Source organism: Nocardia sp. 852002-20019_SCH5090214, from assembly GCF_001665865.1.
Taxonomy (GTDB): Bacteria; Actinomycetota; Actinomycetes; order Mycobacteriales; family Mycobacteriaceae; genus Nocardia; species Nocardia nova.
On sequence record NZ_LZMK01000022.1, the window covers coordinates 1 to 57,671 of the forward strand.

At 68.3% G+C, this 57,671-nt stretch carries 51 protein-coding genes and 1 riboswitch (1 of these 52 running past the window's edge); of the genes, 23 read left to right on the forward strand and 28 right to left on the reverse strand.

Going from position 1 to position 57,671, the window contains the following annotated elements; translation table 11 throughout:
* Nucleotides 1–482: 482 nt before the first annotated feature.
* The 4 genes from A5780_RS02910 (at nucleotide 483) to A5780_RS02925 (ending at nucleotide 6,592) form a co-directional block, all read left to right on the forward strand.
* Nucleotides 483–1,754: a CdaR family transcriptional regulator gene (locus A5780_RS02910; protein ID WP_063017029.1), complete on the forward strand. Its 1,272-nt coding sequence runs from the start codon at nucleotides 483–485 to the stop codon at nucleotides 1,752–1,754.
* A gap of 152 nt (nucleotides 1,755–1,906) precedes the next feature.
* Nucleotides 1,907–3,352, forward strand: coding sequence for a class I adenylate-forming enzyme family protein (locus A5780_RS02915; protein ID WP_063017030.1), 1,446 nt, complete (start codon nucleotides 1,907–1,909; stop codon nucleotides 3,350–3,352).
* 28 nt (nucleotides 3,353–3,380) lie between these two features.
* Complete coding sequence (locus tag A5780_RS02920) at nucleotides 3,381–5,177, forward strand: DUF3556 domain-containing protein (protein WP_064907638.1); 1,797 nt, start codon at nucleotides 3,381–3,383, stop codon at nucleotides 5,175–5,177.
* Complete coding sequence (locus tag A5780_RS02925; protein WP_064907639.1) at nucleotides 5,174–6,592, forward strand: NAD(P)/FAD-dependent oxidoreductase; 1,419 nt, start codon at nucleotides 5,174–5,176, stop codon at nucleotides 6,590–6,592. Before A5780_RS02920 ends, A5780_RS02925 begins: the two co-directional genes overlap by 4 nt.
* Nucleotides 6,593–6,630: 38 nt before the next feature.
* Here A5780_RS02925 and A5780_RS02930 read toward each other — a convergent pair whose 3' ends face one another.
* The 9 genes from A5780_RS02930 to A5780_RS02970 all read right to left on the reverse strand — a co-directional run bounded on the left by A5780_RS02930 (nucleotide 6,631) and on the right by A5780_RS02970 (nucleotide 15,501).
* Nucleotides 6,631–7,317 (reverse strand): DUF1345 domain-containing protein, encoded by a 687-nt coding sequence (locus A5780_RS02930; protein ID WP_030517465.1) that lies wholly within the window; start codon nucleotides 7,315–7,317, stop codon nucleotides 6,631–6,633.
* A gap of 153 nt (nucleotides 7,318–7,470) precedes the next feature.
* Nucleotides 7,471–8,349 carry a DUF1295 domain-containing protein gene (locus A5780_RS02935; protein ID WP_063017036.1) on the reverse strand — a complete coding sequence of 293 codons (879 nt, stop codon included), beginning with the start codon at nucleotides 8,347–8,349 and terminating at the stop codon, nucleotides 7,471–7,473.
* Nucleotides 8,350–8,440: 91 nt separating this feature from the next.
* Entirely contained in the window at nucleotides 8,441–9,184 is a 744-nt protein-coding gene (locus tag A5780_RS02940; protein ID WP_064904058.1) for an enoyl-CoA hydratase/isomerase family protein, read from the reverse strand.
* A 6-nt stretch (nucleotides 9,185–9,190) separates the two neighbouring features.
* The gene (locus A5780_RS02945; RefSeq protein ID WP_064907640.1) at nucleotides 9,191–9,853 is read right to left on the reverse strand and encodes a TetR/AcrR family transcriptional regulator; all 663 of its coding nucleotides are present in this window, start codon (nucleotides 9,851–9,853) and stop codon (nucleotides 9,191–9,193) included.
* Between the two features lie 73 nt (nucleotides 9,854–9,926).
* Entirely contained in the window at nucleotides 9,927–11,075 is a 1,149-nt protein-coding gene (locus A5780_RS02950; RefSeq protein ID WP_063017045.1) for an acyl-CoA dehydrogenase family protein, read from the reverse strand.
* 11 nt (nucleotides 11,076–11,086) lie between these two features.
* Nucleotides 11,087–12,274, reverse strand: a complete 1,188-nt coding sequence (locus A5780_RS02955) for an acyl-CoA dehydrogenase (RefSeq protein WP_030517470.1) — start codon at nucleotides 12,272–12,274, stop codon at nucleotides 11,087–11,089.
* Nucleotides 12,271–13,914, reverse strand: a complete 1,644-nt coding sequence (locus A5780_RS02960; protein WP_064907641.1) for a class I adenylate-forming enzyme family protein — start codon at nucleotides 13,912–13,914, stop codon at nucleotides 12,271–12,273. Before A5780_RS02960 ends, A5780_RS02955 begins: the two co-directional genes overlap by 4 nt.
* 26 nt (nucleotides 13,915–13,940) lie before the next feature.
* Complete coding sequence (locus A5780_RS02965; RefSeq protein WP_064904054.1) at nucleotides 13,941–14,675, reverse strand: SDR family NAD(P)-dependent oxidoreductase; 735 nt, start codon at nucleotides 14,673–14,675, stop codon at nucleotides 13,941–13,943.
* A 13-nt stretch (nucleotides 14,676–14,688) separates the two neighbouring features.
* Nucleotides 14,689–15,501 carry an enoyl-CoA hydratase/isomerase family protein gene (locus A5780_RS02970; RefSeq protein ID WP_063017050.1) on the reverse strand — a complete coding sequence of 271 codons (813 nt, stop codon included), beginning with the start codon at nucleotides 15,499–15,501 and terminating at the stop codon, nucleotides 14,689–14,691.
* A gap of 198 nt (nucleotides 15,502–15,699) precedes the next feature.
* On the opposite strand from A5780_RS02970, the gene A5780_RS02975 reads away from it, so the two are divergent.
* Nucleotides 15,700–15,879, forward strand: a complete 180-nt coding sequence (locus A5780_RS02975) for a hypothetical protein (protein WP_030517474.1) — start codon at nucleotides 15,700–15,702, stop codon at nucleotides 15,877–15,879.
* 120 nt (nucleotides 15,880–15,999) lie between these two features.
* Complete coding sequence (locus A5780_RS02980; RefSeq protein ID WP_036525684.1) at nucleotides 16,000–16,701, forward strand: polyprenol monophosphomannose synthase; 702 nt, start codon at nucleotides 16,000–16,002, stop codon at nucleotides 16,699–16,701.
* Nucleotides 16,702–16,737: 36 nt separating this feature from the next.
* Here the strand turns inward: A5780_RS02980 and A5780_RS02985 are convergent, their stop codons facing one another.
* Both A5780_RS02985 and A5780_RS02990 read right to left on the reverse strand, forming a co-directional pair.
* A complete protein-coding gene (locus tag A5780_RS02985; protein ID WP_064907642.1) occupies nucleotides 16,738–18,186 on the reverse strand; it encodes an HAD-IB family hydrolase in 1,449 nt (482 codons plus the stop codon).
* A complete protein-coding gene (locus A5780_RS02990) occupies nucleotides 18,183–20,561 on the reverse strand; it encodes a glycerol-3-phosphate 1-O-acyltransferase (RefSeq protein ID WP_082976249.1) in 2,379 nt (792 codons plus the stop codon). Before A5780_RS02990 ends, A5780_RS02985 begins: the two co-directional genes overlap by 4 nt.
* 177 nt (nucleotides 20,562–20,738) lie before the next feature.
* Between A5780_RS02990 and A5780_RS02995 the strand changes: the two genes are divergently transcribed.
* The gene (locus A5780_RS02995; protein WP_064907643.1) at nucleotides 20,739–22,118 is read left to right on the forward strand and encodes a salicylate synthase; all 1,380 of its coding nucleotides are present in this window, start codon (nucleotides 20,739–20,741) and stop codon (nucleotides 22,116–22,118) included.
* Nucleotides 22,119–22,192: 74 nt separating this feature from the next.
* Here the strand turns inward: A5780_RS02995 and A5780_RS03000 are convergent, their stop codons facing one another.
* Entirely contained in the window at nucleotides 22,193–23,845 is a 1,653-nt protein-coding gene (locus A5780_RS03000) for a (2,3-dihydroxybenzoyl)adenylate synthase (RefSeq protein WP_064907644.1), read from the reverse strand.
* Between the two features lie 164 nt (nucleotides 23,846–24,009).
* Here A5780_RS03000 and A5780_RS03005 point away from each other — a divergent pair, with 164 nt between their 5' ends.
* The 3 genes from A5780_RS03005 (at nucleotide 24,010) to A5780_RS03015 (ending at nucleotide 26,860) form a co-directional block, all read left to right on the forward strand.
* Nucleotides 24,010–24,891, forward strand: coding sequence for an oxidoreductase (locus tag A5780_RS03005; RefSeq protein WP_030517480.1), 882 nt, complete (start codon nucleotides 24,010–24,012; stop codon nucleotides 24,889–24,891).
* Between the two features lie 121 nt (nucleotides 24,892–25,012).
* Nucleotides 25,013–25,483, forward strand: a complete 471-nt coding sequence (locus tag A5780_RS03010) for a carboxymuconolactone decarboxylase family protein (protein WP_064907662.1) — start codon at nucleotides 25,013–25,015, stop codon at nucleotides 25,481–25,483.
* A gap of 288 nt (nucleotides 25,484–25,771) precedes the next feature.
* Complete coding sequence (locus A5780_RS03015) at nucleotides 25,772–26,860, forward strand: 3-deoxy-7-phosphoheptulonate synthase (protein WP_064907645.1); 1,089 nt, start codon at nucleotides 25,772–25,774, stop codon at nucleotides 26,858–26,860.
* Nucleotides 26,861–26,929: 69 nt separating this feature from the next.
* On the opposite strand, the gene A5780_RS03020 is transcribed toward A5780_RS03015, so the two are convergent.
* Complete coding sequence (locus A5780_RS03020) at nucleotides 26,930–28,099, reverse strand: pyridoxal phosphate-dependent aminotransferase (protein ID WP_064907646.1); 1,170 nt, start codon at nucleotides 28,097–28,099, stop codon at nucleotides 26,930–26,932.
* 229 nt (nucleotides 28,100–28,328) lie between these two features.
* Between A5780_RS03020 and A5780_RS03025 the strand changes: the two genes are divergently transcribed.
* Nucleotides 28,329–28,529 (forward strand): hypothetical protein, encoded by a 201-nt coding sequence (locus A5780_RS03025; protein ID WP_030513254.1) that lies wholly within the window; start codon nucleotides 28,329–28,331, stop codon nucleotides 28,527–28,529.
* Nucleotides 28,530–28,565: 36 nt separating this feature from the next.
* Here A5780_RS03025 and A5780_RS03030 read toward each other — a convergent pair whose 3' ends face one another.
* Nucleotides 28,566–29,507, reverse strand: a complete 942-nt coding sequence (locus tag A5780_RS03030) for a sigma-70 family RNA polymerase sigma factor (protein WP_064907647.1) — start codon at nucleotides 29,505–29,507, stop codon at nucleotides 28,566–28,568.
* 66 nt (nucleotides 29,508–29,573) lie between these two features.
* Here A5780_RS03030 and A5780_RS03035 point away from each other — a divergent pair, with 66 nt between their 5' ends.
* The 4 genes from A5780_RS03035 (at nucleotide 29,574) to A5780_RS03050 (ending at nucleotide 34,227) form a co-directional block, all read left to right on the forward strand.
* Nucleotides 29,574–30,164, forward strand: coding sequence for a GNAT family N-acetyltransferase (locus A5780_RS03035; RefSeq protein ID WP_064907648.1), 591 nt, complete (start codon nucleotides 29,574–29,576; stop codon nucleotides 30,162–30,164).
* A 151-nt stretch (nucleotides 30,165–30,315) separates the two neighbouring features.
* Nucleotides 30,316–31,974 (forward strand): DNA repair helicase XPB, encoded by a 1,659-nt coding sequence (locus tag A5780_RS03040; protein ID WP_063017064.1) that lies wholly within the window; start codon nucleotides 30,316–30,318, stop codon nucleotides 31,972–31,974.
* 70 nt (nucleotides 31,975–32,044) lie between these two features.
* A complete protein-coding gene (locus A5780_RS03045) occupies nucleotides 32,045–32,710 on the forward strand; it encodes a DUF3239 domain-containing protein (protein WP_063017066.1) in 666 nt (221 codons plus the stop codon).
* 86 nt (nucleotides 32,711–32,796) lie between these two features.
* Nucleotides 32,797–34,227, forward strand: a complete 1,431-nt coding sequence (locus A5780_RS03050; protein WP_082976250.1) for a M1 family metallopeptidase — start codon at nucleotides 32,797–32,799, stop codon at nucleotides 34,225–34,227.
* 45 nt (nucleotides 34,228–34,272) lie between these two features.
* On the opposite strand, the gene A5780_RS03055 is transcribed toward A5780_RS03050, so the two are convergent.
* Nucleotides 34,273–35,064 carry a hypothetical protein gene (locus tag A5780_RS03055; RefSeq protein ID WP_064907649.1) on the reverse strand — a complete coding sequence of 264 codons (792 nt, stop codon included), beginning with the start codon at nucleotides 35,062–35,064 and terminating at the stop codon, nucleotides 34,273–34,275.
* A gap of 276 nt (nucleotides 35,065–35,340) precedes the next feature.
* Between A5780_RS03055 and A5780_RS03060 the strand changes: the two genes are divergently transcribed.
* Nucleotides 35,341–35,859 carry a hypothetical protein gene (locus A5780_RS03060; RefSeq protein ID WP_104363257.1) on the forward strand — a complete coding sequence of 173 codons (519 nt, stop codon included), beginning with the start codon at nucleotides 35,341–35,343 and terminating at the stop codon, nucleotides 35,857–35,859.
* A gap of 19 nt (nucleotides 35,860–35,878) precedes the next feature.
* On the opposite strand, the gene A5780_RS03065 is transcribed toward A5780_RS03060, so the two are convergent.
* Nucleotides 35,879–38,233 (reverse strand): helicase-associated domain-containing protein, encoded by a 2,355-nt coding sequence (locus tag A5780_RS03065; protein WP_064907664.1) that lies wholly within the window; start codon nucleotides 38,231–38,233, stop codon nucleotides 35,879–35,881.
* 41 nt (nucleotides 38,234–38,274) lie between these two features.
* Here A5780_RS03065 and A5780_RS03070 point away from each other — a divergent pair, with 41 nt between their 5' ends.
* Entirely contained in the window at nucleotides 38,275–38,463 is a 189-nt protein-coding gene (locus tag A5780_RS03070; protein WP_063017070.1) for a hypothetical protein, read from the forward strand.
* 219 nt (nucleotides 38,464–38,682) lie between these two features.
* Here the strand turns inward: A5780_RS03070 and A5780_RS03075 are convergent, their stop codons facing one another.
* Together A5780_RS03075 and A5780_RS03080 are read right to left on the reverse strand one after the other, a co-directional pair.
* The gene (locus tag A5780_RS03075; protein WP_064907650.1) at nucleotides 38,683–39,324 is read right to left on the reverse strand and encodes a resuscitation-promoting factor Rpf1 domain-containing protein; all 642 of its coding nucleotides are present in this window, start codon (nucleotides 39,322–39,324) and stop codon (nucleotides 38,683–38,685) included.
* Between the two features lie 9 nt (nucleotides 39,325–39,333).
* Nucleotides 39,334–39,543, reverse strand: a riboswitch (cyclic di-AMP (ydaO/yuaA leader).
* 263 nt (nucleotides 39,544–39,806) lie between these two features.
* Nucleotides 39,807–40,040 carry a hypothetical protein gene (locus tag A5780_RS03080; protein ID WP_030513265.1) on the reverse strand — a complete coding sequence of 78 codons (234 nt, stop codon included), beginning with the start codon at nucleotides 40,038–40,040 and terminating at the stop codon, nucleotides 39,807–39,809.
* 206 nt (nucleotides 40,041–40,246) lie between these two features.
* On the opposite strand from A5780_RS03080, the gene A5780_RS03085 reads away from it, so the two are divergent.
* On the forward strand, nucleotides 40,247–40,675 hold the full coding sequence (locus A5780_RS03085) for a cold-shock protein (RefSeq protein ID WP_174553987.1): 429 nt from the start codon (nucleotides 40,247–40,249) through the stop codon (nucleotides 40,673–40,675).
* 34 nt (nucleotides 40,676–40,709) lie between these two features.
* Here A5780_RS03085 and A5780_RS03090 read toward each other — a convergent pair whose 3' ends face one another.
* The 3 genes from A5780_RS03090 to A5780_RS03100 all read right to left on the reverse strand — a co-directional run bounded on the left by A5780_RS03090 (nucleotide 40,710) and on the right by A5780_RS03100 (nucleotide 43,876).
* Nucleotides 40,710–41,249, reverse strand: coding sequence for a DUF2771 domain-containing protein (locus A5780_RS03090; protein ID WP_063017072.1), 540 nt, complete (start codon nucleotides 41,247–41,249; stop codon nucleotides 40,710–40,712).
* A complete protein-coding gene (locus A5780_RS03095; protein WP_064907651.1) occupies nucleotides 41,246–43,006 on the reverse strand; it encodes an MFS transporter in 1,761 nt (586 codons plus the stop codon). Before A5780_RS03095 ends, A5780_RS03090 begins: the two co-directional genes overlap by 4 nt.
* Nucleotides 43,007–43,096: 90 nt before the next feature.
* Entirely contained in the window at nucleotides 43,097–43,876 is a 780-nt protein-coding gene (locus A5780_RS03100) for a glutaminyl-peptide cyclotransferase (protein ID WP_064905279.1), read from the reverse strand.
* 17 nt (nucleotides 43,877–43,893) lie between these two features.
* Here A5780_RS03100 and A5780_RS03105 point away from each other — a divergent pair, with 17 nt between their 5' ends.
* On the forward strand, nucleotides 43,894–45,468 hold the full coding sequence (locus A5780_RS03105) for a DUF3027 domain-containing protein (protein ID WP_181068498.1): 1,575 nt from the start codon (nucleotides 43,894–43,896) through the stop codon (nucleotides 45,466–45,468).
* Between the two features lie 26 nt (nucleotides 45,469–45,494).
* Nucleotides 45,495–48,362 carry a sacsin N-terminal ATP-binding-like domain-containing protein gene (locus A5780_RS03110; RefSeq protein ID WP_064907653.1) on the forward strand — a complete coding sequence of 956 codons (2,868 nt, stop codon included), beginning with the start codon at nucleotides 45,495–45,497 and terminating at the stop codon, nucleotides 48,360–48,362.
* Between the two features lie 12 nt (nucleotides 48,363–48,374).
* Here A5780_RS03110 and A5780_RS03115 read toward each other — a convergent pair whose 3' ends face one another.
* Both A5780_RS03115 and A5780_RS03120 read right to left on the reverse strand, forming a co-directional pair.
* Nucleotides 48,375–49,001: a TetR/AcrR family transcriptional regulator gene (locus tag A5780_RS03115; protein ID WP_030513272.1), complete on the reverse strand. Its 627-nt coding sequence runs from the start codon at nucleotides 48,999–49,001 to the stop codon at nucleotides 48,375–48,377.
* Between the two features lie 86 nt (nucleotides 49,002–49,087).
* On the reverse strand, nucleotides 49,088–49,324 hold the full coding sequence (locus A5780_RS03120; RefSeq protein WP_030513273.1) for a DUF2530 domain-containing protein: 237 nt from the start codon (nucleotides 49,322–49,324) through the stop codon (nucleotides 49,088–49,090).
* 36 nt (nucleotides 49,325–49,360) lie between these two features.
* Here A5780_RS03120 and A5780_RS03125 point away from each other — a divergent pair, with 36 nt between their 5' ends.
* Nucleotides 49,361–49,825: a MarR family winged helix-turn-helix transcriptional regulator gene (locus A5780_RS03125; RefSeq protein WP_051755246.1), complete on the forward strand. Its 465-nt coding sequence runs from the start codon at nucleotides 49,361–49,363 to the stop codon at nucleotides 49,823–49,825.
* Between the two features lie 12 nt (nucleotides 49,826–49,837).
* On the opposite strand, the gene A5780_RS03130 is transcribed toward A5780_RS03125, so the two are convergent.
* The 5 genes from A5780_RS03130 to pdxH form a co-directional block, all read right to left on the reverse strand.
* Complete coding sequence (locus tag A5780_RS03130) at nucleotides 49,838–50,227, reverse strand: YccF domain-containing protein (protein WP_169812471.1); 390 nt, start codon at nucleotides 50,225–50,227, stop codon at nucleotides 49,838–49,840.
* A 75-nt stretch (nucleotides 50,228–50,302) separates the two neighbouring features.
* Nucleotides 50,303–51,505 carry a GNAT family N-acetyltransferase gene (locus A5780_RS03135; protein WP_063018343.1) on the reverse strand — a complete coding sequence of 401 codons (1,203 nt, stop codon included), beginning with the start codon at nucleotides 51,503–51,505 and terminating at the stop codon, nucleotides 50,303–50,305.
* Between the two features lie 444 nt (nucleotides 51,506–51,949).
* Nucleotides 51,950–53,305 (reverse strand): citrate synthase, encoded by a 1,356-nt coding sequence (locus A5780_RS03140; protein WP_081879230.1) that lies wholly within the window; start codon nucleotides 53,303–53,305, stop codon nucleotides 51,950–51,952.
* Nucleotides 53,306–53,488: 183 nt separating this feature from the next.
* A complete protein-coding gene (locus tag A5780_RS03145; protein ID WP_063018345.1) occupies nucleotides 53,489–54,784 on the reverse strand; it encodes an MFS transporter in 1,296 nt (431 codons plus the stop codon).
* Nucleotides 54,785–54,927: 143 nt separating this feature from the next.
* The gene (gene pdxH, locus A5780_RS03150) at nucleotides 54,928–55,578 is read right to left on the reverse strand and encodes a pyridoxamine 5'-phosphate oxidase (RefSeq protein WP_064907665.1); all 651 of its coding nucleotides are present in this window, start codon (nucleotides 55,576–55,578) and stop codon (nucleotides 54,928–54,930) included.
* 304 nt (nucleotides 55,579–55,882) lie between these two features.
* Between pdxH and A5780_RS03155 the strand changes: the two genes are divergently transcribed.
* Nucleotides 55,883–57,025 carry a citrate synthase 2 gene (locus A5780_RS03155; RefSeq protein WP_063018347.1) on the forward strand — a complete coding sequence of 381 codons (1,143 nt, stop codon included), beginning with the start codon at nucleotides 55,883–55,885 and terminating at the stop codon, nucleotides 57,023–57,025.
* Between the two features lie 82 nt (nucleotides 57,026–57,107).
* Nucleotides 57,108–57,671: the 5' portion of a polysaccharide deacetylase family protein gene (locus A5780_RS03160; RefSeq protein ID WP_231982827.1), read on the forward strand. 327 nt of this gene lie beyond the right edge of the window; 564 of the gene's 891 nt are visible here — the first part of the coding sequence; the start codon lies at nucleotides 57,108–57,110; the stop codon falls past the right edge of the window.

Here is a 57,671-nt window from a genome sequence, read left to right on the forward strand (position 1 = left end):
GTCGGGAGAGGAGGAGGAAAGGTCGGGGAGGGAGCCGATGTCTGCGGCTGGCCGGGGGATGCGGAGAACGCGAGTGTCAGCGCGACGAAGGACGCCGTGATCGCTGCGGCAGCGATCGACCCGATGCGGGTCGTACGGCGGGCCATCCACGGAGCTCGTTCCGATACGAGTTTCTTCATGCGATGTTCCTCCAGGTTGTGTGGAGCGACGCATACGCGGCCGGTAGCAAACCCCTCCCGACCCGACCGTGAGCCTGTAATGGCAGGTCAGAAGCGCAGCGGGTGACCGACCGTGGGTTCACAGCATACGTCCGGGTACGCGTCGTATCCGGTAGCGACAGCCCGGCGGGGCACCGGATCTTCTCGTCTCGGACCGGTCGCTGATCGCGCCGAGACAGATTCCACATCCGCCTTTGTTCCGGGAGGACGAATTTCGGGCGGAACGCCGGTCGAGGTGGGCGTTCGGGGCCTACCGTCCGTGGTGTGACGAAGGCGCACGACGGTGAGGTCGGTTCGGGAGAATATGTGGCCCGGATCGCCGCGCGGATGAACGAGCAGGTGACCGGGGTCAGCTCGCTCATCAAGGATGCGCTCGAACAGCTCATACCGGAGTTGCGGGGGGATGCGCGGACGGTGGAGTTGCTGGGGGCGAGTGTCGAGGGGAATGTCGACACGATTCTGCATGCGCTGCGGCACGGCATCGCGGTGGAGCGGATCACCGCGCCGACCGCCGCGCTGGAATACGCCCGGCGGCTCGCGCAGCACGGGGTTCCGGTGAACGCGCTGGTGCGGGCGTATCGGCTGGGGCAGCGGCGGTTGACCGAGCTGGTCTTCGCGGAGTTACACGCCATAGATATGGAGCCGACCACCCGGATCGCGGTGATCGAGGAGATCACCGACGTGCTGTTCGCCTACATCGACTGGATCTCACAGCAGGTCGTCGCGGTCTACGAGGAGGAACGCGAGCGGTGGCTGGAGAACCGGAACAGCGTGCGCGCCATGCGAGTCCGCGAGATGCTGGCCCAGGACACGGCCGTCGACGTGGACGACGCCACCGCCGCGATCCGGTATCCGTTGCGCCGGCATCACGTGGCGATGGTGCTCTGGTACCCGGACGCCGACTCCGACAGCGACGACCTGGCCCGGTTGCAGCGGTTCGTCCGTGAACTGGCCGGTGCCGTCGATGCCGCCGCCGCTCCGCTGTTCGCCGCGGCCGACCGCACCAGCGGGTGGGTCTGGTTGCCGTTCACCTCGGATCCCGGCGATCCGGCCGAGCAGATCCGCCGGTTCGCCCTCGGCCGGCCCGATACTCCGCACATCGCGATCGGGGCGGTGGGGGTGGGAGTCGACGGGTTCCGCCGGTCCCACCGCCAGGCCCAGCAGGCCCGCGCCGTGGCGGCACGGCGCGGGCCCGAGGACAAGATCGTGGCGTCCACCGATCCCGGATTGATGGCGGCCGCCTTACTCGGCGGGAATCCGGCCGCGGTCCGGGACTGGGTGGCCGACGTTCTCGGTCCACTGGCCACCGACACCGCGAGCGATGCGCGGCTGCGCGACACCCTGCGGGTATTTCTCCGGACCGGGTCCAGTTACAAGGCGGCCGCGCAGGAACTGGATCTGCACTACAACTCGGTGAAATACCGGGTGGGCCGGGCCGTGTCGCGGCGTGGCCGGCCCATCGCCGACGCCCGGCTCGACGTGGAACTCGCACTGCTGGTGTGCCACTGGTACGGCAAGACGGTCCTCACTCGCTGACCATCGAACGCGCTCCGAGGTCTCGGCGCGTGATCTTTGTCTCGCAGAGACAAGACTTCGGCAGTAATTCGTCCACGGACGACGGTGTGGTCCAGCTCACTGATTCCTAGCGTTGACGTATCCGTTCGACACCGAGGATTCAGGACCCGTCCATGCACCTTTCCGAGTTGCCCGACCTTCGAAGCCGCCACGATCCCGGCGCACCCTGTGTGGCCGACGATCAGGTCGAGTTGACCAACGCCGAATTCGCCGACGCGGTGCGGCGGGCCGCCACCGCGTTTGCCGCACAGGGAGTTTCGCCCGGTGACGTGGTCGCGGTGATGCTGCCGAACACCGTGACGCTGGTGGTATCCCTGTTCGCCGCATGGCGTCTGGGCGCCGCGGTGACGCCGATCAATCCGTCGCTCGTTCCGGCCGAGGTCGGCTTTCAGGGCGCCGACGCCGGCGCCAAGGTCCTGGTCACCGATCGGCCGATGGATATCGGGATCACCGTGCTCACCCCGGCCGAGCTCACCGCGCCCCCGCCCGCCGATACCACCGCCGAAGTCCGCGACGACGCGCTGGCCCTGCTGGTCTACACCAGCGGGACCACCGGGCGGCCCAAGGGCGTGATGCTCGACCACGCGAATCTGAAGGCCATGTGCGCCATGGTGATCGGCGCCTTCGAACTCACGGCCGCCGACCACAGCCTCCTGATCCTGCCGCTGTTCCACGTCAACGGGATCGTGGTGAGCACCCTCGCCCCGCTGCTCGCCGGTGGGCGCACCACGATCGCGGGCCGGTTCGCCCCCGGCACGTTCTTCGCCCGGCTCGAACGCAGTGGCGCCACCTACTTCTCTGCGGTGCCGACCATCTACACGATGCTGGCCGACCTGCCGCCGGAGGTCACCCCCGATACCTCGGCGGTGCGTTTCGCGGTGTGTGGCGCGGCGCCTGCCAGTGCCGAACTGCTGCGGAAGTTCGAAAGCCGTTACGGCATATCGATCGTCGAGGGTTACGGATTGTCCGAGGGCACCTGTGCGAGCGTGGTCAACCCGCTGCGTGGCCGCCGCAAGCCGGGCACGGTCGGTCTCCCGCTGCCCGGCCAGTCCATCCGCATCGCCGACCCGGACGGCACACCGGTCGCCGACGGCGCCGCGGGCGAGGTCCTGATCCAGGGCCCGAATGTCATGCGTGGCTACCTGAATCGGCCGGAGGACACGGCTCGCACAGTTGTCGACGGCTGGCTGCGCACCGGCGATATCGGCCGGATCGACGAGGACGGCTATCTCGTCCTGGTGGACCGCGCCAAGGACATGATCATCCGGGGCGGCGAGAACATCTATCCCAAGGAGATCGAGAGCGTCGTCTACCAGCTGCCCGAGGTCGCCGAGGCCGCGGTGGTCGGCCGGGCCAGCGAGCTCTACGGCGAGGAGCCGGTGCTGTTCCTCGCCCTGAATTCCGGCGCCACTCTCACCGCCGAACAGGTGCTCGCCCATACCCGGCGCAATTTGTCGAAATACAAACTGCCCGTGGCGATCACTTTCCTCGACGACCTGCCCAAGAACGCCGTCGGCAAACTCGACAAACCGTCGCTGCGCCGCGTGCCGACCGCCTGATCCGCCCCCACGAGAAGGAGATATTCCGATGGGATTCACCAAGCCGGATCTGCCGGCCGTCGATCCGGACACATTCCTGCAGCAACCGCTGATGGAGCGCATGCGCATCCTCGGCGCCGATTGGGCCGAGAACGGCTTCGGCTCACCGAAAATGGTGCATTGCGTCTACATCCTCAAGTTGATCGTGCTCTACGCGATCGGCGGAATCACCGTGGCCACACTGACTTCCGGCCTGCCGGCGTTCTGGCATGTCGCCGAATGGTGGAATCAGCCGATCGTCTATCAGAAGGCCGTCGTCTGGACGGTGCTGCTGGAGGTTCTCGGCCTCGCCGGTTCCTGGGGCCCGTTGGCCGGCAAGGTCAAACCGATGACCGGCGGCATCCTCTTCTGGGCCCGGCCCGGCACGATCCGGCAACGCCCGTGGGCGTGGATGCCCGGCACCGGCGGTGATCGCCGCACCTGGTTCGACGTCACCCTGTATCTGGCCCTGCTCGCGAGTTTGGTGATCGCGCTGGTTCTGCCCGGCGCGCACAGTGATTCGCTCGCGGCGGTACTTCCGGACAACACCTCCGGGCTCATCGCGCCCGCCGCGCTGACGGCGCCGATCGTGCTGCTGATCCTCAACGGCCTGCGCGACAAGGTCGTCTTCCTCGGCGCCCGCGGCGAGCAATATCTGCCGGCGCTGATCGCGTTCACGGTGTTCCCGTTCGTGAACATGATCGTCGCGTTGAAACTGCTGATCGTGGTCGTCTGGGTGTGCGCCGGCTTCTCCAAACTCGGCAAGCATTTCTCCAACGTGGTGCCGCCGATGGTGTCCAACAGCCCGTCGGTGCCGTTCAAATCGGTGAAACGCGCGCACTACAAGGATTTCCCGCGCGATATGCGTCCCTCCGGCATCGCGCATTTCATGGCCCACGTCAACGGCACCTGCGTGGAGATGCTGGTTCCGCTGGTGCTGTTGTTCTCCACGAACAAGTGGGTGACCCTGGTCGCGGTGCTGATCATGGTGATCTTCCACCTCTTCATCGTGTCCACCTTCCCGCTGGCGGTGCCGTTGGAATGGAACGTGCTGTTCGCCTACGCCACCGTCTTCCTGTTCCTGGGCTTCCCCGCCTGGAACGGATACGCCGTGTGGGACATGTCGCCGGTGTGGCTGGTCGTTCCGGTGGTCGCCGCGCTGCTGTTCTTCCCGGTGCTCGGCAATCTGCGGCCCGACAAGGTCTCGTTCCTGCCGTCGATGCGGCAGTACGCGGGCAACTGGGCCTCGGCGGTGTGGACGTTCACCCCGGGCGCCGAGGAGAAGTTGAACCGGGTGACCCGCTCGGCCCGCAATCAGATCGATCAGTTCATCGAATTCGGTTACGAACCGCAGTGGGCGGAGATCACCTTGCAGAAGACGATTGCCTGGCGCACCCTGCACAGCCAGGGGCGGGGCCTGTTCTCGCTGCTGATCTCACGGCTGCCCGATATCGATTCGCGCACGGTCCGGGAGGGGGAGTTCCTCTGCAACTCGATCGTGGGGTTCAATTTCGGTGACGGCCACTTCCACGACGAGGAGATGATCCGCGCGGTGCAGGACGAGGCTCGCTTCGAACCCGGCGAATGTGTGATCGCCTGGGTGGAGTCGGAGGCGTTCGGCAGCGGCGTGCAGCACTACAAGCTGATCGACGCCGCGCTGGGCGTGATCGAACGCGGCACCTGGAATGTCGCCGATGCCGTCGCCGAGCAGCCGTGGCTGCCCAACGGTCCGATTCCGTTGCGGCCCATCTGGGTTCGCCCGGTGCAGACCGAGCCCAGCCAGGACGATTTCGGAGTGGTGGCGTGACAACCGCACTGGTGGTCGGCGGCGGGCCCAACGGGCTCGCCGCCGCCGTCGCCCTCGCCTCCGAAGGTGTCGAGGTCACCGTGCTCGAGGCTGCCGAGCAGATCGGCGGCGGTACGCGCAGCTGCGAGGCCATCGTTCCTGGTCTGCTGCACGATCACTGCTCGGCCATCCACCCGATGGCCGTCGGGTCACCGTTCCTCGCCGGCCTGGGGCTCGACCGCTACGGACTGACCTGGCGGTTGCCCGAGATCGACTGTGTGCATCCGCTCGACGACGGCAGCGCCGGGGTGCTGTACCGCTCGGTCGAGCAGACCGCGGCCGGGCTCGGTCGCGACGGCTCGCGCTGGCGACTGGCATTCGACCGCCCGGTGCGCCGCTACGACGCGCTGAGCGAGGACATCATGCGCCCGCTGCTGCGCGTACCGCATCACCCGCTGACGTTGGCTCGCTTCGGGATACCGACGCTGCTGCCCGGTTCGGCCTTCGCCCGGGTGTTCCGCACCGAGCAGGCGCGGGCACTGTTCGGAGGCGTTGCGGTCCATGCCTTCCGGCCGCTGCACCATCCGCTCACATCGGCCGTCGGCCTCGGCATCCTCACCGCCGGTCATCGGCACGGCTGGGCGGTGGCCGAAGGCGGATCACAGGCGATTGCGGATGCGCTGGCGGCGCTGCTGGCGGAGCTGGGCGGAAAGATCGAGACCGGGGTGCGGGTCGAGTCGGCGGCACAGTTGTCGCCGGCCGACATCACCATGTTCGATCTGGCGCCCGATGCCGTCGCTCGTATTCTCGGCGATCGGTTACCGCGACGAGTTCGGCACGCGTTCGCCCGTTTCCGGCGCGGGCCCGGGGCCTACAAGGTCGACTTCGCGGTCGCCGGTGGGGTGCCGTGGACCGCTCCGCACGCGCACCGGGCGGGGACCGTGCACCTCGGCGGGACCTACGCGGAGGTGGCCGCCGGTGAACGCGAGATCCACGCGGGCCGGATGCCCGAGCGTCCTTTCGTACTGGTCGGGCAGCAGTATCTGGCCGATCCACAACGTTCGGCCGGTGACATTCACCCGGTGTGGAGTTACGCTCATGTGCCCAACGGCTATTCGGGCGATGCGACCGAGGCGATCATCGCGCAGATCGAGCGGTTCGCCCCCGGCTTCCGGGAACGCATTGTGGGACAGGCGGTTCGCTCGACCACCGAGATGGCCGTGTACAACCCGAACTATGTCGGCGGCGACATCATGACCGGCGCCAAGGACATTCGCCAGCTGATGTTCGGACCGCGAACCACGTTGTCCCCCTATAGCCTCGGCGTTCGCGGCATGTATATCTGCTCGGCAGCGACCCCGCCCGGACCGGGCGCCCACGGCATGTGCGGCGCCAATGCCGCCCGGCTCGCGGTGGCCGAACTGGTGGACCGGTAGGCGAGCCGCTCCGGCGGCTCGGAAACTCCGCGCCGTCCTCACTTCAAGACGTTGACCGCCCGCGCGATGACCAGTGCCGCGGTGATCAGCGACAACGCGGATTCGGCCATCATCAGCGTCTTGGCCCAGCGCGTCATCGGCATCACATCGGTGGGGCTGAACGCGGTGGCATTGGTGAACGACAGGTAGAGGTAGTCGAGGAATTCCGGCTCCCAGTCGGCGGGGGAGAGCTCGGGATTCTGCATCTGGACGAACAGGAAATCGGGTAGCTGTTCGCGGGCGTGCGCCCGTGCGGCCGGGCCGCCGCGATCGAGTTCCCAGAACCAGAGCGCGAATACGGTGACGTTGGTCAGCCAGATCGCCGCGCCGGAACCGAGCAGGACCGGCGGATCGTTGCTGAGCGTGCCGTTGATCAGGCCGGCCACCAGCCGGAACACCGACCAGGCGGTGGCGATGCCGAGCAGCGCCGACAACCCCAGGCTGCACCAACGCAGCCAGATCTCCTCACGGTCCAGGCGCACCGGGCTACTCGCCACCAGCACGATCAGCAGCACCGTTTCCAGCATCGGCAGCAGCCAGACCGGGCGCAGCTGAAAGTGATCGGGTAGCAGCACTTGCAGGACGATGATGCCCACCATCGCGGCCGTCGCCGCCCAGCGTGATTCGCCGGCCGTGCGGCGTGCCCACGCCGGAACGTCGTCGGTGTCGTTCTCGGAACCGCTCACCCGTGCAGTATTGCCCGCTGCGTGCCCGTCGGCAGCATGGCACGCGCTCGGGTCGCTACCGGTCGGTGGCCGCCACGTCGCCCACCGCGAAGACGTCGTCGAACCCACGACGCGCAGGGTCGGCAGCACCCCCGATGACGACCCGAGGTCCGGTCATGCCGCTCGTTTCCGCGGCGGCAGGGGAACGAATACCGAAACCCTGTGCACCACATCCCGATACGCCGGCCGCCGCTGCAGGCTGCGCTGTTCCATCATCGGAATGCTGACGCCCACGAACATCGCCACCATGGTCACCACCCCCGCGAGAACCCACCAGCTGCCCGGGGCCGCCGCGAGCCCGAACAGGCCGAACGAGAGCCAGACGCCGCACTCGCCGAAATAGTTCGGATGCCGCGACCACGCCCACACCCCGCGGTCCATGACCTGGCCGGGCGATGTGGTGGCGGCGAAGCGATGCATCTGCAGGTCGGCGACGGTTTCCAAGGCAACCGCACCCGCACCGATCACGACGGCGACGATATCGAGCGCACCGAACGGTTCGCCGGCGCGCGTCGCCACCACGTACACCGGAATCAGCCCGGCGAACACCTGCAGCGTCGGAAAGACGTGGATTCCGAACAGATCCGCGACGAAGGCGAACCTGCCCGCTCGTTCGCGCACCATCGGATAGCGCCAATCCTCATGGTGCATACCGGGAAAGGTCGTCACCCAGTTGGCGGTGAGCCGCACCGCCCACACCAGCATGACGGCCATCATCAGCCACCAGCGGGTCGTATTCGACGGCTCGTCGCTGCGAATCCACCAGTAGAAGGCCAGCAGGGGCGGGATCACGCTCCAGTACGGGTCGTAGAAGCTGGAATTCCGGTAGATCCGGCTGAATACGAAGATCACAACCGTGGCGATCAAGTCGGCGATCAGGCCGTTCAACCACAGCTGTCCGGTATCCGGCCCCCACAGCAGCCAGGCGAGACCCGCGACGACGGCTACGACATAGGCCAGCGCGACTCGAACCAGGGCGCCCACTCTGCTCATGAGCGCACTCTAGGCATTGCGCGGCCGAGCGGAGCCGGATTCGGACAACAGCCGCAGCTCCGCCGAATCGACGCCGCACGAGAAATTCGCCCTAGCGGGAAACGAATCGATCCAAGCGGCGCCCGGTTTCCTCGGTGTGGATGAGTGCCCCGATTTCGGTGCGCTCCAAGCCGTACCCGTCTCCGGTGCCCGCCGCGTCGATACACCGTTTGGCGGCGGTGTAGGCATCCGCGGGAAGATCGGCCAGGCGTTCGGCGAGCGTCATCGCCGTGGCTGCCGCATCGTCGACGGCCCAGTGCACGAGGCCGAGCCGCTCGGCCGTCGTCGCGTCGATCAGCTCCGCGCCGAGAATCAGCCGGTACGCGGTGGCCGGTCCGACCAGGCGGGTAAGCCGCTGAGTGCCACCGGCTCCCGGCAGCAAACCGATTCCGACCTCGGGCAACCCGATCTTGGCGGTAGCGCGCGCGACCCGGAAATCGCAGGCGAGGGCGAGTTCGAATCCGCCGCCGGTGGCCGCACCGCCGATCTCGGCGATCGTGGGTTTTTCCAGTGCCGCCAGGGCCGCGAACGCATCCTGCAGCAGCAGGCAGAACTTCTCCAGCCGCACACCCCGGTCGGGCAGTTCCCGCCACGAATCCATCATGGCGATATCGGCACCCGCGCAGAACACCTTCGCCGCACTGCGCACCACGACCGCACGCACCGCCGGATCGGCGCCGAATTCGGCTACCGCGGTGGCGAATTCACCGGCCTGTTCCTCGTCGAAGGCATTGACCGGCGGGCGGTCGAGGGTGAGGACGCCGACGGCGCCGGTACGAGACAGCGTGACCGACAAGATATTTCACTCCATGAGATGTCGATAGCGCTCGGCGACTCCGGGGGCGAGCACGGTGGGCAGCACGAAACGTACCTGTGCCCGGATGTACTGCTCGACGGTGTAGCGCGGCGCGAAATGCCAATGTTTGAGGGCCCAGGCGTGGGCGAGCATCATCAGGTTGAAGACGACGAGATCCGGATCGAGGTCGTTCATCAGACCCGCCGCGATACCCGCCTCGACGGCGGCCCGCAGCGGGGCGGAGGTTTCGACCTCGAGCTCCTTGATCCGTTCGCGGCCCTCCGGATCGAGGGTCCGGCTCTCCCGATAGGTCAGGACCACGGCGTCGAGATTCTCGTCGACGATTTCCACGTAGTGCCGGAAACCGGCGACGAGCCGCTCCACCGGATCGTCGCCGACCGCGTCCATGGCCGGAGCCAATTCGTTCCGGAAGGCGTCGAGAATATCGACGATCGCCGCGAGCAGCAGGTCTTCCTTACCGCCGAAATACTTGTAGATGAGTCCGACGCTCACATCGGCCTGATCCGCGAGCGCCTGCATCGACATCTGATGAAAGCCCGTGGTCTGCATGACGGCGACGGCCGCGTTGAGGAGTTGGCGCCGGCGCGAGCTGGTTCGCACCGCGCGCACCGCCTCCTCGAGTTCCATCGGTGCGGATCGCTTCGCCATCGGGCATACCCTTCCGTATCTGCGCAGTCGAATGAACGACGGTTCACTCAACTCTAGAGTGGTCCACCGAAAATCAGATGCCCAGCTCCTTCGCGATGATCGTCTTCATGATCTCGGTGGTGCCGCCGTAGATGCTCTGAATACGCGCGTCGACGAAGGCCCGCGAGACCGCGTATTCGCGCATATACCCGTAGCCGCCGTGCAACTGCAGGCAGCGGTCGGCCACTCGCATCTGTAATTCGGTGGTCCACCATTTCAGCCGGGCGGCGCGGGCCGCGGTGAGGCCGCCGGAAATGTGTTCGGCAAGGCAGTCGTCGAGGAAGGTCCGCGCGATATCGAGTTCGGTCGCCAATTCCGCCAGCACGAATTGCGTGTTCTGGAAGCTCGCGATCGAGGCGCCGAAGGCCTTGCGTTCGCGCACGTAGTCCAGGGTGTGCGCGAGCACTCCCTCGGCCGCCGCGACCGCGCCGACCGAGAGCGACAACCGCTCCTGCGGCAGATTCCGCACCAGCTGATAGAAGCCCTCGCCGTCGGCGCCGAGCCGGTTCGCCACCGGCACCCGCATCTCGGTGAAGGTGAGTTCGCTGGTGTCCTGGGCGTGCAGGCCGATCTTCTCCAGGTTGCGGCCGCGGCCGAATCCCGGTGTGTCGGCCTCGACGACCAGCAGCGTCAGCCCCTTGTGCTTGTCCTCGCCGGTGCGGACCGCGACCACGAACAGGTCACCGTTCTGCCCGTTCGAGATGAAGGTCTTGCTGCCGTCGACCACGTAATACTCGCCGTCGCGTACGGCGGTGGTGCGAATGCCGGTGAGATCGCTGCCCGTACCCGGTTCGGTCATGGCGATCCCCAGGACGGTCTCACCGGTGACGACGCCGGGCAGCCAGCGGGCCTTCTGCTCCTCGTCGGTGAGATCGGTCAGATAGGGCAGCACCACATCGTTCTGCAGGGAGAACGCGATACCCGCCGCGGCCGCACCCGCCCGCGTGATCTCCTCGATCACGATGGCGTGGTAGCGGAAATCCTCGACTCCCGGCCCACCGAAACGCTCCGGGACCGGGAAGCCGAGCAGTCCCAGCTTGCCCGCCTCGGTGAACAGCGATCGGTCCAGCCGGCCGGCGTGTTCCCAGTCCTCGTGGGCGGGCGCGACCGTCTGCCGGACGAAATCGCGGACCACGGAACGGAATTGGCGGTGTTCGGAGTCGTACTCCAGTCGTGCGTTCATGGGACCTCTTGTCAGCGGAAGGCGTTCTGGCCGGTGAAGGCCTGGCCGAGCACGAGTTGATGCATCTCCGGCGTCCCCTCGTAGGTGAGGACGGATTCGAGATTCACCATGTGCCGGATGATCGGATATTCGAGCGAAATACCGTTGCCGCCCAAAATGGTTCGCGCGGTGCGGCAGATCTCGATCGCCTCGCGGGTGTTGTTGAGTTTGCCGAAGCTCACCTGTTCGGGCCGCAGTCCCACCGAATCCTTGAGCCGGCCCAGATGCAGCGAAAGCAGTTGGCCCTTGTGCAGTTCGACGGCCATATCGGTGAGTTTGGCCTGGGTCAGCTGAAATCCGGCGATCGGACGTCCGAACTGATTGCGCTGCATCGAATAATCGCGAGCCGCTTGCCAGGCCGAGCGCGCCGCGCCCATCGAACCCCAGATGATGCCGTAGCGCGCCTCGGACAGACTCGACAGCGGCGCCTTGACGCCGCGGCCCTCGGGCATCATCGCCTCGGCGGGCAGGCGCACGTCGTCGAGGACCAGTTCGCTGGTGATCGAGGCGCGCAGCGACAGTTTGTGTTTGATGGTGTGTGCGCTGAAACCCTGGGTGTCGGTGGGGACGATGAAACCGCGGATGCCCTCGTCGGTGTTGGCCCACACCACCGCGACATCGGCGATCGAGCCGTTGGTGATCCACATCTTGCGCCCGTTGAGGATCCAGTCGTCACCGTCGCGCTTGGCGCGGGTCTGCATGGCCGCCGGATCGCTGCCCACATCCGGTTCGGTGAGGCCGAAGCAGCCGATGATCTCGCCCGTGGCCATACCCGGCAGCCACCGCTGCTTCTGTTCCTCCGAACCGTTGTTCCAGATGGAGAACATGGCCAGCGAGCCCTGCACCGAGACCAGCGAGCGGATACCGGAATCGCAGGCCTCGAGTTCCAGGCAGGCCAGACCGTAGTGCACGGCCGAGGCGCCGCTGCATCCGTAACCCTCGAGATGCATGCCGAGTACACCGAGCCTGCCGAATTCGCGGGCCAGATCGCGCGCGCCGGGCAGATCGCCGGCTTCGAACCAGTCGGCGATATGCGGGGTGATGTGCTCGGCGCAGAAGCCCCGCACACTGTCGCGCACGGCCCGTTCGTCCTCGGACAGCAGCGAATCGATGGCCAGCGGGTCGAGTGCGTCGAAGGCGGGGGGACGTTTCGCGCTCATGCGTTTTCCTTGTCCGGATAGGTGAACAGGCCGGCCGCGGCATCGTCGCGGGCCTGTTCGGTGAGTTTGTAATGCAATTTCTTGCCGGTGGCCGACACCGGCAGCGAATCCACGAAGCGGTAGGCGCGCGGGCGTTTGAACGCCGAGAGCATGGGATGGGTGCGGCAGTGCCGGTCCAGCTCCGCCACGCCCACTCCGGGCTCGGCGGCGACCACATAGGCCACCACCACCTGCCCCCAGCGCTCGTCGGGTATGCCCACCACCAGGCAATCGTCTACGCCGGGATGTTCGTTGAGCGCCTCCTCGACCTGGACGGGGTGGACGTTCTCGCCGCCGGACAGCAGCATGTCGTCCTTGCGTCCGACGATGGTGACGAATTCCTGCTCGTCCCAGGTGGCGAGGTCACCGATATACAACCAGCCGCGATGGAACTTGCGGGCCTCCTGATCGGGCGAGTCGACGTAGGCATTGGCGCCCTTCGGTGAGCGGACGATGACCTCGCCCACTTCCGTGCCGTCCTTGGCGACGGTCTCCTCCGGCTCGGCCAGCCGGTCGTCGAGTACCCGGACCACCGCCACGTCGTCGTCGATGCACGCGCGCCCGGCGGTTCCGGCCATGGCCGGCAGATCGGACGGGCGCAGGAAGGTGTTCCAGAATCCCTCGGTACTGCCGTATCCGTTGAAGATGTTGGGATTCAACACCTTCTGATAGCGCAGCGCCGCCTCGCGTTCCAGCGGAGCGCCCATCGTCACGATGCCGCGCAGGCTCGACAGGTCGCGGCGCCGGGCCTCCTGTGCGTGGGCGAGCATGGCCAGATTGGTCGGCGCGCCGATGAGGAAGGTCAGGCCGTAGCGCTGCACATGATCCAGGGTGGTGTCGGCGTCGAAGGCGCGCATCGGTACCAGGGAGGAGCCCAAGTAGAACGTGGGATTCGGTCCGGCGCAATACAATCCGCCGCGATGGAACCACGGGGTCATGTTCAGCGTCTTGTCCTCGGGCGACATCGGGAAATGCATGATGACGTCGTGTGCGCTGAAGATCTCCACCAGGCTGTTGAGCGGCACGCCCTTCGGCATCCCGGTGGTGCCGGAGGTGTACAGGCGGGTGGTCTCGTCCCACACCGTGCGATCCGGCTGGAGCGCCCGCGCCGTCGCCGCGACCAGGTCGTCGAAGCGGACCGCGCCCGGTAGTGGCTCACCCGGTCCCACCGCCACCAGCAGACCGGGCCGGAACTCGCTGCGCTCCAACGCCTCTCGCACCATCGGCGTGAGGTCGGTGTCGTAGACGAAGACCCGCGGACGGTTCGAAGCGAGGATGTAGGACGTCTCACCGGCGGCGAGCCGGAAGTTCATCGGCGAGCCGACTGCTCCGGCGGCCTGCGTCGCCAGATAGAGCTCGGCGAACTCGACCCCGTTGAACAGCTGATATGCCACGACGTCACCCGTCTCGACACCGGCGTCGGCGAGGCCGGTGGCCAGCCGGTCGACGCGGTCGCCCAGTTCGGCGTAGGTGACGGTCGTCCCGGTCGCCGGATCCTCGATCGCCGGGTGCTGGGCGTAGCGGTGGACGTTGCGCCGGAAACCGTTGAGGTAGGTGAAATCGTGTTCGAAGTACTGCCGGTAGGCATGGGCGTCGTACATCTGGTCCTCCGAAGTCGGCGCGGCGCTCAGCCGGCCATGGTGAGTCCGCCGCTGACGCTGAGCACCTGACCGGTGATGAACGACGCGTCGGGGGAGGCGAAGAACAGAGCCGGGGCGGCGACCTCCTCCGGCCGGGCGAGGCGGCGGAACGGAATCGCCTTGATCAGCGCCTCTTTCAGCTTCTCGTCCTGGGCCTGGAACAGCGGGGTGTCGGTCGGCCCGGGGCAGACGCAGTTGACGGTGATCGAGTAGCGGGCCATCTCGCGCGCCAGCGATTTGGTCAGGGCGATCACTCCGCCCTTGGCGCCGGCGTAGATGGTTTCCCCGGAGCTGCCGACGCGCCCGGCGTCGCTGGCCAGGTTGACCACCCGACCGCCGCCGGCCTCCACCATGCCCGGCAGGAACGCGCTGCACATGTGCACCGGCCCCAGGTAGTTGATCGCGACCACCTTCTGCGCGAATTCCGGTGTGGCGTTGAGGAATTTGTCGGTGCGGTCCCAGCCGGCGGCATTGACCAGGATGTTCGGCACCCCGACCTCGGCGTGCACCCGATCGCGCAGGGCCTGCACCTGCTCGGCGTCGGCGATGTCGACCTGCATGGCGAAGATGTGGTCGGACTGCTGTTCGGCGGTGCGCTTGGCGGCGTCGAGATCCAGATCGGCGGCCACGACCCGGTCGCCGCGGGCGGCCAGGGCCAGGGTGATCGCCCGGCCGATACCCGAACCGGCTCCGGTGACTACCGCAATGGTGTTGTCGCTCATCGTGTTCGGCTCCTCAGTTACCGGTGACCGCGCGGGCGGAGGGGAAGTTGGGGGCGCGCTTCTCGCGCAGGGCGGTATAGCCCTCGGTGACATCCGGGCCCATGAAGCAGAGCATTTCGTAGGCGGCGGACTGGTCGAAGATGGGACCGGCCTGCTTGAGCCAGTTGTTGAGCGCCTTCTTCGTCCACCGGATGGCCAGCTGGGAACCGCCGGCGAGCTTGCCCGCGACCGCGAGCGCGTCGTCGAGCACCTGTTCGCGCGGCACCGCGCTGGTGACCATGCCGATGCGCTCGGCCTCGGCGCCGACGACCATCTCGCCGGTCAGCAGGTAGTACTTGGCCTTGGCCATACCGGACAGCAGCGGCCACAGGATCGCCGCGTGATCGCCCGCGGCCACGCCGAGCTTCACGTGCCCGTCGCCCAGCTTGGCGTCCTCGGCGCAGATCGAGATATCGGAGAGCAGCGCCACCACCAGCCCGGCGCCGACCGCGACGCCGTTGATCGCGGCGACGACCGGCTTCTCGCAGTTGATCATGTTGTAGACCAGGTCGCTCATCTCCTGCAGCATGTTCGCCACCCGCTCGTGGTTACCGGCCATGCGCTCGACCATCGCCAGGTCACCGCCCGCGGAGAACGCTTTGCCGGCGCCGGTGATGACCGCGACCCGGGTTTCGGGATCGCCGGAGACATCCGTCCAGACCCGGGCCAGCTCGGCGTGCATCTGCTCGTCGGCGGCGTTGTATTTCTCCGGCCGGTCGATGGTGATCAGCAGGACGCCGTCGTCCAGGCGTTTGAACGTGAGCTGGGAGTAGGTCGAGAAATCCATTGCGCTTCCTTCTGCTCCGACGAGTCGGCGAGCGGACCACCGCCGAATGAGTGAACTAGCATTTGTTGTGAATGAACGTACATTCACCACGCGAGTGTGTCAAGGGCCACACTCGGCGGTGGATGCCCGCCGGGCGGCCCGACGTGCGGATTCACCGGTTGCCTGACAGGGCGGGCGCCGGGTGCGACGATGATCGGCATGGGCGATTCCGACGATCAGTGGTACTACTGCCTCAAGCATCACCGCGCCGAACAGAGCAAGCGGTGCTGGTTCGCCGACCGGATGGGGCCGTATCCGGACCGTGCCACCGCCGAGCGGGCGCTCGAGATCGTGCGCGAACGCAATGCCCGCGAGGATGCCCGCGACGGGAGAGACTGAGCCGCTCGTGCCCTCTCAGGTGGGTGGGCTACGGTTCTCCAGAGCACGTCGTGCCCGGATCCGGGCGCGCGCAGTCAGGTCGAATCGAGTGGAGGGCGACTTGTGAAGGTGACCGTGGTGGTGCCGACCTACAACGAGCGGGAGAACCTGCCGGTGGCGGTGGAGCGGCTGACCGCACTACCGGTCGCCGATCTGCACGTTCTGGTGGTCGACGACAACTCCCCGGACGGTACCGGTGAGGTCGCGGACAAACTGGCCGCCGAGCTGCCGTCCGTGGTGGGTGTGCTGCACCGGACCGAGAAGGACGGCCTCGGCCGTGCCTACATCGCCGGCATCACCGCGGCGCTCGACCAGGGCGCCGACGTGGTCATCCAGATGGACGCCGACCTCTCCCACCCGGCCGAGGTGATTCCGGCCATGTTGGAGAAGCTCGAGACCTCCGATGCCGGTGTGGTCCTGGGATCGCGCTACGTCGAGGGCGGCTCGACCGCGGCGGAGTGGAAGTGGTATCGCAAGGCCCTGTCGGCCTGGGCGAACTTCTACGTCAACGCGATCCTGCGGCTCGGCGTCAAGGACGCGACCGCCGGATTCAAGGCGTGGAAGGCGGAGACGCTGCGGGCCATCGATGTGGCCTCGATCCACAGCAACGGTTATTCGTTCCAGGTCGAGATGAACTACCGCACGATCAAGCAGGGTATTTCGATCGCCGAGGTGCCGATCCGCTTCGAGGAGCGCACCAAGGGCGCGTCGAAGATGAGCCTGAAGGTGCAGCTGGAATCGGCGCTGATGCCGTGGAAGCTGCTGTTCGGCCGTCGCGTCTAGCGGCTGGGGCGTTAGGGGGCTGGGGGCGTCCGGGACCTAGGGCACTGCCTCCACGGCCGCATCGTCCGGCCAGTCCAGCAGCGTGTCGATGAACAGCTGCCGCACGCGCGCGATGTCGGCGTCCATGTGCTGCGGATCCCAGCCGCTCACATCGATCGGTGCCAGGACCGCCACATCCACCGTGCCCTTGCGCACGATCGCCGAATTCCGCCAGGCGATTTCGCCGGAGTTGCGGATGACGAGCGGAATGATCGGCACCCCGGCCTCGATCGCGATATGGAAGGCGCCCTTCTTGAAGGGGCCGATCCGCGGCGTCATCGAGCGTGTGCCCTCCGGCGCCACCACGAGCGAGAGCCCGCCACGCAGGGTGTCGACGACCGGTTCCAGCGCCGCCTTCGCACTCGTGGTGTCGGAGCGATCGATGAAGGTCGCCTCGGCGAATCGCAACAGCGGGCCGAAGACCGGGTTGGTGGTGACCTCCTTCTTCACCACCGCGGTGAATCCCGAACGCAGCACCGCGGCCAGCACCACCATGTCGAACTGGCTCTGGTGATTGAACAGGAAGACGGCCGGACGCGGCTGCCGGGCGTGCTCGGCGCCCACCACCCGCACCCGCACGCCCGTGGTGCGCAGGGTGACGTCGGCGGCGGTGGCGATCATGGCGTCGGCCATCGCCCGGTGGCGGCGGGTGGCGGCGCGGGAGGCGACCCCGAAGGCGGCGCCGCTGAGCAGCCCGGTGAAACCGACCGCGGTACGGGCGAAGTCGGTGACGCGGGCCGGTTCCCGCGGCTTGAAGGTGAGGGTCGGCCAGTCGCGTTCACCGGCGGTCATGGACATGCGCGGTCCCGGATTGACCGCGACCGGATGGCCGACGGATTCCAGCAGTGGGATATCCGGGGCCGCGTCGGCATAGGCGTAGCTGTCGGCGGGATCGATATCGTGTTCGGCGGCGAAGCGCCGCACCGCCGCGGCCTTCTCGTTGCGCCACAGCGGTTTTCCCTCGGTGAAGCCGGTGAGGACGCCGTCGGCGGTGGCCATCGCGGTGTAGAGCACGTGGTCCACCCCGAGTTCCCGGGCCACCGGTAGCACCTGGAAACGGGTGAGGCTGGTGACCATCACCACCGTGTGCCCGGCCCCCTCGTGCTCCCGGACGAGTTGCCACGCTTCGGGATACACGTGCCCGTAGACGGTGCTGCGGAACAGTTGTTCGCCGAGTTCGGTGAGCTCTTCCTCGGTACGGCCCGCCCACACTCGGGCGAGGCGCTGCAGGAAGCGCTCGTACTCACCCTCGGTCCGCGAACCGCGAATGCTGTACAGCAGCGTGTCGGTCAGTGCCCGGCGCGAGTCGCGTCCGCGCAGCAGGCGCAGCGGTGCGGCGGCGGGAGCGAAGCCCGCGACGACCGTTCCGCCGAAGTCGAATACGGCCGCCACTCGCGGGCCCTGCGGCCCGGTCCGGATGGCGGAAATCGCTTCGGAAAGGTTCACACTGTCCCCTGCGGTGCGCGGCTGGACGGATCGAGAGCGGCCGCACGGGAGATGCGAGCGCCGATGGTGCGCAGTTCGTCGGCCAGCTCGCGGCGACGCCGCGCGAGATCCGGTGTGCCCGGATCGAGCAGACCGTAGTTCTCGGCGAGTTTCACCGCACTGGAGAACAATTCGGACGATACCGATTCGGTGCTGTGCAGCCGCTGCTGCAGCAGCATCTGGCGTCCGACGGCCAGGCATTCGTCGATGAACTGTTTGCGGTCCAGCGGTGCGGCCGGATCGGCGGCGGCCAGGCGCTCGGCCACCACGAGCTGGGCATCGAAGAACGAGCGCACCACGCGGTGCGCCATGATGAATCCCGAATCGGCCAGCGCGCAGACCAGTTCCGCGGCACTGCCGCGCTGCTCCCAATCGCGGTCCACCAGGAGCATCTCCGCGCTCATCTCGGCCGCGAATTCGATCCGGTCGGGGAAGAAGAACTCGAATTTGAGCAGATCGCGCAGCCGGTAGGCGGCATCCCAGATGGCCTCGATACCGGGTGCGGCGCCGGCCTGCTGGTCGGCCACCTCCAGAATCGCCAATTCCAGAATCGCCCGGTTCACGAACCAGTGCACGGCACTGTTGCGATAGAACGCGGCTTCCAGATGGGCGCCGGCCTCGATCGAATACACCGGTTCCAGCCCGCCCCGGTACACCGTCACCACCCTGGCCAGCGACAGCTGTTCCAGAACCACCGCCAGACCCTGATCGTCGCGCAGCGTATCCAACTCGCCGGTCGGCAGCGCGCGGCGTGAGATGTAACCACGGACCGGCTCCAGCGTCTGGCGCACCTCGCCGAGGGTGAGTGCGCGCTCGTGCACACCGAGCAGGGCCAGCGTCACCAGCGCGTTGACCGTGACCGGAGTGACCGCGTTGATGCCGACCGCCACCTCGAAAGCCAAGCGCTGCACGGCTTTGCGCTGCCGGTCCGACACTTCTTCCGGATCCGGAGCGAGCGATTCCGCGATCGGCTGCATCGGATCGCCGTGGGCGGCCAGCCGGTCGCGCGCCGAGAGCGGCGCGCCGAAACGGACGTAGACGCGCCCGGCGGAATGTTGCTGGCTGCGGATGTAGCGGGCCAGCCAGGTCAGCCCCTCGGGCTTCTTGGCGCCGCCGACCTGTTCGGTCGCAATGGATCCCAACTCGTTGAGCCGTTCGTAGGTGATCGACACCGGCACCAGCATCACATCGTCGATGCGCAGCGAACGGATGGCCGAGGCCAGGTAGTTCAGCAGTCCGAACCGGGGCGGGCGCAACTTCCCGGTACGGGTGCGCCCACCCTCGAAGTACCACTCCAGATTGAAGCGTTTGGCGAGCAGATAGGCGAAGTACTCCTCGACCACGGCCTTGTAGATCTCGTCGTCGCCGAAGCTGCGGCGAATGAAGACGGTGCCGGTGCGACGCGCGATCGGCCCCATCGGCCAGAAACCGAGATTGGCGCCGCCGATCACGTGGTTGGGAGGAAAGTCGTTGCGCGCCAGCGCGTCACCGAGGACGAAGGCATCCACATAGGAACGATGCGAGGGCAGGAACACCAGCGGGTAGTTTCGATTGAGGCGCCGCAGTGCCGCGAGCCCGGACCGGTCGCAGTCGATCCTCCAGGCCGAGGCGTGCACCGGCCGCATCGCCTGGGTGAACAGATCCGAGATCAGCCGGCTCTGCGCGGCCACGAGTTCGCGCAGCGCCTTCTCGGCCCGGCGGTACACCTCGCGCGGTTCGGTTCCGGTTTCGGTGGCGATCGTGTCGAGGCGGCGCAGGAAGTCTGGGGAGTCGAGAATCTCCTCGACCACCATCCGGGGAACCTTGTACCGGTCGCCGATCACCGATCGTTCGGCGCGTTCCAGCGCCACCGTGCCCGCACGGACGATCGCCCGCGCGAACGGTTCCGAACTTTCGGCGGCCCCGGGGTTGTTCGTACGCAGATCGCTGAGCCGTGCGGGCTGTCCGGTGAGAATGAGATGCCGGTCGGGCGCCTTGTCCACCAGCCGGCGCTGCAGCAGCCGGTGGGGCCGGCGCGGATTGCTCAGCAGCGCCAGATCGGCGAAGGTGGTGCGCCGCACGCCGTCTCGTTCGGGCGGCAGCCACAGCACCCGGATCGGGATCACCAGCGGGTCGTCGCGGCGGCCGACGAGCCGGGCGGCGATAGCGGCGGCGTCCAGGTCGATCTGCGTGACGGGAGCGTCGATTCCGAGTTCGGCGGCGATCCCGCCCTCGGCGAGCCAGCCGCCGATCAATTCGCGTTCCACCGGCGACACCGCGTCGACCAGGGCGACGGCCGAGCGCGGCAGATCCTTCGCGGTACTCGGAGCCGGATTGCCGGCAGCGTGATCGATCATGGCGGGCCCCTCCTCGACGGCGCTCCACCATTCAAGCTCGCGGAAGCATATTCGCGCAGGAAGTTGACCATGACGCTCGCAAAGCGATTCCGATGTGTGCTCCGGCACAATACCGAAAAGGACAGGTAATGCTAACCTCACCTCTTGTAGTTAGGTAAGCATAACCTTGGAGGAACGGTGTCGACCACGGACGAGCGGGTGCGAAACGGTTACGGGGACGATCCGGGGGCGACGGGGCAGCTGGCAACGGGGACGGAGGTGACGGGCACGGCGTCGGCGATCGCACCCGCCGACGCCATGGCGGCGCTCGCCGCGGCCGACCGATTCGGCGAGTACGTCGGTTACGAGGGGCCCGACGGCTGGGTGTTCGCCGCCGATCCGATCGGCAGCATCGAATTGGACTCCGGCGAACTGCGTGTCGAATGGGAGGGCCGGTCCACCGTCGAACCGTGGCAGGGCCGCCCGGCCGCGGTGATCGACGCGGCGCTGGCCACGCTGCCGCTGCGGGGTCGCAACGCCTACGGCTGGATCGGATTCGAATTCTGCGCCTGGGCGCTGGGCGCCGATGCGCACGTTCCGGCCCGAACCACCCTCGCGCAGCTGATGATTCCGCGCATCGAGGTGCGCATCGACGCCTCCGGCGTGCGGGTGTCCGGTGCGACGCCCCGCGAGACCGCGGAGATCCACGAACTGATCGCGCAGGCGAGTGCGACACCTCCGGCGTCGGCGCGGCCGGTGGATGTCACCATCGATCCCACCGACTATCGCGGCCGGGTCGCCGAGGCGGTCGACGAGATCCGGGACGGGCGGTATCAGAAGGTGATCCTGTCGCGAAAGGTGGATCTGCCCTTCCCCGTGGACGTTCCGCAGACCTATCGGCTCGGGCGCGCCAACAACACGCCCGCGCGCTCGTTCCTGTTGCGACTGGGCGGCCTGGAGGCGGCCGGATTCAGTCCCGAGCTGGTGGCCTCGGTCGACCGCCACCGGGTCGTGACCACCGAGCCGCTGGCCGGCACCCGCGCCTTCGGTCGCGGCGAGACGGCCGATGCCGCCGCGCGCGAAGAGCTGGTGGGTGATCCGAAAGAAATTGTCGAGCACGCCATTTCGGTGCAGACCTCGTTCGGCGAGATCGCCGCGGTGGCCGAGCCGGGCAGCACCGCCGTCTCCGATTTCATGGCGGTGCGCGAACGCGGGAGTGTGCAACATCTGGCCTCCACCGTGCGAGGCACCCTCGCCGAGGGCAAGAGCGCCTGGGATGCGCTGGAAATGCTGTTCCCTTCGGTGACCGCCTCCGGTATCCCCAAGCGCACCGGCGTGGACGCGGTGTTCCGTCTCGACCACGACGCCCGCGGCCTGTATTCCGGTGCGGTGGTGACCGTTTCGCCGGGCGGCGCGCTGGAGGCCACGCTGGTGCTGCGGGCGATCTACCAGACCGCGGAGGGCGCTTGGCTGCGCGCCGGAGCCGGCATCGTCTCCCAGTCGCGCCCGGAGCGCGAATTCACCGAGACCTGCGAAAAGCTGGGCAGCGTAGCGCCTTACGTCGTCGAAGCCCGATAGAACGAGCCCGGCGGGACCTACCGCCGGGCTTTCTCGTACCGGAGGGGCCGTGGGACGAGAGTTCGGTACGGCGGTCAGGCTCGGTTCGGCGCGGTCGCGGTCTGCGTGTCGTAGCGGGCCCGCAGCACCTTCTTGTCGATCTTGCCGACGGCGGTGAACGGCAGCGCGTCGGCCTGTTCGAGAAGGTCGGGCAGTTTGTAGGTCGCCAGGCCGCGAGCGGTGAGGAACTCCTTGATCTCGGCCAGGCTCGGCATCTCGCCGTCGATCACCAGGACGGCACAGACCTTTTCGCCGAGGGCCGCGTCGGGCAGTCCGACCGCGGCCGCGTGCCGGACCGCGGGATGGGCCAGCAGGTGTTCCTCGAGTTCGTCGCAGGAGACGTTCTCGCCGCCGCGATTGATCACATCCTTGATCCGGCCCGAGACGATCAGATGCCCGCTCGGCAGTTGCCGCACCAGATCACCGCTGCGGTAGTAGCCGTCGGGGGTAATGGCGCGGGAATTGTGTTCCGGCGCACGGTAATAGCCGCGAATGGTGTACGGACCACGGGTGAGCAGTTCGCCCTCCTCGCCGGGTGCGACGTCGTTACCCTCGCCGTCGACCACGCGGACCTCGTCGGCGGGGGAGAGCGGGCGGCCCTGGGAGATCAGAATCGTTTCCTCGGCATCGTCGAGGCGGGTGTAGTTGATCAGTCCCTCGGCCATGCCGAACACCTGCTGCAGGGTCGCGCCCAGGGCCGGAGTCACCTCGCGGGCATTGACCTCGGCCAATTTCGCGCCACCGACCTGCAGCAGCCGCAGGCTGGACAGGTCGGCCTCCTCCCATTCCACCGCGGCACACCACAATTGGGCCAGCGGCGGCACCACCGCCGTCACGGTGACGCCGTGGCGTTGGATGGTCGCGAACGCGTTCTCCGGGCTCGGGTCGGCCAGCATGACGACCGACGCGCCCGCGGCGACCGCGCCCAGAATGCCCGGGCAGGAGAGCGGAAAGTTGTGTGCGGCGGGCAGTGTCGCCATGTACACGTCGCCGGAGGTGAGTGCGCAGATCTCGGCGCCGGCGCGGGCGTTGTAGTGGTAGTCGTCGTGGGTGCGGGCGATGAGTTTCGGCAGGCCGGTGGTGCCGCCGGAAACGAGCATCACCGCGATACCGGACGCATCGACTTCCGGCAGCGAATCGCCTTCGCGCGCAATCGTTCGCAGATCGACGTAGTCGCCGGGATCGCCGAGTACGAAGATCGTGCGCAACGACGGCACCCGCGCGGCCACCGCGGCCGCCAGTTCGCGGTAGTCGAAGTCGCCGGCCTTGTCGGCGACGATGTAGCCGGCGGCCCCCGACAGCCGGGTCAGATGTTCGATCTCGGCCTGCCGATGCGCCGGCAGGGCCAGTACGGGCACGATCCCGGCGCGCAGCAGCCCGAACAGCACCTCCACGAATTCGGTCACATTGGGCAGTTGAACCACTACGCGGTCGCCGGGCTCGAGTCCGAAGGCGAGTAGCCCGTGGGCCGCGCGATCGGCGCGGCGATCGAGTTCGGCATAGTCGATCGGCCCGCTCTCGGTGTGCAGGGCGGGACGCCGGGGCCCGCGGCGGGCGGCGTCGCGCAGCAGCTCGCCCAGCGGTTCGCCGCGCCAGTAGCCCGCGGCCCGATAAGTTTCGGCGAGTTCGGCCGGAAACGGTACGAAACCGTGGAGGAGGTCCTGCTGAGCGGGGGATATCGAAGTCACGGGTAACGCCTCACCGGTCGAGCTGCGCAGTGTCGAGCTGCCTTAGATAGGTTAGGCAACCCTATATCAGGTGAGGTCGTGTCGCGTCACGGGCGACCCGAAACGCCACGGCCCGGCTCGCGACAACAGCGCGGAGCGGCCGGTGCCCGCCTAGACTCGTGCGGGTGAGCGGTTGGAACATCTCCGATATTCCGGACCAGAGCGGTCGCACGATCATCGTGACCGGCGCGAACAGCGGACTGGGCGCGGCCACCACCAGGGCCCTGGCGCAGGCCGGTGCGCAGGTGATCATGGCCTGCCGCGACGAGGTGAAGGCCCGGGCGGTCGCCGACACCATCGGCGAACGGGTGCAGGTGCGCAGGCTCGACCTGGCCGACCTGTCCTCGATTCGCGAATTCGCGCGCACGATCGAGGGCGCCGATGTGCTGATCAACAACGCCGGCGTGATGGCCCTGCCGCTGCGCCGCACCGCCGACGGCTTCGAAATGCAGTTCGGCACCAACCATCTCGGCCATTTCGCGCTGACCGGACTGCTGCTCGACAAGATCTCCGATCGCGTCGTCACGGTATCCAGCGGCGCCCATATGATCGGCCGCATCGACCTCGCCGATCCGAACTACCAGCATCGGCGCTACGAACGCTGGCGTGCCTACGGTCAGTCGAAACTGGCGAATCTGATGTTCGCCTACGAACTCCAGCGCCGCCTGTCCGCGGCCGGTTCGCCGAAGGTCTCGGTCGCGGCCCATCCCGGCTACGCCAGCACCGAACTGCAATCGCATACGGAGTCGTTCCTGGACGCGATCATGGCCCTGGGCAACCGGATTCTCGCCCAGTCGGCCGAAATGGGCGCGCTACCAAGCCTTTACGCCGCCACTGCGAAGGTCGAACCCGGCGCCTTCTACGGCCCGACCCACCTGGGCGGCCTGCGTGGTTATCCCGAGCGCTGCGGCTCCTCGGCCGCCTCCCGCGACGAGGTCACCGCCCGCCGCCTCTGGGACCTGTCCGAACAACTCACCGACGTGACCTACTCGTTCGCCCGCCGCTGAGCCGCTTCGAATCGGTGTGATCGGCATCACTTCCGCGGATGTCACACCGGGTGGGTGCTGCGCCGTCATCTCTGTGTAGCGACGCCGCGAAGCGCGGCTCACTGTGTACAGGAGGATGGTCATGGAACCCCGTTTCGCTCTGTTCAGCAACGAGATCGCCGCCAAGTTCGTCAAGCGGATCGGTAACGCTGGCCAGGTCGTGGACAACTCACCGCTGCCCAAGGCGACGCAGGAACTGGTCAAGCTGCGCGCCAGCCAGATCAACGGCTGCGGCTTCTGCACCGATATGCATTCCAAGGATGCGGCCGCCGCGGGCGAGACCTCGGTGCGGCTCAACCTGGTCGCCGCGTGGCGAGAGGCGATCGTGTTCACCGATGCCGAGCGGGCCGCGCTCGCGCTGACCGAGGAAGGCACCCGCCTCGCCGATGTCCACCGCGGCATCAGCGAGGAGACCTGGCAGCAGGTGCGCAAGCACTACGACGACGAGCAGATCGGCGCCCTGATCTCGCTGATCTCGCTGATCAACGCCTACAACCGGCTCAACGTCATCGCGGGCACCCCGGCGGGCACCTATGAGCCCGGCATGTTCTGACCGCCGCACGCGAATTCGGGCCCGGCACAGGATCGTTCGATCCCGGCCGGGCCCCGTCGCGTCCGCCGCGCCTGTGGGGACCGTCACGTCCGGCCACCCGGTCGAATCCACTCCCGCCGCGCCCCTGGTACAGTCACCCTCGTGCAGCGCGCGTATTTCTGGTTTACCAAGCCGGCCCCGGGTGGGTCGGTCGGTGACCCGCGCTGACCTTCTCCCACCCCGAGCCGGATTGCAGACCGGCTCCACGGGATCTCGTTCGGTGGGTCGGCCTGAGAAAAGGAACCCATCATGACCACCGCAGCCGATGTCGATGCCTCACACAGTGACCTCGACGATCAGCGCACGCTGAGTATCAGTCCCCTGCTCTCGCCCGCCGAGGTTCGCCGCGAGCATCCGATCGACGATGCGCTCGCCGACACCGTGCGGGCCGGCCGCGCCGCCACCGTGAAAGTCCTCGACGGCGCCGACGACCGCCTGATGGTCGTCGTCGGTCCGTGTTCGGTGCACGACCCCGAGGCCGCTCTCGACTACGCGCGCCGCCTGGCCGCCAAGAGCGCCGAACTCTCCGATCGCCTGCACATCGTGATGCGGGTCTACTTCGAGAAGCCGCGGACCACGCTCGGGTGGAAGGGCCTGATCAACGATCCGCATCTGGACGGTTCGTTCGACGTCAACACCGGTCTCGGACTGGGGCGGCGGCTGCTGGTCGACATCACCGGTCTCGGACTGCCGGTGGCCTGCGAATTCCTCGATCCGATCACGCCGCAGTACATCGCGGACTTGGTCTCCTACGGTGCGATCGGCGCGCGCACCGCGGCCAGCCAGGTGCACCGGCAGCTCTCCAGCGCGCTGTCGATGCCGGTCGGGATCAAGAACGGCACCGACGGTGATGTGCAGGTGGCCGTGGACGGGGTGCGCGCGGCCGGGGCCAGCCACGTCTTCCCCGGCACCGACCTCGACGGTCGCTCGGCGCTGATCCGCACCAGCGGCAACCCGGACTGCCACGTGATCCTGCGCGGCGGGAGCGCCGGCACGAACTACGACGCCGCCTCCGTCGCCGAGGCCTGCCTGCGCCTGGAGAAGGCCGGGCTGCCGCAGCGAGTGGTCGTCGACGCCAGCCACGGCAACAGCAACAAGGACCACAACAAGCAGGTCGACGTGGTCACCGATATCGCCGAGCGCATCGCCGCGGGTGACCGCGCCTTGGTGGGTGTGATGATGGAGAGCTTCCTGGTCGCCGGCCGTCAGGACCTCACCCTCGGCCACGCCGACGATCTGACCTACGGCCAGTCGATCACCGACGCCTGCCTGGACTGGGAGACCACGGCGGCGCAGCTGGACCGCCTCGCCGACGCGGTGGCCCGGCGCCGCGGCTGAGACAGGATCGCGGTCACCTTCGTTCGCGGCTCGGGGCGAAGGTGACCGCTCGATCGTGCGCCGCGCCGATCACACGTGGGCCGCGTGCAGACGGCGGACCGCCTCGTCGAGTGTGTCGTCCCGCTTGCAGAATGCGAAGCGCACCAGGCGGTTCCACGATTCGCGGTCGTCGGCGAACACCTCGATCGGGACCGCGACGACGCCGAGCCGCTGCGGCAGCTCCCGGCAGAAGACCAGTGCTTCGGCCGAACTCAACGGGCTGATATCGGCGCAGACGAAATAGGTCGCATCGCTGCGCTTGACCCGGAATCCGGCATCGGCCAGTGCCTCCGAGAGCCGAATGCGCTTGTCGGACAGGCTGTCACGGAGATCGGCGACCCACTGCTGCTCGTGTTCGAGGGCGTAGGCGACCGCCGGCTGGAACGGCCCGCCACCGACGAAGCTCATGAACTGCTTGGCGGCCAGCAACCCGTCGATCAGTGGTGCCGGGCCGCACGCCCAGCCGATCTTCCAGCCGGTGACGCTGAAAGTCTTGGCCGCACTGGAGATCACGATCGTGCGCTCGACCATGCCGGGCAGCGTCGAGATGCTGATGTGGGTGTTGCCGTCGTAGACGAGATGTTCGTACACCTCGTCGGAGACCACGATCAGGTCGTGCTCGCGAGCCAGCTCCGCGATCGCCTCGAGGTCGGCCCGGGACAGGATCGCGCCGGTCGGGTTGTGTGGCGAATTCAGCAGCAGCATGCGGGTTTTCGGCGTGATCGCCGCGCGCAGGCTGTCCAGGTCGAGGACGAATCCGTTGCCGTCCGGCACCAGCCGCGCGGTGCGGCGGGTGGCGCCGGCCAGGGCGACCACCGCGGCGTAGGAGTCGTAGTACGGCTCGATCAGCACCACCTCCTCGTCGGCCTCCACCAGGCCCAGCACCGCCGCCGCGATCGCCTCGGTGGCGCCGACGGTGACCACGACCTGCGATTCGACGTCGTAGTCCACCCCGTAGCGGCGCTTCCGGTCCGCCGCGATCGCCCGGCGCAGCACGGGCATCCCGCGCCCGGGTGGGTACTGGTTCAGCCCGTCGGCGATGGCGGTGCGGGCCACCTCCAGCATCGCGGCCGGGCCGTCCGAATCGGGGAATCCCTGGCCGAGGTTGATCGCGTCGTGGCGCACGGCCAGCTCGGTCATCTCCGCGAAGATCGTGGCGCGGAACGGGCGCAGGCGGGCGACGGTGGGGATGGCTGGCATGGTCCCAACGTAGCGATACCGCCGTCGTGCCCGCGGCGCACACCCCGGGCCGGGGATCGGGGCGATGCTTGCCGCCCGTTCGCTACGGTTGCGGTGCGATAGCGAAAGGCTATGTTTCACATTTCATTCGGGCTTCTGACCTGCATGGTTGTGCGGTTTCCTGGTGACAGCTAGCCTCCCCGTGTTCTATCTCACAACCACTTCGGTGGTGGCTCGAAAGGGGCGATGTATGGCCTCCTATCTCGACCTTCTGCTGCATCCGGCGGCGGGAACGGTCCTCGGATACATCAACGACACCCTGCACAACATCTTCAGCAACGATTGGGGCTGGGGATCCTCGACGCCGAACTGGGGTACCGGATCGTCCACGGGCAACTGGGGACTCGGTTCGAGCACCCCGGACATGTGGACCGGTTCGTCCACTCCGTAGTCACGAGCCGCCGGGACGCTCGATGCGTTCCGGCGGCTACGCCGGATCCCGGGGCAGGCGAATGCCGCCGAGCTTCGCGGGATTGGCGACATCGTAAGTGCCCCAGACCAATCCGTCGCGGACGGTGAAGCCGACCACGCGCGGTGGTGATCCCGGCGCACCGTTGCGCGGAGCGCGCTCGTGCAGCAGCAACCCGAGTTGGCCGTTGACGCCGACGAATTCGAATCGATCGGAACCGGTGGGCGAGAGTTCGGCCTGTTCCACCTGATACATCCGGATGAGCCCGAGGACGAACCGCGCGATCTTGTCCGCGCCGACGATCGCCCGCGCCGCCGTCTTCGCGGTGCCGCCGGTATCGCCGATGAACACCGAATCCGGATGCAGGGCCGCGACGACCGCCGCCACATCGCCGGAATACAGCGCCTCGAGCAGTCGCTGGACGGCGGCCAGATGTTCGGTGTCCGATACCGGTTCCGGGGCCGCGGCCAGGGATTTCCGGGCCCGGACCGCGAGCTGGCGGGCCGCCTCGGGCGTCACCTCGAGCAGTTCGGCGATCTCGTCGAACGGCACCGAGAACCCGTCGTGCAATACGAAGGCCACCCGCTGCGGCGGCGTCAGGGTGTCGAGGACCACCAGCGCGGCGAAACGGCAATCCTGTTTGCGCACCACCGATTCCAGCGGATCCGGCAGGCTGGAGGGCGTCACGCGGGTCACGATCGGCTCCGGAAGCCATTGTCCCACATAGCTTTCCCGCCGGACGGCGGCGCTGCGCAGCCGATCCAGGCAGATCCGGCTGACCACGGTCGTCAGCCAGGCGCGCAGGTCCTCGATCTCGGACTGATGGGTGGTGGCCAGCCGCAGCCAGCTTTCCTGCACCGCGTCCTCGGCGTCGGCCACGCTGCCGGTCAGCCGATAGCCCACCGAGAGCAGATGCGCCCGATGAGATTCGAACAAATCGGCGAGCAACGCGGCAACCATTGGTCCGATTCTACGGTCGCCGGAAATCCGCTGGGCCACCGCTGGGTTGCGTGCCAGCATGAAGCCGTGGAGGACTGTGAACTGACCGACGGGACGGTGTGGTTGTCGCGCCCGGCCGAGGCCGACGTCGACGCGATCGTCGCGTGCTGCCGGCAGCCGTCGATCCCGGAGTGGACGACGGTGCCGGTGCCGTATCGGCGGGCCGACGCGGTGGGATTCCTGACCGATATCGTCGCGCCCGGGTGGGCGGCCCGCAGTCCGGTCTGGGCCGTGCGCACGGCAGCGCAGGGGCCGGTGGCCGGCATGGTCGGCCTCGAGGCCGGGCCGCAGCCCGGGGCCGCCGAGATCGGCTTCTGGCTCAGCGACGCGGTGCGCGGGCGCGGGTTGATGACCCGCAGCGTCCGGCTGGTGTGTGATTTCGCTTTCGCCGCCGAGGGGCTCGGCCTGGCCCGCATCGAGTGGCGGGCGTTCGTCGGCAACCTCGCCTCCGCCGCGGTGGTGCGGCGGACCGGCTTCCACTACGAAGGGCTGCTGCGTGGGGCGGCTGTGCAGCGCGGCGTGCGCAGGGATTCCTGGGTCGCCGGGCGGCTGGCCGGCGACCCGCCGGAGCCGGCCACCGACTGGCCGCCCCTGCGCGGGTCCGGATCGGCGCTCTGACGCGTCCGGCTGCGAGTGCACTCACAGCGAACATCTGCCCAGCTCGCGTAGGGTTGATGAAGGTTTGTCGGGGGTCCCGGCAACAATGTGGGACGTATTCCTCGTGCGCAGGGGGCGCAGGGGGCCGGCCCGAGAATCTGGAGGAGGTGCCGTGACGGACGGACCGCTCATCGTGCAGAGCGACAAGACCCTGCTGCTCGAGGTCGACCATGAGCAGGCCGATGCGGCCCGGCAGGCGATCGCGCCGTTCGCCGAACTCGAACGCGCACCCGAGCACGTGCACACCTACCGGGTCACGCCGCTGGCGCTGTGGAACGCGCGGGCGGCGGGGCACGACGCCGAACAGGTCGTCGACGCGCTGGTCAGCTATTCGCGTTATGCGGTGCCGCAGCCGCTGCTGGTCGACGTGGTCGAGACCATGGCCCGCTACGGGCGGTTGCAGCTGGTCAAGCATCCCGCCCACGGCCTGGTGCTGGTGAGCCTGGATCGCGCCGTGCTGGAAGAAGTGTTGCGGCACAAGAAGATTCAGCCCATGCTCGGCGCCCGCATCGACGACGACACGGTCGTCGTGCACCCGTCCGAGCGTGGGCGGATCAAACAGATGCTGTTGAAGATCGGCTGGCCCGCCGAGGACCTCGCCGGCTACGTCGACGGCGAGGCGCATCGCATCGATCTGGACTTCGCCACGCACGAATGGCATCTGCGCGACTATCAGGAGCTGGCCGCCGACTCGTTCTGGGCCGGTGGTTCCGGTGTGGTGGTGCTGCCCTGCGGGGCGGGCAAGACCATGGTGGGCGCCGCCGCGATGGCCAAGGCCCAGGCGACGACGTTGATCCTGGTCACCAACACCGTGGCAGGTAGGCAGTGGAAGCGAGAACTGCTCGCCCGCACCTCGCTGACCGAGGAAGAGATCGGGGAGTACTCCGGCGAGCGCAAGGAGATCCGCCCGGTCACCATCGCGACCTATCAGGTGATCACCCGCAAGACCAAGGGCGAATACAAGCACCTGGAACTGTTCGACAGCCGCGACTGGGGCCTGGTCATCTACGACGAGGTCCACCTGCTGCCCGCCCCGGTGTTCCGGATGACCGCCGACCTGCAGTCGCGGCGCCGGCTCGGGCTCACCGCGACGCTGGTGCGCGAGGACGGCCGCGAGGGCGACGTGTTCTCGCTGATCGGTCCGAAGCGCTACGACGCGCCGTGGAAGGACATCGAGGCCCAGGGCTGGATCGCGCCGGCCGACTGCATCGAGGTACGGGTCACCCTCACCGAAGCCGAACGCATGGCCTACGCCACCGCGGAACCGGAGGAACGCTACAAGCTCTGCTCCACCGCGCGAACCAAACTCCCCGTCGTCGAATCCATCCTGGCCCGGCACCGCGACGCGCCCAGCCTGGTGATCGGGGCCTATCTCGATCAGCTCGACGAACTCGGCGAACACCTCAACGCTCCGGTCATTCAGGGTTCGACCCGCACCAAGGAGCGTGAGGCGCTGTTCGACGCGTTCCGCAACGGTGAAATCCCGGTCCTCGTGGTCAGCAAGGTCGCGAACTTCTCCATCGATCTGCCGGAAGCGTCCGTGGCCGTGCAGGTTTCGGGCACCTTCGGTTCCCGTCAGGAGGAGGCCCAGCGTCTGGGCCGGCTGCTGCGCCCGAAGTCCGACGGTGGTCAGGCGCATTTCTACTCGGTGGTGGCACGTGACACGCTGGATGCCGAATACGCGGCCCACCGCCAGCGTTTCCTTGCCGAACAGGGGTATGCCTATCGCATCACCGATGCGGACGATCTGCTGGGCCCGGCGATCGGGTAGGGCAGCCGATCGGGCCGCGGTGGGCGCGCCGCTGGGTTACCGCTGCCGGACAGATGTGAGGATTTGACACGTGCGACGCTTCGAATTCGCGGTCGACCGCGAACATGCCCGGGCGGTGAACGAAGTCGTCCGCGATATCCGGCGGCTGCGGATCCTGGCCTTCACCGCGGCCATCGTGCTCGGCCTCGGTACCGCGGGGCTGATCTGGCTCAATCACCCGTATTCGTTCCTCCTGGCGGTGGCCTTCGCATTGGCGACCATCACCGCGCTGTTCGTGGCGCTGTGGACGCCGTACCGCTCGCGCATCGAGAAGTTGTACGCCGAGGGCGAGCTGGTCCCGGCCGTGGTGTCGGGACGGCACCCGAAGGGGATCACGCTGCTCGCGCTGGTGAACCTCGCCAAACCCGGCGCCGTGCCGCGCTACGCGCTGATCACCCGCGTCGTACGTGCCCTGCCGGGGCACGACACCGACGCGGGGGAGCAGGTTCCGGCGGTGACCGTGCGGGCTGATCGCGCGCCGCGGTCGGTCGGCGATCTGCGCCAAGCGGTGAGCGCCATGCCGATCGCCTGGGGCACCCGCGACCTGGGCGTGATCGAGCGCGCCCGGACCGCGATCAGCGATGTGGAATGGAAATTGCTGGCCGACAATCTCGGCCTCGCCGAGAAAGTGGGCCGCGTCGATTCCCAACGGCTGCTGCTGGATCCGCAGCAACTGCCCGAGGAACTGCGCGGGTGACGCGTGTGGCGGTTCCGGCGCGCAGCGGGGCCGACTAGCATCGGCTGATGGTCGGCACACCGTGCCGCGAAAGGGGTGGAGGGTCGATGAAGTCGCATGCCTGGGCACGGTGTCTCACGGCGGGAGCGTTGTGCGGGGTGGCGCTGGTGCTCCCCGGCCAGGTGCAACCGATTCCGGTGCTGGCCCAGCCCGCCGCCGATCCGTTCACCGGATCGCCCGGCCTCGGCGACCCCTACTATCCCGACGACGGCAACGGCGGCTACGACGTGCAGCACTACGACGTCGCCATCGATTACGACCCGCCGAGCAGGCATCTCGCCGGTACGGCGCGGATCGACGCGGTGTCGACGCAGCCGCTGCGCGCGTTCAACCTCGACTACGCCGGGCCCGCGGTGTCCAAGGTGTCGGTGAACAACCTGCCGGCGGGCTTCACCACCGGCGGTGAACACGAACTGACCGTCACACCGGCGCTGCCGGTGCTGCCCGGGCTGCCGTTCACGGTGACGGTCGACTATGCGGGTAACGAATCCGACGACCCCGATTCCGGCTGGACCATCTCACCGAGCGGCGGTGCCTTCGCCGCCGGTGAGCCGCATTCGGCGACCACCTGGTACCCGCTCAACGACACACCCTTGGACAAGGCGACTTTCGACTTGCGGGTGACGATTCCGCAAGAGTGGCAAGCGGTTTCGAACGGACTGCGAGTCAGTGATACCGTCGCCGGCGACAAGCGGACCGTGACGTGGAGTTCGAAACATCCCTCGATCGGCTATCTCACCACCGTCGCGATCGACCACTTCGATTTCCTCGAACAGCGCCGCGCGAACGGCACTCCGCTGATCAGCGCCTTCGCGCCGGGTGCGGACAAGGGCAAGGCACTCGAGCAGCGGCTGCCGGAGGTGCTCGATTTCCTCGAATCCCTCTACGGCCCGTATCCGTTCGAAAGCGGCGGCGGTATCTACGTCGACACCGACCTGCACTTCTCGCTGGAGACCCAGACCCGGCCCATCTACGCGCCGTGGACCGATTTCAACACCGTCGTCCACGAGAACACCCACCAGTGGTGGGGCGATTCGATGTCGGTGCGGAACTGGTCGGATGTGTGCCTCAACGAATGCTTCGCCAGCTATACCGCCGATTATCTGTGGCCGGAACGGAAAGAGGGTAAGGATGTCGACGCCCTCTACCGCCGCACGATCGCCAAAACCCTCGACAAGCCCGCCTACTGGGAGATTCCGCTGCAGAATCCCGGCGCCGGAAACGAATTCACCACGGTGTATTCGCGCGGACCGTTGTTCCTGCACGCCCTGCGCCACGAACTCGGTGACGACGTGTTCTTTCCCGCCGTGGCGCAATTCGTGCGGTCCCATGCCTACGGGAACGCTTCCATGCCGGAATTCCGCAGCTTCATCCAAACGAAGACCACGACGGATCTCAGCGGATTCTTCACCGCCTGGCTCGACACCACCACGCCGCCGCCGGACGAGTACCTGTACCCGGGTTCGCTGCGCGGCTGATCCGCCGTTGCCGCCGAAGATGATCGGCGGCAACCTGTTTCGCGGTTACCGGTCCAGGTCGTCCACGCGCTGCTGCGCCTGCTCCAGTTCGGTATCGGCTCGTCGCAACGCCGCTTCGGCGGATGTCACCCCGGCGGCGGCGAATCGGCGGGATTCCTCGGCCTGCGCGAGTTCGTCGCGCAACGCGGTGATCCGCTCGTCCAGGGCGGCCACGTCGGAGCGCTGCCGTTCGAGGTCGTCCGCCGTCGAATCACGTTCCGCCCGAGCGGATTCCAGCGCTTCCCGGGCGGCGGCCAGCTCCTCGGCGCCGGTGTCGGCCGGTTCCTCGGACCGCTCGTCGGGAACGGCGGCCAAGGCGGGCCCGGCCGGGCCGAAACCGGCGTAGTCGACCGCGGCGGTCAGCACGCCGGCACGGACCTGGTCGGTGACCTCCGGATCCGCCAGTGCCGCATTGAGGGTCTGCGCGACCTCACGCAACACCGGCTCGGTGAGCTTCTTCCCCGCGTCCGAGGCGAGGCGAGCGGCCTTGTCCGTCAACGCGTTCACCGCTTTGCGGCGTTGGTCGGCGAGGGTGCGCATCCGGTCGGCGGACAGGGTGCGCTGCGCCTCGCGCAACGCCTCGCCGAGATCCAGCAGTGCCCCCAATTCCTGGGTTGCCTTGTGCGCCAGCAGATTCACCGCCCACGCCGCGACGGTCGGACGCCGCAGCCGCGATATCGCCGTGGCCAGCTGTTTATCGCCGTTCGCGCGCGCGGTGCGGGCCGCTTCGTCGCGAGCGGCCACGAATTCGGCGGGGTCGAGGGCATAGAGCTCTGCGGTCGTCTGCTCGAGCTTCATGCTGCAGAGCGTAACGATTCGGGCGAGGATATCGACTACAGATCGCGCGTGTGCGGCTGCGCTCGCGGATATTCGAAAGGTGTATCGGATCGTGAATTATTTCGGGCTCCTGCTTCTCAACCACCTGCTGCCCAGCATCGTCAACTATTCGCTGATGGGTATGTACGGCCTGCACTCGCTGCATATGTGAGGCGGGACCCGCCCGGCAGGGCGGGCGGGTATCCTCCCCACCACGTTCGCCATTGGTGAACGGCTCGGCGAGAAAGGTTTTCGTAGGTGAAGTTCGCAGGACCGAGACCGCTCAAGGGTCTCGTGCTGGCGCTCATGGCGGTCGCCGCCCTGACTGTGACCGGCTGTTCGATGTTTTCCGATGCGGCAAAATCCGACACCGCCCGCGCGAAGGTCGGTGACTGCATCAACGTGCTGGAGGGATCGCCCGCAGATTCCAAGACCGAGCCGGTGGATTGCTCCTCGGCCAAGGCCGTCTACACGGTGAAATCGACCTCCGACAAGAAGCAGGACTGCGGGGCCGAATACTCCTCGTACGAGGAGACCTTCAACGGCGGTACCACCGCATTCCTGTGCCTGGCGCCCAACCTCAAACAGGGCAGCTGCTATCACGAGGACAAGACGACCGGATACTCCTACGCCGACTGCGACTCGGCGGACGCGACGGTCAAGGTCGTCAAGCGGGTCGACGGTCAGAACGACGAATTCCTCTGCGATGCGAATTCGACCTTCCTGACGCTCTCGGAGCCCAAGACCACGTTCTGTCTGGCCAACCCCAAGAGCTGAGGCCGCTACGAGCCGCGGTTCACGGCTCGACCAGGGCCACCGACGCGATCCGGTGCAAGGTGAAGTGCCGGATCGCGCCGGTGTCCGGATCGGTGGCATCCAGCTGGCCACCGGCCACCCGCACCGGTTCCACGATGCGCTGGGTGGCCACGCCCTGGGCGTCGACGTAACCGATATGCACCGGGCGGCGCACCCGCACCGCCAGTTGCAGCAGCGCCAGTGTGGCCGCGGTACTCGTGCGGGTGCCGTCGCTACGCACCCGCTGCCCGGACCGGCTGCGGGCGGCCTTCTCCCCGGCGCGCAGTTCGCCCACCAGAAGCCGCAGCTGTTCGGCACTGGGCGGGGTGGGCCGCCAGGCGTGGCGTTCGTTCGGCCGGGTGGACAGCCGCGCCCCGCGCGGGCGCAGATCCACGATCGCCCCCGACGAATCCTCACCGGCCGGACTGAACCCCGCCGCGCGCAGCTGCTCGAGCACCTCGCCCAGCGGCGCCTGCGAGATCGCCACCGTCGGCGCGACGGCTCGCAATGCCAGCTGTCCCGCCACGGGTGCCGCCAGCACCTCGGCCAGCAACGCCGGATCCTCACTGCGCACGAACGATTGCGCCATCCCGACGCGCAAGCGCCCGTGCCTGCGTGCCACGTCGTCGATCAGGTACGTCAGCGATTGCGGGACGGGGGTGCGCGAATGGGCGGTGAACAGCTGATGCAGTTCGGCGGCGGTCATGCCGGCGTCGAGCGCGCGCCGCACCGACCCTTCGCCGATGCGGTAGACGGTTGCCGCGCCCGCGGATTCGATATCGGCGACCAGGGCGATGCGCTCCCGCAGTTCCGGCACGAGCGGCCCCGGGGCGACCACGGTCAGATCGGCTTGCACCAGCACGTGATCGACCGGTTCGGGCAGGGCCGCGTCCATTTCGGCCTCGGCGTCGGCGACGGTGCCGTGCAGCAGCGCCCGGCCCGCGGAGGTGAGCGCGCCGCGGCCGACCACCCCCAGCGCCGCCGCTTCCGACAGCGTGCGCTCGACCGCCTCGATGCGGAAATGCCTGCGCCGCCGCGGCATTCGCCAGCTCAGCACCCGCGCCACATCGGCGGCCGTGATCGCCGTACCCGGCGGGAACTCCGCGGTCACCGCCAGGATCGCACGCCGATCGGGGACCGCGTGCGCGGTGCGCAGCTCCGCCGAGAGGGCGGCCAGCGGCTTGTCGTTCACATCGCGCAGGCCGATCATCCACGGGAAGCGGTCCAACTCGAGCCAGGCGTGCGCGAGCACCGCCCACCGGCGCGCCGCCGGGCCCTCCAGCCAGCCGTCCGAGGCGATCGTGGGGGCCCAGAAATCCTCACCGGCGTCGTTGTCCGGCGGCGGCTCGGGAATTCCCTTGTCCAGCAGCCGGGCCGCGGCCAGCACCTCCACGAGCAGCCCTACCCGCGTCTCGTCGAGCCCGGTCTGTTTGGCGATGCGCCGCAGTTCTCGCACCCCCAGGCCGCCCGCCCGCAGCACCGGCGCCGGCACCTGGGAGACAACCTCGAGGATGTCGCCGGCGTGGCGCAGCAACTCGCCGACCTCACCGGCCGCCGCGGCGTTCACGTCGGCGGCGGAGTGCTCGCGGGTCTGTGGCTGCGGGGGCGTGAGCACGTGGGGATCGGTGACCGGTTCGCGCCGCAGCACTTGGCCGACGGCCGGAGGGAGTTCGACGGTCTCGTCGTCGATCCAGATCAGCAGCCGGCGGGCCAGTAGCCGCTGGATGGGCCGCTCCGCATCGGTGCCGGGCGCGGCGTCGCGGGTGCGGCCGCGGGGGCCGGTGGTCGCGAGCTTGTCCAGCAGAGCGCGTTCGGCGCCGCCGATCTCGCGCAGCGCCGTCTCGATCTCGGGCTCTGTCAGTGCGTCGGGGAGTTCCGTGGTGGCCCCCATCGGCCACGGCAGGGCCTCCGGCGCGGCGGGCACGACGAACAGTTCCTCGGTGCCCCACACCACCGCGCGCTCGATCAGGCGCGCGAGCGCGGCGTCGACAGCGGCGGCGGATACCCGATCGGCGAGCAATTCGTGCAGGCGCCGGCGCGGCAGCGGGCGCTCCTGGCGGCCGCCGCCGAATGCGTTGTGCGCGGCGAGAGTTTCGATTACGGCGAACTCGAGTGTGTTCAGATCGTCGGCGGCACGCAGCACCGACGCCCGCTGTTCCGCGCGGGCGGCCAGTACGGTCATCGAACCGGGCAACGGCACGGCGAGGTCGGGGCGCAAACCCAGCAGCCGGACCAGATCGTCGTCGCTGCGGGAGCTCAGCCAGTCGGTGAGTGTGCCGAGCTCGGCGGGTCCGGCGTCGGCCCCGGAATGCGTCCCGGCGCCGTCGTCGGAGGCTCGGGCATCGGTCGTGGTCATCCAATCCAGACTACGGCGAGCGAACATGCCAGAATGAGGCCGTGGTGAACAAATCGAAGAAACCCTACGTCGACAACGGCTGGCCCGAGGTGGACCACGGTGACCACGCGGTTACCGAATTGTCGTCGACCCGTTCCGGTGGCCTCTCGCCCTACGGTGAGGACACCGAGTTTCCGGTGCCGGCTGACACCCTGCCCTACGTGCATCCGCACACGGTGGTCAACCGCTGACGCGAACACGAAGAAGACCCGCGTTCCTGTAATAGGAAGGCGGGTCTTTTTCGTATCCGGGGTCCCGTATCCAGGCGTCCTATCCGGGCGGACATCGCCGCGCTCGCGTCGCAGGCAGGCCGTCGGCGGGCATGCACGCTTCATGCTCCCCGGAAACGCAGGGAAGGCCCGCATCGCGAGATGCGGGCCTTCCCTGCAGGGGGAAACTATGTGAGCGGTCTAGTTGGGCAGCAGGCCCTTGTTCGCCTCGTAGAAGTTCACGATCGACGGATCGAGTTTGGCGCCACTGGCTTTGAAGGCGTTGTACGCGTCGAGCGCCGGTTGCGGCAGCTGCACGCCCTGCGCCTGTGCGGCGGTGACGGCCTTGTCGACGGCGGAGAACACCTGCCGGTTGCCATCGGCAGGGGCCTGGGTCGAGGCTTCGCTCTCGGCGGCACCCGGCTGCCAGCGCGGGGACTGAGCGGGAGAAGCGGGCACCTCGCGCTGAGTGGCGCTGCCGTGCAGGCCGAGGCTGGAGGAGCAGGAAGGCCACGCGCCCCAACCCTGGGTCGCGAGCACCTTCTCGGCGACCGCGATCTGCTGGTCGCGGCTGGCCTGGTTGGCGGAGGGGGCGTACTGCGTGCCGCCGTGAGCGGCCCACGTCGACTGCGAGAACTGCAAACCGCCCTGGTAGCCGTTGCCGGTGTTGATGCCCCAGTTACCACCGGATTCACACTGTGCGAGGCGGTCCCACTCCGAATCGGGAGCCGCGGCGGCGTGTCCAGCGAGAGCCACACCCGCGCCACCCATGATCGCGGTGGAGACAGCGACCTTGGCGACGGTGCGACCGGTGTTGGTCTGCTTGCGATGGCGTCCACTCATATCGGGTCGTCTTCCTCTCGTACGCGCCTGCGAGGTGAGCTGTCGGGTTCGGACTGAGAGGCCGTCCGGTCCCGGCTCGCCGGGACTTCACCCCAAGGGATCGGTCGTTGCCGGCCGTTCCCGCTTCCTGCGGAGGCTTCGAAACTCGGTTGAGCTCCGAAAACCTCTGTGGGAACGTGGGTTCCCCGCCCTCGCCCCTGGTTCCGTCGGGGTCCGTACCCGCGGGGCGAGGCTCGGTGCGGCGGGCCGGTGGTGCCGGGATGTCCCGGCTGCGATAGACGGTACGACGATCCGGCTGAAAAATCACTATTTGGTAACCGGCGTGTATGGCCGGTCGCGCTGTGCCGCAAGACCTTCCGAATCGGCGTCTGTGCAGGTGAGTACGGCGTGTCTCCGCCGAGTGCGGGTCGTGACCGCGGCGTTATCGCGTCGTTATGTGACGAAGGTCACACGTGTAATTGCCCGGCGTGTTGGGGAAACGGTCAGCGGGCGCGTCGCCCCGACCACAGCGCGAACGCGATCGCGAGCAGCAGGCCGAGCGGGGTCGCCGCCATCGCCACCAGATACAGCCACAGCGGCGGGTCGGCGTCGGTCAGGATCGGCGTGAGAAAAATGGCGACGATCGCGAGCACGCCGACCGCGAACAGGCCCACGGCCACGCGCAACAGCACGTCGCTGGAGCCCCGGGGCGCGCGGGGCGAGGAGGAGTCCGGCATGGGTGCACCGTAAAACGGATGTGCTCGCCCTATCCCCACCGGGGTAGACTCGAACCAATCGCGTCCTGCATAGCTGTGTGGGGCGCGTTCTTTTCGCACAGAGATAGGTTCCGGCGTTTCGCCGGAACCTACGTCCGTGTCCGGGGTCGTTCGTGACCCCGCTGGATTCGGACGGACCGGACAACGATGACGAACGGGTGAGCGCAGTGCCGACCGGCAAGGTGAAGTGGTACGACGTCGACAAGGGCTTCGGCTTCCTTTCCCAGGATGAGGGTGAGGACGTCTACGTTCGGTCGTCCGCCTTGCCCAAGGGTGTCGAGGCGCTCAAGCCCGGCCAGCGCGTGGAGTTCGGAATGGCCGCCGGTCGCCGCGGCCCGCAGGCGCTGAGCCTGAAGCTGCTCGATCCGCTGCCCTCGGTGCGCAATGCGCAGGGCCGCAACGACCGGGTGCGCAAGGAAGCTCCGGCCCATCCGCGCAAGGCGCCCGACGACCTGCACGGGATGATCGAGGACATGATCACCCTGCTGGAGGCGACGGTGCAGCCGGAGCTGCGCAAGGGTAAGTACCCCGATCGCAAGACCGCGCAGCGCATCGCCGAAGTGGTGCGCGGGGTGGCCCGCGAACTCGATCACTGAGTTCGCGAGCGCCTGATTCGCGAGGAAACCGCGGTCACGCCGCCCTGATCGACCACGCCTGATACGGCGAGAACGCTTCGTTGCCTGCCTCGTCACGCACGAGCAGCAGCAGCTGCACCTCGACGCCGATCAGGCGCAGGTTCGGTTCGGGATGGCTGTCCACCGTCACGGCCAGGGTGCCCTGCGGGTAGTCGCGGTAGGACGCCAGGTGCTGCACGGTCTTGCCCGGATTGTCGATCTGCTGGTACTCCAGCACCATCACCCAGGGCGCGTCGGCGATGTGCCGGGGGAGCGACAGCTGCACCGGATAGCCCAGCGGCGGATTCAGTTCCGCGGTGATCTCGGTGCGCCTACAGTCCGGGGAGACGCGGCCGTGCGGATCCGGTTCGCCGATCGTGCAGTACAGATAGGGCGGAACCGTGACGGTCTTGCCGTGCGCATAGGCGGTGACCGTGGGATCGGCCTCGTGCGCGTTGTGCACCGCCACCGCCACGATGCCGGCGACGGCCGCGGCGACAACCAGAACTGCCGCCAGGGCCAGCGCGAGGATCGTGCGGGTGCTGGGCTTGGTCACTGTGGCTGTTTTCCTGTCGCTAGGGGGACTTCCTGTTTGACGTGCTGCGGACGGTTACCGCCCAATCCGGGGAGCAGCGAATGCCCACGGTAGCTCACGAAGGTTTGCGCCAATCCGAGCGCCAGGACCGCGGTGACCACCGCGAAGCCCTCCCAGTACACGGTCGGCAGCAGCACGCCGCCGGCGCCGCCGACCACCCAGGACAGCTGCAGCACCGTTTCCGAGCGCCCGAATCCGGAGGCGATCGATTCCGGCGGCAGATCGTCCTGGATCGAGGCGTCCAGCGAGACCTTGGCCAGCGCGCTGGCACAGGCCGCCACCAGCGCCGCGACCGCGGCGCCGACCAGGTTGTCGAGCAGCATCGCGACGACGGCGACGGCGGTACACGCCGCGGTGCACTCCACCACGATCAGCGAGGGCCGGCCCAGTTTCAGCCGGGCGCCGGTCGCATTGCCGACGAAGTTCCCGATCGCCGCGGCCGCGCCGACCAGTCCGAGCATCGCGGCCTGCTGCACCGGGCGGTGTTCGGTCGATTTCGCGACGAAGGCCACATAGAAGGTGAGGAAGCCGGTCAGCACCCGGATCGCGCTGTTGCCCCACAGTCCGGTGACCACCGACCGGCCCAGCGGCTGCCGGCGCCGACCGGGTTTCACCGCGGACTTCTCACCGCGGTCCAGCACTTCGGTGCCGCTGCGGCTGTGGTAGCCGAGGGTCGCCGGCACCTCGCCCTCGGTGACCTCGACCCAGGACGGAATCCGCAGACTCAGATAGGCCCCGGCCGCCGCGATCAGCGCCGCGAACACCAGCGCGCCGACGGATCCGGCCACCGCGGCGACCGCTCCGGCCACCGCGCCCGCACCGAGCGTCCCGCCGACCAGGCCGAATACGGTGAGCCGGGAATTGGTGCGGACCAGATCGATACCGGGCGGCAGCACCCGTGGCGTCACCGCGCTCTTGAGGACCGCGAACGATTTACTCGAGATCATCATGCACAGCGCCAGCGGATACAGCGCCCAGCTGTCGAAATTGAAGATCAGCAGGATCGCGAAGACCACCCGGATCGCGAACGAGGTCGACAGCGCGAGTCTGCGCCCGCGTTGCAGCCGGTCCAGCAGCGGGCCGATCAGCGGCGCGATTACCGCGAACGGCGCGATCGTGATCAGCAGATACAGCGCCACTTTGGTCTTGGATTCCGCGGTGGCACTGGCGAAGAACAGCGTATTGGCCAGCGCCACCGCGATCGCGGCGTCGAGGGCGAAGTTGGCCATGGTCGCGTAAACGAGTGCGGTGAGCCCGGATTCGCCCGCGCCGTCGGCTCGCGCCGCGCGCTGGAAGGTGTGGAAACCCTTCTCGGTGAGGTGCCTGGTGCGCATCGCCATCACGCGCGTCACCGTCATCTTGCGAGGGACACGTTGGCGTTCGGCGATTTTCGCGTCCTTGGGTCGGGGGCGCTCGGCTGCGCTCGGTGCCTCGGGGGCCTCGGGGGCCTCGCCGGAGCGGTCGTCGCTGTGCGATCCGCGCGGCGGAAGGGCCCGCGGTGGCTCACCCGTCGCCATGCGCCGGGTCACGAATTCGGGCACGTCCGGTTCACCGCCGCGGCGCGGCAGCGGAGGCAGGGGCGCGGACGACGGGGCGTGCGACGACGGGGTGTTCGGCGGCGGGTAACGGTCGTAGCCGGGATGCCGCCGGGTAGCGGGATACTCCTCGCCGTCCCACGGACCGGGTTCGGTGCCGGAGGGTTCGCGGGAGGCAGTCACATGTCGATTCTCTCGCACTCGGTCGGCGCGTGGACATCGGCCGGGCTGTGATCCGATGCGTGTCGGCCGCCGTCGTGGTGACCGCCGCGCTCACATCGGGACGAATCGGACCTCGAACATGGTCGGCCAGTACTTTCCAGTGATCAGGAAGTGGTCGGTGCCGGGGAGCTGGGCGATGCCGTTGAGGACGTCTGCTCCGGTGCGCTCGGTGGGGCGCAACAGGCCGCCGGCCTCGATCTCGGCGAGTACCGCGCCGCCGACCGGGTCGATGTGCAGGATCTGATCGGTCGGCCAGACGTTGGCGTAGATCGAACCGTCTGCGGCGCAATCGAGTTCGTTGAGCCGGGCGTCGTGATGGCTGGTGAGCCGGATCGTGCCGGTGGTCGCGAAGGTGGCCGGATCGCGGAAGGTGAGGGTGTCGCTGCCGTCGCTCATCACCAGGCGGTCGCCGCGGGTGCACAGGCCCCAGCCTTCGCCGTCGTAGTGGACGCGGCGGCGTTCGGTGAGCGTTCGCGGATCGCGGGCGAAGGCGGTCTCGTTCTTCCAGGTGAGTTGCCAGACGGTGTCCCCGGCGCGGGTGATGCCCTCGCCGAAGTAGGCATCGGAGAGTTTCGCGGTGGCGATCGGCGCGCCGGTGGTGAGGTCGGTCGCCCGCACTCCGGAGTCGCCTTCCATCCCGGTGCTCTCGTAGAGAACCGGGCCGTCGACCTCGAGCCCCTCGGTGAACGCGGTGCGGTCGTGCGGGCGGGTGGCGACCACCTCGACCCGCAGGCGCGGTGTGTTGTCGTCGCGCTCACAGGCCGCGGCGGACAGCATTGTGGACGCCGCGATCAGCACTGCTGCGGCCGCCGCACGGCGTTGGCATTTCATACGGCAAAATGTAGGACGTGAGCGCAGTGTCTGTTTCGGAGTCCGGCGTGCGACCGATCCTGGCGGGGGCGGTCGACCTGGCTCGCCGTGCGCTCCTGGAGTTGCAGCCCACGGGTGTGGGCGAACATCTGGGCGTCACCGGCGAGAACGAGTGTGCGGCGACCCATCACTTCGCGGCGACCCTGCCGGGGTACCGCGGCTGGCGGTGGGAGGTCGTGGTCGCGGCCGCGCCCGATGCCGAATACGCGACGGTCAGCGAATCCGCGCTGCTACCCGGGCCGGACGCACTGGTGGCGCCGGAATTCGTGCCGTGGGACCAGCGCATCCGCCCCGGCGATCTCGCGCCCGGCGATCTGCTCGCCCCGCGCGTCGACGATCCGCGCCTGGTGCCCGGATATCTGGAGACCGGCGACCCGGTGGTCGACGAGGTGTGTGAGGAGGTCGGCCTCGGCCGCCGCCAGGTCCTCAGCCGTGAGGGGCGCGTGGAGGCCGCCGAGCGCTGGTACTCCGAATTCGGCCCAGACACCGAGATGGCGCGCTCGGCCCCCGGAACGTGCGGAGTGTGCGGATTCTTCGTGCCCCTCGCCGGTGCGCTGCGTGCCGCCTTCGGCGTCTGCGCCAACGCGATGGGCGCCGACGGCCGGGTGGTCCACGTCGAATACGGCTGCGGCGCCCACTCCGACACCGAATTGCCCACCGGTGCCGGCTCCCCGCTCTACGAGGCCTACGACGATGCGGCGATCGAGGTCGTCCCGGCGGAGGAACTGAACGCGCGGGACGGGGCCGCCGAGGCCGCGGCGCCGTCGACCATCGCTCCGGAGGCGTCGACGGACCTCGCCGCGACGGAGCCCGATACGGCCGCCGCTGAAGACACCGCCGCCGAGAGCGCGCCGGAAGCCGTCGAGGGCGACGAGGCGTCGGAAGCCGGAAACAACCAGCCTTCGGATGTAGCGGACAGTGTGGGCGACTCCGGACACGTCTCCGCTGCCGTACCGGAAGCCGTTGCCGCCGAGGGCATTTCGAGCACCGTCGAATCGCAGTCGGACGCCGCGAACGACGTCTCCGCGACCGGCGCCAGCGGGGCCGCGCCCGAGGTGTCGACTGCCGATGCGGCCGCCCACAAGACGCCCGCGGCCGACGCCGCTCCGGAAACCTCTGCGGCCGAGGAACCTTCGAACGCAGCTGTCGCCGAGCCCGCCGAATCCGGTGCCGTTCCCGCTGCTGATACCGCTGAGGGTGCGCCTGCGGACCCCGCCGGCGCGGTCGACGGTGAGGCCGAGAGTCCCTCCGCGACCGGCGATTCGGCGGCCGCGGCCACGACCGGCGAGGTGGGCGCTGCCGCCGACCGCCCCGCCGCCGAAGCTGTCGAGAGCGCCGGCACCGAGACCGGCGGAAACGCAGCGGCCGGGGACGATGGCACCGGGCACGCAGGCGCGGAGGCCGACGCCGGGAGCGCGGACAACGCGGGAGAGGCCGCGCCGCGCGGTGATTCCGGTGACGCGACTTCCGGTGTCACGCGTTACAGCGATGCCTGGGCGGTGTCCGCGGTGCGGGTGCAGCCGGGTGAGACCGGGGCGGCGGAGGAGAACTGACCAGCGCGAGCGGGGGAGCCGTAGGGGTGACACAGGATCCGTTCGGCACCGCGGACTTGCGTGCGGGGGTACTTACCGCATGGCGGAATTCGCCGACTCGGCTGCGCGAGGACGCCGCCACCGAGGCGGATCTGGTCCGGGCCGGATATCGCGATCGGCTGCTCACCGAGCTGGCGCAGAACGCCGCCGACGCCGCGGTCAAGGCCGGGGTCTCCGGCCGGGTGTCGGTGCGGCTGCGCGGCCGCGCCCTGCATATCGCCAATACGGGTGCCCCGCTGGATCTTTCCGGTGTGCACGCGCTGACGGCCCTGCGGGCATCGGGCAAGACGAGTACTTCGGTCGGCCGGTTCGGTGTCGGGTTCACGGCGGTGCTCTCCGCCGGTGACGAGGTGGAATTTCGCTCGACCACCGGGTCTGTGCGATTCTCTCGTGCGCAGACTCTGATCGAACTGCGCGACAACGGTATCGACATCCCCGTCGGTGCCGACGGACCCGCCGTCCCGGTATTGCGCTTGGCCTGGTCGGTGGCGGTCGCCCCGGAAGCCGGTTTCGACACCGAGATCGTGGTCTGGTTGCGCGAGGACGTCGACGCCGCGGAACTGCTCGCGGCCATGCGGGCCGAGGCGGTGGATCTGCTGCTGGAACTGCCGGGCCTGCATTCCATCCGGGTCGAGGACGACGAATCCTGGCGTGCGGTGGAGGATGCGGGCAACGGCCTGCAGCAGGTGAGCATCACCGCCCCGTCCGGCGAGGACTTCCGGTGGTGGCAGTACACCACCGCGCGGGCGCGCTGGCTGCTCCCGCTGCGTGACGGCCGGGCCGTTGCCGCGACCGCCGATGTGCTGCGGGCACCGACCCGCACCGACGAGGAACTCTCCCTGCCCGCCCTGGTGATCGCCGATATCGCCCTGCAACCGGATCGGCGCCGCCTGATGCCCGGCGCCCGGGTGGCCGAACTGGCCGAGGGCTATGCGGATTTCGCCCGCGCCCTGCCACCGCAGGACCGCCTGGTGCTGGTTCCGGCGCCCGGTTTCGCCCGCAGCGAGGCCGACGGTCTGCTGCGCGAGGCCCTCGTGAACGAGTTGCGCGAACATCCCTGGCTGCCGGTGCTCACCGATCTCCACAGTGCGCCCGCCGATGTCGACGCGGCGATCACGCCGCCGGATATCGATGATGTGATGCGTACCGGTGTGGCGCCGCCGCCTGCCGACGTGGCCGAGCTGTCGACCACTGGCGGGCCGCGCCGCGCCGACGCGGCGCCGAATCGCGCCAGCGTATTCCTCGGCGTCACAACCGAACTGGCGGGTCTGCTGGCAGGTCTGCTCGGCCCGCTGGTGATCCCGGAGCTGTCCGGACGTGCCTGCGCCGAACTGCTGGGTGTGCTGGACGTACATCGCATCGGCCTGGCTCGCGTGGCCGAACTGACCGGAAGTGTGCAGCGCCCGCCGCAGTGGTGGTATTCGCTCTACGACGCGCTGGAACCGTTCGTGACCGATCCGCTCGCTGCCGAGGAACTGGGCGCGCTGGCCGTGCCGCTCTCCGACGGCCGCCTGGTCACCGGCCCGCGCACGGTGGTGCTCGACGATCAGCTCGAGGAAGCGGTCGCGGTGCCGTGGGCGCGGCTGGTCCACCCGGAGGCCGCGCACGAACTGCTCGGCCGGCTCGGCGCGCAGCAGGCCGGGGTCGAGGATCTGCTGACCGATACCGCGCTGCGCGCCGAACTGGACTATCGCTCCGACGACGAGGAACTGCGCGAGGCGGTGCTCGGCCTGGCCGCCCACCTGCCGCCGGACACCACCCTTCCGACCTGGCTCGGCGCCCTCGAATTGCCCGACGAGACCGGCGAATTGCGCCCGGCCGACGAACTTCTGCTCCCGGATGCCCCGCTGGCCGAGGTGCTGATCGCGGATTCTCCGTTCGGCACGCTCGACACCGCGATCGCGCAGCGGCATCCGGCGGCGGCCCTGCGCGCGATCGGCGTCGGCTGGGGTTTCACCGTCGTCACCGAAACCGATCCGACCGGTCCCGACCACGACCTCGACGACGAGGACCGCTGGTGGCAGGGGTTGCCGGAGGATCCGCCGGAGTTCGCCGCGGTCCGGGATCTGGATCTGGTCGCCGACGACGCCTGGCCCCGGGCACTGCGACTGCTGCTGGCCGAACCGGCCACCCGCCGTCTACTCGCCGACCGTGACGGCTACACCGCCTGGTGGTTGCGCCGCCACGCGCGGGTCGGCGATCGCCCACTCGGCGTGTATCAGGCCGGATCGGATCCGGTGTTCGCCGACCTGCTGCCCGAACTCCCGGGCTTCACGGCGGCCGATTCGGCAGCCCTCGACGCCGTGCTCGCCGACCCCGCGAACATCACCGTCGACTTGGCCGTGGCCCTGCTCGAAGCACTGGCCGATCCTGCGAAAAAGCCCACCCCGGAAGCGGTTTCGCAAACCCATCGCCGGCTCGCCGCGGCCGTGCCGCATCTGGATCTCGACGAGATCGGCGTGCCGGAGCGGGTGCGTGCGCTCTCCGGAGCGGTGATCGATCCGGATCGCGCGCTGGTTCTGGACCGGCCCTGGCTCGGTCTGGCGCTACCGGCGGATCGCCTGGTCGCCGGCGATATCGAGCATGCGGGCGAACTGGCCACGCTGCTCGACGTGGCCGCTGCCTCCGAGGCGGTACATGCCGAGGTGCTCGGCACTGGAAAACGCACGACCTGGGCGGACGAACCGCTGGGTGTGCTGTTGCGGCTGCAGTTCGGCCTGCCGCCGCTGGCGGGTGAGCTGGTCCTGCACGATCGGCTGGAGGTCCGGCTCACCGGCGCCTACGAGGCGACCGTGGGCGTTCCGTGGTGGCGCGCGGGCGACACCACCCACGTGCAGCGGCAGCCGAGTTCGTGATACGCGGCGCGGCTATTTCGCGTAGGTGGTGATCATTTCCGCGAGCACGTCGAGCTGGGTGCGGACCGCCGCGCTGTCGTCGTCGACGAGCCAGCGCAAAACGATTCCGTCGATGACGTTCAGGGTGAATCGGCTCAAGGTCTGAACCGGAATTCGCCATTCGGTTCCGGTGGCCACGCGCCCGTGCTCGAGCACATCGGCGACGGTGGCGTCGTTGAACAGATACTGTTCGCGCGCGATCGCGAGTTTCGCTGGGGTCTGCTCACTTTCACGCAGAGCGTAGGTGGTGGTTTCGTAGGTGAGCAGTTGCCGTTGCGGTGTGGATTCGATGTTCAGCCAGAGCAGTTCCAGGCTGGCGCGAACCAAATTTTGAAGGGATTCTTTTCCACTTCCGACTTCCTGCCAGACCGTTTCATTGGTCTCGACGGAATCGCGCAATTCCATCGCCAATGCTTTGACCAGTTCGGTCATCAGCGCATCTTTGTTCTCGAAACAGTAATGCACCACACCGAGCGATACCCCGGCCGCCTGCGCGACATCGCGTGTAGTTACCCCGGCGACGCCCTTTTTCTCCGCGAGGCCGATGGCGGCCTCGATGAGGTGGGCTCGTCGTTCTTCGACGCTCAATCGGGAGGACACGGAAGCGAGTTAAGCCGCCAGGACGCGATGAGTCAATTCGCACACTGTAAAGTCGGCGCGCTCGGCGTGGCGCGGGCCGGCGGGTGTCACAGCCCTTTCTGCGCGCCTTTGTCACCCCTGCGGGCGCCGCGGCGCTGAATGACGAAAATGCTGTAGCCGAGCAGTCCGACTCCCAGTCCCATCAAACAGATCGGCCGTGCGTCGGCCCAGCTGTCGTTGCACCAGACCACGACGGTCGCCACCAGCCACACCAGCGAGCCGACGGCCAGAACGGGACGCGGATCGGTCAGCCGCGGTGGGATCTCGGGCACCTCGGGGGTCACGAAGTCAACGATAGCGGCGGGAACGGCGGACCACATATGTGGTGTCACGTATCGTTTTGCTCTGTGACAACGCCATCCGATATCCGTGCGCTCGCCGGTGAACTGTCCCTGGCGGTCGTGCGGCTGACGCGCCATCTGCGCGGCCGTCGTGCCGAAGCGCAGATTTCGCTCACCCAACTGTCGGCTCTGGCGACCCTGGCCAGAGACGGGGCGATGACTCCCGGCGTACTCGCCGCCAAGGAACGGGTGCAGCCACCGTCGATGACCCGAGTGATCGCCTCGCTCTCGGAGTTGCAGCTGGTCAAGCGCGATCCGCATCCCACCGACGGCCGCCAGGTCATCGTCTCGCTCTCGGACGCCGGCAAGGCGCTGATCCAGGACGAGAACAACGCCCGCGAGGCCTGGATGTTCGATCAGCTGTCCGGCCTGACCCCCGATCAGCTGCGGGTGCTCGACGACGCGGTCGCGATCATGAAGCAGTTGGTCGCCGACTCGGAGTAGAACGTCCGGCGCTCAGGCCACGAAAGCGTGCTCGCTGGAGACGATTTCGCGCCCCAGCGGCATCAGCGAGACGGGGATGAGCTTCAGGTTCGCCCAGCCGAACGGAATCCCGATGATGGAGACGAACAGCGGAATGCTGGTGACCAGGTGCCCGATCGCCAGCCAGAACCCCGCGAAGATCACCCAGATGATGTTGCCGATCAGCGAGGGAGCCCCCGCGCCCGGCTTGGCCACCACCTCCCGGCCGAACGGCCACAGCACGTAGGCCCCGATCCGGAACGACGCGATCCCGAACGGGATGGTGATGATCAGGATGCAGCAGAGGATTCCGGCCAGAAAATAGCCCACCGCCAGCCAGAACCCGGCGAAAATCAACCAGAGCACATTCAGTACGAACCGGATGAGGGTCACGTATCCAGCATGCCAGGGCGGTGCCGTACCCACCAGATGTGAACTGAGCGCGTGTGGACGAGCCGCTCAGAAGAACCAGCCGAGCACGGGTTCACGCTCGGCCCGGAAAGCGCGGTCCACATCCGCGACGATCCGGGAGCTCTTCGCACGCACTCGGTTCGCGACGGCGAAGGTGCGGGCTGAGTAGGCGCCGAGGTAGAGGCTGCCCAGGACGTCGATGCCGAGTTCGAGGTCGGGGGTGCGGGTGGTGGGTTCGCATTCGGCCCGCCCGTCGCGCACGCGCAGGGCGAAGGTGCCTCCGGCGTGGCGGAACGGGTCGTCCACGGCGACAACGACATCCAGATCCGTTTCGTAGTCGCGGGCGGACAGGGCGGCGGGGACGTCCATCGGCCGTGCCCACAGGCCGTCGTGACGGCTGACGGTGCGGACCAGGCGGGAGTCGGTGAGCAGGTGGGGCAGCGGGTCGTCGTCGCCGATGGTGGCGGTGACCGTGTCCACCAGGTCCAGACCGAGCAGGGCACGCCACAGCGCCGCATGCGCCTCGGTGGTGACCGCGCGCAGTTCCACCACCTCGGCGGTGAGTCTGCGCGGCTCGGAGTTGTCGTAGCGGTAGAGCGCGTACCCGTCGGGATGGGTGAGCGCGAACAGGGCGGCCTGGCCCCCGCTGCCGACCAGCTGGATCAACCACGCCGAATGCGGGCGCGCCTGGGCGCCGGGCACCAGCCGCCGCCAGCGGTCGTAGATGCCGGGCACCACGGTGATCGCATCGTCGAGCGAGCTCAGTGTCACGCCACCGGGATCGGGCGCGGTGGGCCGGAATTCGGCGAAGCGGCGGTCGATGGTGACGCGGTTCTCCACGACACACGGCCCGTACCCGAATCGTCCGTAGATGGTGGCGCGGCTGGCGGTGAAGATGGTCAGCGGCAGCCCCGCGGCCTCGGTACGCTCGTGCAGTTCGGTGTACATCGCGCGCAGAATGCCGCGACGGCGATGGGTCGGCGCCACCGCGACACCTGCCACGCCGCAGACCTCGACGGGATGCGGACCGGGCACCGTGAGCGTCATCGTGGTGTCCCGGGTGTGGCCGACGACGCGGTCGCCCTCCACGGCGACGAGCGCACGCTCGAGCGGGAACAGCTTCAGCCGCTGTGCGGTGACGACCGGATCCTCCCGGGGCGACGCGCCGAAAGCATTCGACAACAGCAGCCCGATACCGGGGAGGTCGTCCTCGGTCGCGGGCCTGAGCGTGACCTCTGCTGCGATCGCCATACCTCGACCATCGCACGCCGGCAGGACCCTGCGCACCCGGATTTTCCCGACGGGCCATACCAGGCTGTAGCCGCAAGTACCGCTACCGCTCGAGTCGTACCGAACAGTGCTGAACCTCCTCCGCGAGGGTGCACCCTGAGGGTTTCGGCCCAGGGGGCCGAAACCCCGCCGAAGCGAAGCGAAGGCAGAAATTGCGAATCCGGGCCTGCCGTCCCCTCCGAGGCAGGCCCGGATTCCGGCGGCCCGGTGTCGCCTCCGCGCCACGACGATGATGGTGCCGGGCGGCGCTAACGAGTCGCTCAACGTGCGCTTGTAGGGGCCGCGAATTGCGGTGCCGCACAGTCTCTCCAGTGCGGAGCACGTGAAACCCTCTGCGGCGCACAGGCCCCCGATATGCACGAAGCCCGCCTCCCTCGGAAGGGGGCGGGCTTCGGATCGGCTACTTCAGCGACCGGCGATATCGCCGTAATCGCGCGCACCGTAGCCGGTGTAGATCTGGCGCGGGCGGCCGATCTTCAAAGGCTCGCTGTGCATTTCGCGCCAGTGCGCGATCCAGCCGGGCAGCCGGCCCATCGCGAACAGCACGGTGAACATGCGGGTCGGGAAGCCCATCGCCCGGTAGATGACGCCGGTGTAGAAGTCGACGTTCGGGTACAGGCGGCGATCGACGAAGTAGCTGTCGGTCAGCGCGGCCTCTTCCAGCGCCTTGGCGATATCGAGCAGCGGGTCCTGCACGCCCAGCTTGCCGAGGATCTGGTCGGCGGTCTTCTTGACGATCGTCGCGCGCGGGTCGTAGTTGCGGTAGACGCGGTGTCCGAAGCCCATGAGCTTCACCCCGTCTTCCTTGTTCTTGACCTTGCGGATGAAGTCTTTGACCGCGGCATCGACGGTGCCGCCGTTGATATTCGCCTTGATGTCGTCCAGCATCTCCAGCACGGCCTGGTTGGCGCCGCCGTGCAGGGGACCCCACAGCGCGTTGATGCCGCCGGATACCGAGGTGAACAGGTTGGCGTCGGAGGAACCGACCAGGCGCACGGTCGAGGTGGAGCAGTTCTGCTCGTGGTCGGCGTGCAGGATCAGCAGCATGTCGAGCGCGGCGGCGACCTCGGGGTCGACCTCGTAGGGCTCGGCCGGGAAGCCGAAGGTCATGCGCAGGAAGTTCTCCACCAGGCTCAGCGAGTTGTCCGGGTAGAGGAACGGCTGGCCGACCGACTTTTTGTAGGAGTAGGCCGCGATGGTGGGCAGCTTGGCCAGCAGGCGGATGGTCGACAGCTCGACCTGCTCGGGATCGCGCGGGTCCAGCGAGTCCTGGTAGTAGGCCGAGAGCGCGTTGACCGCCGAGGACAGCACCGGCATCGGGTGCGCGTTGCGCGGGAAGCCGTCGAAGAAGCGCTTGAGGTCCTCGTGCAGCAGCGTGTGGCGGCGGATCCGGTCGGTGAAGTCTTCCAGCTGTGCCTGGGTCGGCAGCTCGCCGTAGATGAGCAGGTAGCTGACCTCGATGAAGTTCGAGCTCGCGGCGAGCTGCTCGATCGGGTAGCCGCGGTAGCGCAGGATGCCGGCCTCACCGTCGATGTAGGTGATCGCCGACTTGGTGGGCGCGGTGTTGGTGAAGCCCGGGTCGTAGGTGACGTACCCGGTGCTGGCCAGCAGCTTGCCCAGATCGATTCCGTCGTTGCCCTCGACGGCCTGGGCGACAGTCATGGCGTATTCGCCGCCAGGGTAGGAAAGTACCGGCTTGGCGTCGCCTGCGCCGTTGGCGTCCGAAGGCGTTTGCGCGACTTTGATGTTCTCAGCGGGCACGGAAGGATCCCTCTCAGGCTAGAACCGTAGGCGACGGGCGCGGTCGGCGTCCGGCGCACTTACCTCAACGCTAGCCGCTCACCGGTAGCGTCGATCCGTGAGGGTCGTCATCTGCTACCTCACGGTCACATGTGTGCGATGTGAGCTCGCGGGCCCGATCGTGCTAGGGGCTCGCGCGGGTGCTCACGAGTGCTGTTCGGCCGGAATCTCGGCGTGGACGCGGGGAACGCGGTAGCGGACGAAGGCGGGGAAGACGGCCGCGGCGATCAGCACGCCGATCACCACCAGGACCCCACCACCGGCCGCCGCCACGGCAGTACCCATGGCCGCGGCCGTGAAACCGTGGGCAACATCACCGATCCGGGGCCCACCTGCGACGACCACGGTGAACACGCCCTGCAGCCGCCCGCGCATGTCGTCGGTGGCCACCTCCTGCAACATGCTGGTCCGCAGCGCCGCGGAGAACATGTCGACCGCACCGCCGAAGGCCAAGCACGCCAAGGCGATCCACAGGCCGACCCCGATGCTCAACCGGTGGCCGGTCGCGCCGACGGCGAGTCCGAAGCCGATCATCGCCGCACCCCACAGCGCGATGCACACCACCACGGCCATGCCCTGGCGCCGTACGTGGCCGAGCCATCCGGAGAACACACCGCCGGCGACCGCACCGGCCGACATCGCGGCGAAGAGCAGGCCCAGGGCCACACCGCCGGTCACCGGATCGCCGAAGGTGTCGTGCGCCATCTGCGGGAACAGAGCGCGCGGCATGCCGAAGACCATCGCGATGATGTCGACGGCGAAGGAGGCCAGCAGGATCGGCTGGGTGGACAGGTAGCTGAAACCCTCGACGACGGTGCCCAATCCGGCCTTCCGGGCGACTCCGGTCGGCGGGACAGCGGGCAGTCGCCACACCGCCCACAGCGTGGCCAGCAGGGCGACCGAGTCGATCAGATACAGCATCGACAGTCCGGTCACCGGAATCAGCGCACCCGCGAGCACCGGCCCGGCGATGGCGCCGAACTGCATGACGGTCATGTTCAGCGAGTTGGCCGCCGGCAACAGGTCACCCGGCAGCAGTCGCGGAATGATGGCCGCGCGGGTCGGCTGATTCATCGCGAAGAAGGCCTGCTGTACCGAGAAGAGCCCGAGCACCAGCCAGACGTTGTTCACCCCGGCGGCGGCCTGCAACCAGAACGCCACGGAGGTCAGCCCGGTGCCGACGCTGGTGATCAGCAGGAGGGTGCGCCGGTCCATGACGTCGGCGACCGCCCCGCCCCACAGGCCGAAGACGATCAGCGGCACCAGGCCGAAGACGCCGGCCAGCCCGACATATCCGGAGCTGCCGGTGATTTGGTAGATCTGCTGCGGAACCGCGACCACCGAGAGCTGGGCTCCGATGACGGTGACGATATTGGTGACCCACAGCCGCCGGAAATCGATGTCGCGCAGCGGTGCGACATCGGCGAGCACTTTCACCATGGCCGAGCTTTCACCATGGCGCGGCGCCGGTCCGCGTGGACGATGCGGCCGGCGGCCGTCTTCCAGAAATCATCCCATGAATATAGCCGGTAGCGGCCGATCCGCGACTCGGGCATATCGCCCGTCGTGGCGGGGATTCCGGGTCAGGGTTGCAGGCGTTCGATGCGGGCCGAGCCCATCGCGGCCGGTCCGTCCGGCAGCGTCACCCGGATGCGGTTGTGCAACCGGCTGCGCCGGCCCTGCCAGAATTCGATCTGTTCCGGACGCAGGATGTAGCCGCCCCAATTGGCCGGGACCGGAATCTGTTCCACGCCGTCGAAACGGTCCGTGACGTCGGCCAATGCCCGATCCAGATCCTCCCGCGAGGCCACCGGGCGGGATTGGTGCGACGCCCATGCCCCCAGTTGCGAATTGCGCGGACGCGAGCGCCAGTACGCCGTGGTCACCTCCGAGGAGACCTGGTCCACCCGGCCGCGCAGCGTCACCTGCCGGCCCACCTTCGGCCAGGCGAAGGTGGCCGACGCATACGGCACCGCGTGGAGTTGATCACCCTTCGCGGAGTCGTAATTCGTGTAGAAAGTCACACCCTCGGCGGACACTCCCTTGCACAGGACCGTGCGCGACGCGGGACGCGGTCCGGCGTCGGTGAGCTCGACCGTCGCCAGCACCATGGCATTGGGTTCGGTGATGCCGGCGTTGGTGGCGAGCTCGATCCAGTTGCGCAGCAACGGTTCCCAGCCGTCGGCCGGCCAGCTCTCGGTCAGGTCCGGATCGCCGCCGTATTCGGCCCGCATCGCGGCGATGTCGACATCGACGCGCGGGACGGCGCCGAAGCGATCCGGCAAAGTCGATGAATTCGCGGTCGCAAGACCTGTTTCGCCCCCCGCTGAGCCCGGTGAATTCTGCTCCTCGCGCATGGTCCAAACGTTACTCCCCAGTACTGGGGGGATAAGGTTGCAGGTGATCGGCCGGAGTGGCATACGGCCGCACAGCACCGGCCCGGCCGAGCCGGGAAAGCACCACCCGGCCGAGCCGGGAAAGCACCATCGCGTGGCCGCCCACAGATCGTGCGGCCCGATTTGCAAGGAGAGTCACAACATGACTACCAGCGCTGCGGCTCCTACTGGTCCGGCCGTGCCCCCCGATTTCGTCAGTGGCCTGGAAGGCGTGGTGGCGTTCACCACCGATATCGCCGAGCCCGACAAGGACGGCGGCGCGCTGCGCTACCGGGGTGTCGACATCGAGGACCTGGTCGGTAACCACGTCACCTTCGGTGACGTCTGGGCGCTGCTGGTCGACGGCCGCTTCGGACAGGGACTGCCGCCCGCCGAGCCGTTCCCGCTGCCGGTGCACACCGGCGATGTGCGCGTCGACGTGCAGGCCGGTCTGGCGATGCTCGCCCCGATCTGGGGCTACCAGCCGCTGCTGGACATCGACGACGCCACCGCCCGCGAGAACCTCGCGCGCGCGTCGGTGATGGCCCTGTCCTATGTCGCGCAGTCCGCGCGCGGCATCTACCAGCCGGCCGTGCCGCAGAAGGAGATCGACGAGGCGAGCACGATCACCGAACGCTTCATGAAGCGGTGGAAGGGTGACCCGGATCCGCGCCACGTCGAGGCCATCGACGCCTACTGGGTGTCGGCCGCCGAGCACGGTATGAACGCCTCCACGTTCACCGCGCGCGTCATCGCCTCGACCGGCGCCGACGTGGCCGCCAGCCTGTCCGGCGCGATCGGCGCCATGTCCGGCCCGCTGCACGGCGGCGCCCCCGCGCGGGTGCTGCCGATGATCGAAGAGGTCGAAAAGACCGGCGACGCACGCGCTCTGGTGAAGGGCATCCTCGATCGCAAGGAGAAGCTCATGGGCTTCGGCCACCGGGTCTACCGGGCCGAGGACCCGCGCGCCCGGGTGCTGCGTGCCACCGCGAAGCGGCTGGACGCGCCGCGCTACGAGGTCGCCGCGGCGCTCGAGCAGGCCGCGCTGGCCGAACTGCGCGAGCGTCGCCCCGATCGCGCCATCGAGACCAACGTCGAGTTCTGGGCCGCGGTGATCCTGGACTTCGCCGAGGTGCCCGCGCACATGATGCCGGCGATGTTCACCTGTGGCCGCACCGCGGGCTGGTGCGCGCACATCCTCGAGCAGAAGCAACTGGGCAAGCTGGTGCGCCCGGCCGCGATCTACACCGGACCGGCGCCGCGCTCCGCGGAGTCCGTGCCGGGATGGGAGACCGTCGTCCGGTAGTCCGGGCCCGTCGCCGTTCGAGCGCCTTCGCAGTTTTCGCTGCGGAGGCGCTCGTCGCTTCTCTGCCGTAGCATCTGCTCGCGTGGGTGGAGCAGAACTGTCGCGACGTCGGCTTCTGGCAGCGGGTGCGGCGGTAGCCGCGGGTTTCGCCGCCTCGGGATGTGCTACGGCCGAAGGGAATTCGCCGGTCAAGACGATCATCTCCACGGCGCCGCCCGCACCGGCCCGCACATCGGTTCCGTCGGTGGCGAGTCCGGCATCGGCGTCGCTACCCGCACAGCCGGATCCGGCGGCCGTGGCCGCGCGCTATGCCGGTCGGCAGCCCGCCGGATGGGGAATGGACCTGCCCGGCATCATCACCTCGATCCCCGCGCAGGGTAAGCAGATGGCGCTGACCTTCGATGCCTGCGGCGGGCCGGACAACGACGAGATCAACACCGAGTTGATGAATTACCTCGTCGCCCACAACATTCCGGCGACGCTGTTTCTCAACAAGCGCTGGATCGATGCCGACCCCGGCAGGGCCGAGCAGCTGGCCGCCAATCCGCTGTTCGAACTCGCCAACCACGGCACCCGGCACTGTCCGCTCTCGGTCACCGGCCACGCCGCCTACGGCATCGCCGGCACCGCGTCCCCGCAGCAGGCG

Coding starts and splice junctions, on each gene's coding strand:
- A5780_RS02945 (WP_064907640.1), bottom strand. CDS start 9,853: ATGGCGAAGCGATCCGCACCGATGGAACTCGAGGAGGCGGTGCGCGCG.
- A5780_RS03010 (WP_064907662.1), top strand. CDS start 25,013: ATGGAACCCCGTTTCGCTCTGTTCAGCAACGAGATCGCCGCCAAGTTC.
- A5780_RS03100 (WP_064905279.1), bottom strand. CDS start 43,876: ATGAAATGCCAACGCCGTGCGGCGGCCGCAGCAGTGCTGATCGCGGCG.
- A5780_RS03055 (WP_064907649.1), bottom strand. CDS start 35,064: ATGAAGCTCGAGCAGACGACCGCAGAGCTCTATGCCCTCGACCCCGCC.
- A5780_RS02965 (WP_064904054.1), bottom strand. CDS start 14,675: ATGAGCGACAACACCATTGCGGTAGTCACCGGAGCCGGTTCGGGTATC.
- A5780_RS03050 (WP_082976250.1), top strand. CDS start 32,797: ATGAAGTCGCATGCCTGGGCACGGTGTCTCACGGCGGGAGCGTTGTGC.
- A5780_RS03135 (WP_063018343.1), bottom strand. CDS start 51,505: ATGGCGATCGCAGCAGAGGTCACGCTCAGGCCCGCGACCGAGGACGAC.
- A5780_RS02960 (WP_064907641.1), bottom strand. CDS start 13,914: ATGTACGACGCCCATGCCTACCGGCAGTACTTCGAACACGATTTCACC.
- A5780_RS02975 (WP_030517474.1), top strand. CDS start 15,700: ATGGGCGATTCCGACGATCAGTGGTACTACTGCCTCAAGCATCACCGC.
- A5780_RS02935 (WP_063017036.1), bottom strand. CDS start 8,349: ATGAGCAGAGTGGGCGCCCTGGTTCGAGTCGCGCTGGCCTATGTCGTA.
- A5780_RS03145 (WP_063018345.1), bottom strand. CDS start 54,784: ATGGTGAAAGTGCTCGCCGATGTCGCACCGCTGCGCGACATCGATTTC.
- A5780_RS03030 (WP_064907647.1), bottom strand. CDS start 29,507: ATGGTTGCCGCGTTGCTCGCCGATTTGTTCGAATCTCATCGGGCGCAT.
- A5780_RS03155 (WP_063018347.1), top strand. CDS start 55,883: ATGACTACCAGCGCTGCGGCTCCTACTGGTCCGGCCGTGCCCCCCGAT.
- A5780_RS03075 (WP_064907650.1), bottom strand. CDS start 39,324: ATGAGTGGACGCCATCGCAAGCAGACCAACACCGGTCGCACCGTCGCC.
- A5780_RS03125 (WP_051755246.1), top strand. CDS start 49,361: ATGTGGTGTCACGTATCGTTTTGCTCTGTGACAACGCCATCCGATATC.
- A5780_RS03080 (WP_030513265.1), bottom strand. CDS start 40,040: ATGCCGGACTCCTCCTCGCCCCGCGCGCCCCGGGGCTCCAGCGACGTG.
- A5780_RS02915 (WP_063017030.1), top strand. CDS start 1,907: ATGCACCTTTCCGAGTTGCCCGACCTTCGAAGCCGCCACGATCCCGGC.
- A5780_RS03015 (WP_064907645.1), top strand. CDS start 25,772: ATGACCACCGCAGCCGATGTCGATGCCTCACACAGTGACCTCGACGAT.
- A5780_RS02970 (WP_063017050.1), bottom strand. CDS start 15,501: ATGGATTTCTCGACCTACTCCCAGCTCACGTTCAAACGCCTGGACGAC.
- A5780_RS02950 (WP_063017045.1), bottom strand. CDS start 11,075: ATGAACGCACGACTGGAGTACGACTCCGAACACCGCCAATTCCGTTCC.
- A5780_RS02990 (WP_082976249.1), bottom strand. CDS start 20,561: ATGATCGATCACGCTGCCGGCAATCCGGCTCCGAGTACCGCGAAGGAT.
- A5780_RS02920 (WP_064907638.1), top strand. CDS start 3,381: ATGGGATTCACCAAGCCGGATCTGCCGGCCGTCGATCCGGACACATTC.
- A5780_RS03065 (WP_064907664.1), bottom strand. CDS start 38,233: ATGACCACGACCGATGCCCGAGCCTCCGACGACGGCGCCGGGACGCAT.
- A5780_RS03025 (WP_030513254.1), top strand. CDS start 28,329: ATGGCCTCCTATCTCGACCTTCTGCTGCATCCGGCGGCGGGAACGGTC.
- A5780_RS03020 (WP_064907646.1), bottom strand. CDS start 28,099: ATGCCAGCCATCCCCACCGTCGCCCGCCTGCGCCCGTTCCGCGCCACG.
- A5780_RS02955 (WP_030517470.1), bottom strand. CDS start 12,274: ATGAGCGCGAAACGTCCCCCCGCCTTCGACGCACTCGACCCGCTGGCC.
- pdxH (WP_064907665.1), bottom strand. CDS start 55,578: ATGCGGGCCGAATACGGCGGCGATCCGGACCTGACCGAGAGCTGGCCG.